The organism is Promicromonospora sp. NPDC059942, from assembly GCF_042731755.1.
Classification (GTDB): Bacteria; Actinomycetota; Actinomycetes; order Actinomycetales; family Cellulomonadaceae; genus Promicromonospora.
The window spans coordinates 1-57,113 of record NZ_JBHWLR010000009.1 but is presented as its reverse complement, the minus strand read 5'-3'; the positions used below and the strand labels follow the sequence as shown (position 1 = coordinate 57,113).

Annotated in this window: 49 protein-coding genes (1 of these 49 running past the window's edge); 30 read left to right on the top strand and 19 right to left on the bottom strand. The window is 73.9% G+C overall.

Annotation, left to right across the window (positions count from 1 at the left end):
* Together ACFV9Q_RS15960 and ACFV9Q_RS15955 are read right to left on the bottom strand one after the other, a co-directional pair.
* Positions 1–486, bottom strand: the beginning of a protein-coding gene (locus ACFV9Q_RS15960; RefSeq protein WP_377235214.1) for an NAD(P)-binding domain-containing protein. It extends 882 nt beyond the left edge of the window; the window shows 486 of its 1,368 coding nt (coding positions 1–486); the start codon lies at positions 484–486; its stop codon lies off the left edge, out of view.
* A gap of 163 nt (positions 487–649) precedes the next feature.
* Entirely contained in the window at positions 650–1,567 is a 918-nt protein-coding gene (locus tag ACFV9Q_RS15955) for an NADP-dependent oxidoreductase (RefSeq protein WP_377235213.1), read from the bottom strand.
* A 219-nt stretch (positions 1,568–1,786) separates the two neighbouring features.
* On the opposite strand from ACFV9Q_RS15955, the gene msrB reads away from it, so the two are divergent.
* Entirely contained in the window at positions 1,787–2,275 is a 489-nt protein-coding gene (gene msrB / locus ACFV9Q_RS15950) for a peptide-methionine (R)-S-oxide reductase MsrB (RefSeq protein ID WP_377235212.1), read from the top strand.
* Positions 2,275–2,829 (top strand): peptide-methionine (S)-S-oxide reductase MsrA, encoded by a 555-nt coding sequence (gene msrA / locus ACFV9Q_RS15945; protein ID WP_377235211.1) that lies wholly within the window; start codon positions 2,275–2,277, stop codon positions 2,827–2,829. Before msrB ends, msrA begins: the two co-directional genes overlap by 1 nt.
* Before the next feature lie 71 nt (positions 2,830–2,900).
* Here msrA and ACFV9Q_RS15940 read toward each other — a convergent pair whose 3' ends face one another.
* Positions 2,901–3,461 carry a GNAT family N-acetyltransferase gene (locus ACFV9Q_RS15940; protein ID WP_377235210.1) on the bottom strand — a complete coding sequence of 187 codons (561 nt, stop codon included), beginning with the start codon at positions 3,459–3,461 and terminating at the stop codon, positions 2,901–2,903.
* A gap of 311 nt (positions 3,462–3,772) precedes the next feature.
* Here ACFV9Q_RS15940 and ACFV9Q_RS15935 point away from each other — a divergent pair, with 311 nt between their 5' ends.
* From ACFV9Q_RS15935 to ACFV9Q_RS15915, 5 genes are all read left to right on the top strand, one after another.
* Positions 3,773–5,092, top strand: coding sequence for an NAD(P)/FAD-dependent oxidoreductase (locus ACFV9Q_RS15935; protein ID WP_377235209.1), 1,320 nt, complete (start codon positions 3,773–3,775; stop codon positions 5,090–5,092).
* 132 nt (positions 5,093–5,224) lie between these two features.
* Positions 5,225–5,629 (top strand): molybdopterin-binding protein, encoded by a 405-nt coding sequence (locus ACFV9Q_RS15930; protein ID WP_377229653.1) that lies wholly within the window; start codon positions 5,225–5,227, stop codon positions 5,627–5,629.
* Positions 5,626–6,420, top strand: coding sequence for a molybdate ABC transporter substrate-binding protein (gene modA / locus ACFV9Q_RS15925; RefSeq protein ID WP_377235208.1), 795 nt, complete (start codon positions 5,626–5,628; stop codon positions 6,418–6,420). Before ACFV9Q_RS15930 ends, modA begins: the two co-directional genes overlap by 4 nt.
* Before the next feature lies 1 nt (position 6,421).
* Entirely contained in the window at positions 6,422–7,213 is a 792-nt protein-coding gene (locus tag ACFV9Q_RS15920) for an ABC transporter permease (protein ID WP_377235207.1), read from the top strand.
* The gene (locus ACFV9Q_RS15915) at positions 7,210–8,265 is read left to right on the top strand and encodes a sulfate/molybdate ABC transporter ATP-binding protein (protein WP_377235206.1); all 1,056 of its coding nucleotides are present in this window, start codon (positions 7,210–7,212) and stop codon (positions 8,263–8,265) included. The genes ACFV9Q_RS15920 and ACFV9Q_RS15915 overlap by 4 nt, the downstream gene beginning before the upstream one ends.
* A gap of 37 nt (positions 8,266–8,302) precedes the next feature.
* Here ACFV9Q_RS15915 and ACFV9Q_RS15910 read toward each other — a convergent pair whose 3' ends face one another.
* Positions 8,303–9,355, bottom strand: a complete 1,053-nt coding sequence (locus ACFV9Q_RS15910) for a LacI family DNA-binding transcriptional regulator (protein WP_377229657.1) — start codon at positions 9,353–9,355, stop codon at positions 8,303–8,305.
* A 200-nt stretch (positions 9,356–9,555) separates the two neighbouring features.
* On the opposite strand from ACFV9Q_RS15910, the gene ACFV9Q_RS15905 reads away from it, so the two are divergent.
* From ACFV9Q_RS15905 to ACFV9Q_RS15850, 12 genes are all read left to right on the top strand, one after another.
* Complete coding sequence (locus ACFV9Q_RS15905; RefSeq protein WP_377235205.1) at positions 9,556–10,842, top strand: ABC transporter substrate-binding protein; 1,287 nt, start codon at positions 9,556–9,558, stop codon at positions 10,840–10,842.
* A 34-nt stretch (positions 10,843–10,876) separates the two neighbouring features.
* Positions 10,877–11,827 carry a carbohydrate ABC transporter permease gene (locus ACFV9Q_RS15900; RefSeq protein ID WP_377235204.1) on the top strand — a complete coding sequence of 317 codons (951 nt, stop codon included), beginning with the start codon at positions 10,877–10,879 and terminating at the stop codon, positions 11,825–11,827.
* Positions 11,814–12,761 (top strand): carbohydrate ABC transporter permease, encoded by a 948-nt coding sequence (locus ACFV9Q_RS15895; RefSeq protein ID WP_377235203.1) that lies wholly within the window; start codon positions 11,814–11,816, stop codon positions 12,759–12,761. Before ACFV9Q_RS15900 ends, ACFV9Q_RS15895 begins: the two co-directional genes overlap by 14 nt.
* A gap of 89 nt (positions 12,762–12,850) precedes the next feature.
* The gene (locus ACFV9Q_RS15890; RefSeq protein WP_377235202.1) at positions 12,851–13,603 is read left to right on the top strand and encodes an SDR family NAD(P)-dependent oxidoreductase; all 753 of its coding nucleotides are present in this window, start codon (positions 12,851–12,853) and stop codon (positions 13,601–13,603) included.
* The gene (locus ACFV9Q_RS15885) at positions 13,600–15,555 is read left to right on the top strand and encodes a heparinase II/III family protein (RefSeq protein WP_377235201.1); all 1,956 of its coding nucleotides are present in this window, start codon (positions 13,600–13,602) and stop codon (positions 15,553–15,555) included. The genes ACFV9Q_RS15890 and ACFV9Q_RS15885 overlap by 4 nt, the downstream gene beginning before the upstream one ends.
* Positions 15,548–17,626 carry a heparinase II/III family protein gene (locus tag ACFV9Q_RS15880; protein WP_377235200.1) on the top strand — a complete coding sequence of 693 codons (2,079 nt, stop codon included), beginning with the start codon at positions 15,548–15,550 and terminating at the stop codon, positions 17,624–17,626. The genes ACFV9Q_RS15885 and ACFV9Q_RS15880 overlap by 8 nt, the downstream gene beginning before the upstream one ends.
* A complete protein-coding gene (locus tag ACFV9Q_RS15875; protein WP_377235199.1) occupies positions 17,623–18,276 on the top strand; it encodes a hypothetical protein in 654 nt (217 codons plus the stop codon). Before ACFV9Q_RS15880 ends, ACFV9Q_RS15875 begins: the two co-directional genes overlap by 4 nt.
* Entirely contained in the window at positions 18,273–19,652 is a 1,380-nt protein-coding gene (locus tag ACFV9Q_RS15870) for a GDSL-type esterase/lipase family protein (RefSeq protein WP_377235198.1), read from the top strand. Before ACFV9Q_RS15875 ends, ACFV9Q_RS15870 begins: the two co-directional genes overlap by 4 nt.
* Positions 19,653–19,787: 135 nt before the next feature.
* The gene (locus ACFV9Q_RS15865; RefSeq protein ID WP_377235197.1) at positions 19,788–22,268 is read left to right on the top strand and encodes a polysaccharide lyase 8 family protein; all 2,481 of its coding nucleotides are present in this window, start codon (positions 19,788–19,790) and stop codon (positions 22,266–22,268) included.
* A gap of 85 nt (positions 22,269–22,353) precedes the next feature.
* Entirely contained in the window at positions 22,354–23,895 is a 1,542-nt protein-coding gene (locus ACFV9Q_RS15860) for a polysaccharide lyase 6 family protein (protein WP_377235196.1), read from the top strand.
* Between the two features lie 47 nt (positions 23,896–23,942).
* Entirely contained in the window at positions 23,943–24,923 is a 981-nt protein-coding gene (locus ACFV9Q_RS15855; RefSeq protein WP_377235195.1) for an acetylxylan esterase, read from the top strand.
* Entirely contained in the window at positions 24,920–26,104 is a 1,185-nt protein-coding gene (locus tag ACFV9Q_RS15850) for an MFS transporter (protein ID WP_377235194.1), read from the top strand. Before ACFV9Q_RS15855 ends, ACFV9Q_RS15850 begins: the two co-directional genes overlap by 4 nt.
* Before the next feature lie 7 nt (positions 26,105–26,111).
* Here the strand turns inward: ACFV9Q_RS15850 and ACFV9Q_RS15845 are convergent, their stop codons facing one another.
* Positions 26,112–26,525: a hypothetical protein gene (locus tag ACFV9Q_RS15845; RefSeq protein WP_377235193.1), complete on the bottom strand. Its 414-nt coding sequence runs from the start codon at positions 26,523–26,525 to the stop codon at positions 26,112–26,114.
* A gap of 69 nt (positions 26,526–26,594) precedes the next feature.
* Here ACFV9Q_RS15845 and ACFV9Q_RS15840 point away from each other — a divergent pair, with 69 nt between their 5' ends.
* Together ACFV9Q_RS15840 and ggt are read left to right on the top strand one after the other, a co-directional pair.
* Positions 26,595–27,455 carry an HAD family hydrolase gene (locus tag ACFV9Q_RS15840; RefSeq protein WP_377235192.1) on the top strand — a complete coding sequence of 287 codons (861 nt, stop codon included), beginning with the start codon at positions 26,595–26,597 and terminating at the stop codon, positions 27,453–27,455.
* A 109-nt stretch (positions 27,456–27,564) separates the two neighbouring features.
* Complete coding sequence (ggt, locus tag ACFV9Q_RS15835) at positions 27,565–29,391, top strand: gamma-glutamyltransferase (RefSeq protein WP_377235191.1); 1,827 nt, start codon at positions 27,565–27,567, stop codon at positions 29,389–29,391.
* Here the strand turns inward: ggt and ACFV9Q_RS15830 are convergent.
* The gene (locus tag ACFV9Q_RS15830; protein WP_377235190.1) at positions 29,381–30,526 is read right to left on the bottom strand and encodes a hypothetical protein; all 1,146 of its coding nucleotides are present in this window, start codon (positions 30,524–30,526) and stop codon (positions 29,381–29,383) included. The genes ggt and ACFV9Q_RS15830 overlap by 11 nt on opposite strands.
* A 143-nt stretch (positions 30,527–30,669) precedes the next feature.
* Between ACFV9Q_RS15830 and ACFV9Q_RS15825 the strand changes: the two genes are divergently transcribed.
* A complete protein-coding gene (locus ACFV9Q_RS15825) occupies positions 30,670–31,818 on the top strand; it encodes a serine hydrolase domain-containing protein (RefSeq protein WP_377235189.1) in 1,149 nt (382 codons plus the stop codon).
* A gap of 61 nt (positions 31,819–31,879) precedes the next feature.
* On the opposite strand, the gene ACFV9Q_RS15820 is transcribed toward ACFV9Q_RS15825, so the two are convergent.
* Positions 31,880–32,503: a trimeric intracellular cation channel family protein gene (locus ACFV9Q_RS15820; protein WP_377231034.1), complete on the bottom strand. Its 624-nt coding sequence runs from the start codon at positions 32,501–32,503 to the stop codon at positions 31,880–31,882.
* A 47-nt stretch (positions 32,504–32,550) separates the two neighbouring features.
* A complete protein-coding gene (locus ACFV9Q_RS15815) occupies positions 32,551–32,826 on the bottom strand; it encodes a helix-turn-helix domain-containing protein (RefSeq protein ID WP_377235188.1) in 276 nt (91 codons plus the stop codon).
* 66 nt (positions 32,827–32,892) lie between these two features.
* On the opposite strand from ACFV9Q_RS15815, the gene map reads away from it, so the two are divergent.
* Positions 32,893–33,669 (top strand): type I methionyl aminopeptidase, encoded by a 777-nt coding sequence (gene map / locus ACFV9Q_RS15810; RefSeq protein ID WP_377235187.1) that lies wholly within the window; start codon positions 32,893–32,895, stop codon positions 33,667–33,669.
* Here the strand turns inward: map and ACFV9Q_RS15805 are convergent.
* The gene (locus tag ACFV9Q_RS15805) at positions 33,653–34,699 is read right to left on the bottom strand and encodes an acetylxylan esterase (RefSeq protein ID WP_377235186.1); all 1,047 of its coding nucleotides are present in this window, start codon (positions 34,697–34,699) and stop codon (positions 33,653–33,655) included. The genes map and ACFV9Q_RS15805 overlap by 17 nt on opposite strands.
* 84 nt (positions 34,700–34,783) lie before the next feature.
* On the opposite strand from ACFV9Q_RS15805, the gene ACFV9Q_RS15800 reads away from it, so the two are divergent.
* Positions 34,784–35,575, top strand: a complete 792-nt coding sequence (locus tag ACFV9Q_RS15800; protein ID WP_377229335.1) for a DeoR/GlpR family DNA-binding transcription regulator — start codon at positions 34,784–34,786, stop codon at positions 35,573–35,575.
* Positions 35,576–35,606: 31 nt separating this feature from the next.
* Here the strand turns inward: ACFV9Q_RS15800 and ACFV9Q_RS15795 are convergent, their stop codons facing one another.
* The 7 genes from ACFV9Q_RS15795 to ACFV9Q_RS15765 form a co-directional block, all read right to left on the bottom strand.
* Positions 35,607–36,461 (bottom strand): LacI family DNA-binding transcriptional regulator, encoded by an 855-nt coding sequence (locus ACFV9Q_RS15795; RefSeq protein WP_377235185.1) that lies wholly within the window; start codon positions 36,459–36,461, stop codon positions 35,607–35,609.
* Between the two features lie 47 nt (positions 36,462–36,508).
* A complete protein-coding gene (locus tag ACFV9Q_RS15790; RefSeq protein WP_377235184.1) occupies positions 36,509–38,887 on the bottom strand; it encodes an FAD-dependent oxidoreductase in 2,379 nt (792 codons plus the stop codon).
* Positions 38,884–40,740, bottom strand: coding sequence for a BNR-4 repeat-containing protein (locus ACFV9Q_RS15785; RefSeq protein ID WP_377235183.1), 1,857 nt, complete (start codon positions 40,738–40,740; stop codon positions 38,884–38,886). The genes ACFV9Q_RS15790 and ACFV9Q_RS15785 overlap by 4 nt, the downstream gene beginning before the upstream one ends.
* Positions 40,740–42,053, bottom strand: a complete 1,314-nt coding sequence (locus ACFV9Q_RS15780) for an extracellular solute-binding protein (RefSeq protein ID WP_377235182.1) — start codon at positions 42,051–42,053, stop codon at positions 40,740–40,742. The genes ACFV9Q_RS15785 and ACFV9Q_RS15780 overlap by 1 nt, the downstream gene beginning before the upstream one ends.
* Before the next feature lie 78 nt (positions 42,054–42,131).
* On the bottom strand, positions 42,132–43,070 hold the full coding sequence (locus ACFV9Q_RS15775) for a carbohydrate ABC transporter permease (protein WP_377235181.1): 939 nt from the start codon (positions 43,068–43,070) through the stop codon (positions 42,132–42,134).
* The gene (locus tag ACFV9Q_RS15770) at positions 43,067–43,993 is read right to left on the bottom strand and encodes a carbohydrate ABC transporter permease (RefSeq protein ID WP_377229341.1); all 927 of its coding nucleotides are present in this window, start codon (positions 43,991–43,993) and stop codon (positions 43,067–43,069) included. Before ACFV9Q_RS15770 ends, ACFV9Q_RS15775 begins: the two co-directional genes overlap by 4 nt.
* A gap of 217 nt (positions 43,994–44,210) precedes the next feature.
* Positions 44,211–45,509 carry a cytochrome P450 gene (locus ACFV9Q_RS15765; RefSeq protein ID WP_377229342.1) on the bottom strand — a complete coding sequence of 433 codons (1,299 nt, stop codon included), beginning with the start codon at positions 45,507–45,509 and terminating at the stop codon, positions 44,211–44,213.
* A gap of 178 nt (positions 45,510–45,687) precedes the next feature.
* Here ACFV9Q_RS15765 and ACFV9Q_RS15760 point away from each other — a divergent pair, with 178 nt between their 5' ends.
* Positions 45,688–46,887 (top strand): sulfotransferase family protein, encoded by a 1,200-nt coding sequence (locus ACFV9Q_RS15760; protein WP_377235180.1) that lies wholly within the window; start codon positions 45,688–45,690, stop codon positions 46,885–46,887.
* On the opposite strand, the gene ACFV9Q_RS15755 is transcribed toward ACFV9Q_RS15760, so the two are convergent.
* Positions 46,857–47,777: an SDR family oxidoreductase gene (locus ACFV9Q_RS15755; protein WP_377235179.1), complete on the bottom strand. Its 921-nt coding sequence runs from the start codon at positions 47,775–47,777 to the stop codon at positions 46,857–46,859. The genes ACFV9Q_RS15760 and ACFV9Q_RS15755 overlap by 31 nt on opposite strands.
* 146 nt (positions 47,778–47,923) lie before the next feature.
* Here ACFV9Q_RS15755 and ACFV9Q_RS15750 point away from each other — a divergent pair, with 146 nt between their 5' ends.
* Entirely contained in the window at positions 47,924–48,526 is a 603-nt protein-coding gene (locus tag ACFV9Q_RS15750) for a TetR/AcrR family transcriptional regulator (protein WP_377235178.1), read from the top strand.
* A gap of 60 nt (positions 48,527–48,586) precedes the next feature.
* On the opposite strand, the gene serA is transcribed toward ACFV9Q_RS15750, so the two are convergent.
* Positions 48,587–49,825, bottom strand: a complete 1,239-nt coding sequence (gene serA, locus ACFV9Q_RS15745) for a phosphoglycerate dehydrogenase (protein WP_377229346.1) — start codon at positions 49,823–49,825, stop codon at positions 48,587–48,589.
* Positions 49,826–49,938: 113 nt separating this feature from the next.
* On the bottom strand, positions 49,939–52,209 hold the full coding sequence (locus ACFV9Q_RS15740; RefSeq protein ID WP_377235177.1) for a HelD family protein: 2,271 nt from the start codon (positions 52,207–52,209) through the stop codon (positions 49,939–49,941).
* Between the two features lie 142 nt (positions 52,210–52,351).
* Between ACFV9Q_RS15740 and ACFV9Q_RS15735 the strand changes: the two genes are divergently transcribed.
* From ACFV9Q_RS15735 to ACFV9Q_RS15720, 4 genes are all read left to right on the top strand, one after another.
* Complete coding sequence (locus tag ACFV9Q_RS15735; RefSeq protein WP_377235176.1) at positions 52,352–53,731, top strand: PP2C family protein-serine/threonine phosphatase; 1,380 nt, start codon at positions 52,352–52,354, stop codon at positions 53,729–53,731.
* Positions 53,728–55,377: an ATP-binding protein gene (locus tag ACFV9Q_RS15730; RefSeq protein ID WP_377235175.1), complete on the top strand. Its 1,650-nt coding sequence runs from the start codon at positions 53,728–53,730 to the stop codon at positions 55,375–55,377. The genes ACFV9Q_RS15735 and ACFV9Q_RS15730 overlap by 4 nt, the downstream gene beginning before the upstream one ends.
* Positions 55,378–55,483: 106 nt before the next feature.
* A complete protein-coding gene (locus ACFV9Q_RS15725) occupies positions 55,484–55,903 on the top strand; it encodes a response regulator (protein WP_285101664.1) in 420 nt (139 codons plus the stop codon).
* A gap of 124 nt (positions 55,904–56,027) precedes the next feature.
* Complete coding sequence (locus ACFV9Q_RS15720) at positions 56,028–56,957, top strand: proteasome assembly chaperone family protein (protein WP_377231353.1); 930 nt, start codon at positions 56,028–56,030, stop codon at positions 56,955–56,957.
* The last annotated feature ends 156 nt before the right edge of the window (positions 56,958–57,113 follow it).

Here is a 57,113-nt window from a genome sequence, read left to right as displayed (position 1 = left end):
GAGCTTGCGCCGCGCGGCGTCGCCCGGCCGGTCGCTGACCACGTCGACCGGTGCGGCCAGGGGAGCGAACGCCTGCCGCACGTCCTCCGCGCCGTCGCCGGACACCACCAGGGCGGTGGCCGCCCCGTGCTCGGGTACCGAGCCGATGACCGTGACGTCGGCGAACCGGAGGTCCCCGCGCTCGCCGAGCAGCGTCGCGAGTTCGGCCTTGAGCGCCGGCGAGCCCGAGTTCATGTCCGCGAAGCAGGCGCCGGCCCGCATCGCCGGGACCGCCTGCTCCAGCGCGGACCGCGCGTGGCGCGCGCCGGTCAGGCTCAGCACCAGGTCGGCCTCCGAGACGGCGTCGGCGACCGTGGCCTGACGCAGCACGCCCGGAGGCGTGGTCGAGTCGGCAGGGTCGTAGCCCGTGAGCCGGGTCCCGGCGGCCGCGAAGCCGGCCGCGTACAGGCTCCCGGCCTCGCCCAGGCCAAGGATCGCAATGTGCATCGTCGCACTCCTCGTTTCATAGAATGAAAGTGTGTTTCACACTGTCGCGAGAGTGTGCGCTGGGTCACCGGGCGATGTCAACTGCCGGAGGGCGCGCGAAAGCCGCCGACCGGGTATCAGACCTGGTCGGCGGCCGTTGTCGCCTCGCGGGGCGCCGGTTCGCCTACGGGCGGACGCGGATGATCGTCTTGCCCTTGGCCCGCTCGGTGGGGTTGAACGCGGCGACTGCCTCGTCCAGGCTCGCGACGCGGGCGATGTTCGTCCGAAGGCGCCCGTCGCGGACCCGCTGGGCGAGCTCGCTCAGCTGGGCGCGGTCGGCCTCGACGACGAAGTCGACGGCCAGCCCGTCGGCCGGTCGTGCCTCGGGCGGGCCGGCGATGCTGACGAGCGTTCCCCCTGCCCGCACCAGGGCGGCCGAACGTCGCTGGATGTCTCCGCCGATCATGTCGAACACGAGATCGACCGAACCGACGTCCTCCAGCGCATCTCCGTCGAGGTCGACGAACTCCTGCGCGCCGAGGTCGAGCGCGGCCTGCCGGTCCGCCGTCCGCCCGGTGCCGATCACGTAGGCACCCGCCTCCCGGGCGAGCTGCACCACCATGGACCCGACGCCGCCGGCCGCGCCGTGCACCAGGATGCTCTGCCCGACCTCGAGACGCGCGTGGACGAACAGACCCTGCCACGCGGTCAGGCCCGAGATCGGCAGGCTCGCGCCCACCGTGAAGTCGACGTCGCCGGGGAGAGGCGCGAGGTTGCGTGCCTCGACGGCCGCGTACTCGGCGAGCGTGCCGTCACGGGTCCAGTCGGACAGCCCGAACACCCGCTGGCCGACGGACAGCCCGCGCGTGCCGTAGCCGAGCGCGCTCACGACGCCGGCCAGCTCGTGCCCGGGGATCGACGGCGTCCGGTCGCGCCCCAGACGGTCGGTCCAGGTACCGGGCCACGTCAGCTCGCCCGGGGTGAACCCCGACGCGTGGACCTGCACGACGACGTCGTTCCCGGCCGGCTCGGGCTCAGGTCGATCGGCCAAGGTCATCCCGGCCGTACCCGCGGCCTCGTCAGTCACCACGATGGCTCTCATCGGGCGCCTCCCTGTCTCGCTCAAGTGCCCTCAACCGTATTTCGGTTCGTCACCGTTAGCGGCGCGAGACGCCGACGTCTTACGTGCCGGGTAAGACGAGGGCGGACGGTGACACCCACGAGACCAGGACGGCCGTCGGGCGCCGGGACCACAACCGGGGGTCACGGTGTTGTGCTTCATGACGACGCCTCTTAGGGGCGTCAGAAAGGAAAAGCCGACATGGCACACGACTACAACACCTCGCCCGAGGCCTTGCGCCGGCTGACGACGACGCAGTTCCGTGTCACGCAGGAAGGGGGTACGGAGCCGGCGTTCCGGAACAAGTACTGGGACAACCACGAGCCCGGCATCTACGTCGACGTGGTCTCCGGCCAGCCCCTGTTCTCCTCGACCGACAAGTACGACAGCGGCACCGGCTGGCCCAGCTTCACCAGGCCGATCGGCGCAGGCACCGTGCGGGCCGTGACGGACAGGTCGTTCGGGATGGTGCGGACCGAGGTGCGCTCCACCGCCGCGGACAGCCACCTCGGGCACCTGTTCGGCGACGGTCCGGCGGATCGCGGGGGTGAGCGCTACTGCATGAACTCGGCGGCGCTGCGCTTCGTCCCGGTCGCCGAGCTGGAGGCTGAGGGCTACGGCGAGTACCTGGCCCTGTTCGAGTCCGAGTCCACGTCCGAGTCCGAGCCGAACGGAGAGGTGCAGAACTGATGAGCAGCGGAACACACGACACCGGGCAGGTCACGCGCACGCCCGGGGCCGAGACGGCAGTACTCGCGGGCGGGTGCTTCTGGGGGATGGAGGACCTCGTCCGCCGGCAGCCCGGCGTCCTCGCCACCCGCGTCGGTTACACCGGCGGCCGGAACGACCATGCGACCTATCGCAACCACCCGGGGCACGCCGAGGCCGTCGAGATCGTCTTCGACCCGAGTGCTACGACGTACCGCGACATCCTGGCTTTCTTCTTCCAGATCCACGACCCGTCGACCCTCGACCGGCAGGGCAACGACGTCGGGACGAGCTACCGCTCGGCGATCTTCCCGCTCACTCCTGAGCAGGACGAGGTCGCTCGCGACACGATCGCCGACGTCGACGCGTCGGGCCTCTGGCCCGGAAAGGCGGTGACGACGATCGAGGCCGCAGGACCCTTCTGGGAGGCCGAGCCCGAGCACCAGGACTACCTGATCACCTATCCGAACGGCTACACCTGCCACTACCCGCGCCCGAACTGGGTGCTTCCCCGGCGCAGCGCCGCCGCCAGCTGACCGAGCAGGCGTTGCCCACCGCACCGCGGCGGGCAACGCACCGCTTCTCGGGCGCCTCGCCCGGCAGCCTTCTACCCGGGCACGTCGAGATCGCCCTTGCGCAGCCGGAAGACCTGAAGCCTCAGGTCGTAGTACTTCGTCGTCTCACCGACCCATTCCATGCCGATCTCGCGCGCCGTCCTGATGCCGTGCTGATTGCCGTGGCGGACGACGGCGAACACCTCCTCCTCGTCATGGGAGAACGCGTAGTGCGCGAGCGCGTGACCGGTCTCGGAACCCAGCCCGCGGCCCCAGGCGCTCGGCGCGAACTGGTAGCCGAGCTCGAGGTCCTCCCCCTCCGGGGGGAGGCCGAGGATCTGCCCGGCACCGATGAGCTTCCCGCTGTCGAGGTCGTCGATCGCCCAGCGGCCCGTAGGACGTCCGGTCCCGGTGTGCTCGGCGACCCAGCGCTCGATGATCTCCCGCATCCGCTCGGGGTCGTCGATCCTGTCCATCGCGGGGGTCAGCCACCGGGCGACGTCGGCCTCCCCGTAGATCGCCAGCGCCCCGACGGCGTCGTCGGGCTGCCAGGGCCGCAGGCGCAGGTGCTGCGTCTCGATCGTGGTGCCGTCGATCGTGACTCGATGGCTCATTTCTCCTCCTGGGTGTGCCACGACATGAGGGTCCGTGGGCGCCGGCCAGTTCGGAATCACATTCCATCGCGGATCGCAGGCTCTCGCACGGTTCGCGCGCGGCCGTGTGGGTCGCATGCCACCGGACGGGCCGGGGCGACGTGCGACTGCGCCAGGAGAGTGTCACGTTCGCAGGGGCGGCGTCGTCTCCCTGCCGTCCAGTGTGCCCCGCGTGAGCGGGCGCACCGGCGGTCGCCGTGGCACGGTCAGGGAGGTGAGCTCTGCCCATCCTCCGTACGCGGGTGTCAACGACGAGATCGAGCGAGGTCGCGATGAGCGAGAGTCCGACAAGAGTCGTGATCGTTGGGGGCGGCTTCGCCGGCTACAACGCGGCCCGGGCGCTGCGTCGCGCGCTGCCGCGCTCGGCCGACGTCGAGATCGTCCTGGTGAACCGGACGGACTACTTCCTCTACCTGCCGCTGCTGCCGGAGGTCGCGGCCGCCGTGATCGATCCCCGGCGGGTGACCGTCTCGATCCCGGCGACGCTGCGCGGGGTCCGGCTCGCGCTCGGCGACGTGACGGCGATCGACCCGGACGAGGACCGCGTCGAGTACACCGACCCGGAGGGCGGGACGCACACCCTGCGCTACGACCGGCTGATCGTCGCGGCGGGCAGCGTCACCCGGCTCCTGCCGGTTCCAGGCGTCGCCGAGCACGCGCACGGCTTCCGCGGGGTCGCTGAGGCTCTCTACCTGCGTGACCACGTGATCCGGCAGGTGGAGCTGGCGGCCGCGACGGACGACCGCGCGGAGCGGGACGCGCGCTGCACGTTCGTCGTCGTCGGCGCGGGTTACACCGGCACGGAGGTCGCGGCGCAGGGACCGCTGCTCACCGAGGCGCTGCGCCGGCGGCACCCCGTGCTCGCGAACCAGCGGATGCGCTGGATGCTGCTGGACCTCGCACCGAAGGTGCTGCCCGAGCTCGACCCGCGGCTGTCCCGTGCGGCCGACCGGGTGCTGCGCGGCCGCGGCGTCCGGGTGGAGACCGGGGTCTCGGTGCAGGAGGCGATGTCCGACGGCGTCCGGCTCACCACCGGTGAGCTCTTGCCGTCCCGCACGCTGGTGTGGTGCGTCGGCGTGCGGCCCGACCCGCTGGTCGGCGACACCGGGCTCGAGACGCAGAAAGGCCGGCTGGTCGTCGGGACCACGCTGGAGGTGCCCGGACGGCCGCGGATGTTCGCGTGCGGGGACGCCGCCGCCGTGCCCGACGTCACCCGGCCGGGCGAGGTCACGGCGATGACCGCCCAGCACGCGAGCCGCCAGGGCACGCTCGCCGGCCGGAACGTCGCGGCGTCGCTGGGGTACGGCACCGTCCGCGCGTACAAGCACCACGACCTCGGGTTCGTCGTCGACCTCGGCGGGCTCCAGGCGGCCGCGAACCCGCTGCAGATCCCGATGTCGGGGCTCCTGGCGAAGGCCGTGACCCGCGGGTACCACCTGATCTCCATGCCGGGCAACCGGGTCCGCACCGCCGTCGACTGGCTGCTCGACGCCGTGCTGGGCCGCCAGTCGGTCCAGCTCGGGATCGTCCGTTCCGCGGCGGTGCCCCTCGACACGACCGGGCCCGAGGAGTCCGGCCCACGCCCCGGGTGATCGTCGCCGGCGTGACGCTGTCCCGGGGCACCGCCGAGCGGGTCGCGGCCATCCTCGGATCTTCGAGAGCCTCCGCAGATCGTGACCCAAGGGTGTCCCGGCGTCCGACTTCTCGGCGCTAGGATCGTCCGCGTGCCGCACATGAGGATCCGGGATGCCGCCACCTACCTGGGGGTGAGCGACGACACCGTGCGCCGGTGGGTCGACAAGGGCCTGCTGACGGCGAGGGCCGACGAGTCGGGCCGCAAGGTCGTGGACGGGTACGAGGTGGCCCTGGTCGCGCGCCAGCAGGCCACTCTGCCGGGCCCGCCCGGCGGGACGGCGAGCTCGGCGCGCAACCGGTTCGTGGGGCTGGTCACCGACATCCGGACCGACGCGGTGATGGCCCAGGTCGAGCTGCAGTGCGGTCCGTTCCGCGTGGTGTCCCTCATGAGCAGCGAGGCCGTGCGCGACCTGGGCCTGGAGCTGGGCTCGGTCGCGGTGGCCGTCATCAAGTCCACGACGGTGATCGTGGAAACAGCCAAAGGAGAATCATGAGGCGAACGCTCTCGATCACGACCGCCGCGCTGGTGCTGGCCGCCGCGGTGGCCGGCTGCGGGTCCGGCGGGTCCGGTGACGCCGACGCGGCGGACGACGGCGCCGCCGCCGCCGAGGAGACGACCCTGACCGTGTACGCGGCGGCGTCGCTGACCGCGACGTTCGAGCAGATCGGCGAGGAGTTCGAGCAGGCGCACGAGGGTGTGCAGGTGGAGTTCAACTTCGCCGGCTCCTCGGACCTGGTGGCGCAGCTCCAGGAGGGCGCTCCGGCCGACGTCTTCGCCTCTGCGGACGAGGCCAACATGGAGAAGCTGACCGCGGACGGGCTGGAGGGCGCCGAGCCGGTCGCGTTCGCGTCGAACACCCTGGAGATCGCGGTGCCCCCGGGCAACCCCGCCGGGGTCGAGGGCCTCGACGACCTGGCCGGCGACCTCAACCTGGTCATCTGCGCCCCGGAGGTGCCGTGCGGCGCCGCCACCCAGAAGGTCGCCGACTCCGCGGGCCTGGAGCTCGCCCCGGTGAGCGAGGAGCAGTCCGTGACCGACGTGCTCGCCAAGGTCACCACCGGTGAGGCCGACGCCGGGCTGGTGTACGTGACCGACGTGATCGGCGCCGGCGACGACGTCGAGGGCATCGAGTTCCCCGAGTCCGCCGCCGCGGTGAACGTCTACCCGATCGCACCCGTCGCCGAGAGCCCGAACGCCGACCTGGCCCAGGAGTTCGTCGACCTCGTCCTGGCCGAGGGCGGGCAGTCCGTCCTGCAGGACGCCGGGTTCGCGCCGGCCCCCTGACATGGCGGCTCCGCCCGGCCGGGTCGGCGTCCCGGCCTGGATCTTCGTCCCCGCCGCGGCGGGAGCGGCCTTCGTGCTGCTCCCGCTGGCGGCGATCGTGCTGCGCACGCCGTGGAGCCGGTTCTTCGACCTGCTCGTCTCGCCGGCCTCCGTCGAGGCGCTGCTGCTGAGCCTGCGCACCTCCGGCACCAGCACCCTGCTGTGCGTCCTGTTCGGCGTCCCCATGGCGCTGGTCCTGGCCCGCACGAGCTTTCGCGGGCAGGGCGTGCTGCGCTCCCTGGTGCTGCTGCCCCTGGTGCTGCCGCCCGTGGTCGGCGGCATCGCGCTGCTGTACACGTTCGGGCGGCGCGGGCTGCTGGGCGAGACGTTCGAGGTGCTCGGCATCCAGGTCGCGTTCTCCACCACCGCGGTGGTCATGGCGCAGACGTTCGTCGCGCTGCCGTTCCTCGTGGTCAGCCTGGAGGGCGCGCTGCGCACGGCCGGCCAGCGGTACGAGGTGGTGGCGGCCACGCTGGGCGCCCGCCCGACCACCGTGTTCCGGCGCGTCACGCTGCCGCTCGTGCTGCCCGGCCTGGTCTCGGGCGCCGTGCTGGCGTTCGCCCGGTCGCTGGGCGAGTTCGGCGCCACCGTCACCTTCGCGGGCAGCCTGCAGGGCGTCACCCGCACCCTCCCGCTGGAGATCTACCTGCGCCGGGAGACGGACGCCCAGGCCGCCGTGGCCCTCTCCCTGGTGCTGGTGGTCGTCGCGATCCTGGTCATCGGGTTCGCGCGGCAGGGCAGGAGCAGCCTGTGACCTTCCACTACGACGCCGCCGTGGCCGACCGGGGCGTCGACCTCACCTTCGACATCGCCCCCGGCCGGACGCTCGCGCTGCTGGGCCCGAACGGCGCCGGGAAGTCCACCGCCCTGGCCGTGGCCGCCGGGCTGCTGCGCCCCGACACCGGGCGGGTCGTGCTGGACGGGCGCCCCCTGACCGTCGCCGGTCACGACGAGCGGGACGTCCTGGTCGCCCCGCACGACCGGCAGGTCTCGCTGCTGGCGCAGGAGCCCCTGCTGTTCCCGCACCTGAGCCTGCTGGACAACGTCGCGTTCGGCCCGCGCAGCCGCGGCGCCGGCCGGGCCGGGTCCCGGGACGTCGCCCGCCACTGGCTGGGCGAGGTCGGGATCGAGGAGCTGGCCGACCGGCGTCCCGCCCAGGTCTCCGGCGGGCAGGCGCAGCGCGCGGCCGTGGCCCGGGCGCTGGCCGCCGACCCGCGGCTGCTGCTCCTGGACGAGCCCATGGCCGCCCTCGACGTCGCCGTCACCCCGGCCCTGCGCCAGACCCTGCGCCGGGTGCTGGCCGACCGCACCGTCCTGCTGGTCACGCACGACGCCCTGGACGCGCTGCTGCTCGCCGACGAGGTCGCCGTCATCGAGGACGGCCGGATCGTCGACCGGGGGGAGACCGCGCAGGTGCTCGCCCAGCCCCGTAGCCGGTTCACCGCCCAGATCGCCGGGCTGAACATGATCACCGGCACCTGGCGGGACGGCGCGGTGCTCACCCCGGCGGGCCTGCGGATCGAGGGCCGGCCCGACGGGCCCGAGCCCCGCGCGGGCGACGCCGCGGTGGCCGTGTTCCCGCCCCACGCCGTGTCCGTGTTCCTCGACGACCCCGGCGGCAGCCCGCGCAACGCGCTCCGCGTGACGATCACCCACCTGGAGCCGCAGAGCGGCCAGATCCGGGTGCGCACCGAGGAGCTCAGCGCCGACGTCACGCCCCAGGCGGCCGCCGAGCTCGACCTCGCCCCGGGTTCGCCGGCCTACTTCGTGGTCAAGGCGACCGAGATCGCGGTCTACGCCACCTGACGGCGGACGGCCCGCGCCGCGGGTCGGACGGCGCAGGTCAGGACGCCGCCGGCCCGGTCGAGTCCCGGACCACGAGCTCGGGCCGGAAGAGCAGCGAGCTGCCCCGGCTCGCCGCGTCGTCGTCCGCCGGCTCGTGGAGGGCGCGGAACGCGGCGGCCGCCATCTCCTTCATCGGCTGCCGCACGGTCGTCAGGGCCGGCGAGTACAGCTCGGCGAGCACGATGTCGTCGAAGCCCGCGACCGAGACGTCCCGGCCCACCTCCAGCCCGGCGTCGCGCACGGCGCGGCACACGCCGATGGCCGTCATGTCGTTGACGGCGAAGATCGCGGTGGGCGGGTTGGGGCCGGTGAGCAGCTCGGTCGTGGCGACCCGCCCCAGCTCGGCGGCCTCGACGTCGCCGAAGGTGCTGTCCACGATGCTCCCGGGCCAGGTCACGACGTCGGGCCGCGCGATGCCCGCGCGCTCCAGCGCGCGCAGGAAGCCCTGGAACCGCTCGGTGCGGTTGATCGACCGGATGGAACCCGAGACGAACGCGATCCGGCGGTGGCCGAGCGAGACGAGGTGGTCGCCCATGAGCTCGGCGCCGATCGTGTTGTCGACGCTCACGTTGATCAGGCCGGCCGGGTCGTCGGCCTGGGCGGTGCGGTCGAAGGCGACCAGCCGCAGGCCGTCGTCGAGCAGGCTCGCGACGTGCTCCAGGGAGGGCAGGGACGAGCACAGGACGATGCCCCGGATGCCGTCGGAGACGAGCTCGTCGACGTACTGGCGCTCGCGCTCGGGGTCGCGCTCGGAGTTGCAGAGCAGCACGTGGTAGCCCTGGGTCAGCGCCGCCGCCTCGACGTGGCGCGCGAGCGCGCCCCAGTAGGGGTTGCCGACCGACGGCACCACCAGGCCGATGACCTGCGGCTTGCCCGTGCGCAGCTGGCGGGCGGCGCGGTTGGGCCGGTAGCCGAGCTTGCGGATGGTGGACTCCACCCGGTGCCGCGTCTCAGGCAGCATCCGGTCGGTCCGGCCGTTGAGCAGGTTCGAGACCGTGCTCGTGGACACCCCCGCCGCTCGTGCGACGTCAAGGATCGTGACTCCAGCCATGTGCGCGTGCGGCCCCCTCCGGATCGGGATTCAGGCCCATCAGCCAGTGCATCGATGGACTGAACAGGTCCGAGCATAGTCCATAAATCGGCACTTGACCCCTGCCTGATGGCCCCCTTATCGTCAGTGCATCGTTACACCGGGAGTCACAGCTGACTCCCGCCCTGCGTGGAGATCAGTGCCGATCGAAAGGGCAAGTCATGGAACTCAGCCGTCGCAGCTTCATCGCGGCCATGGGCCTCGGGACCGCGACCGTCATGGCGGGTTGCGCCACGACGAGCGGGAGCGGCGCACCCGCAGCCGACGTCACCGGGCCCGCGGAGGGCGACATCACCTTCCTGTGCGCGCTGTTCGAGGGCGCCACGGGCAAGGAGACGCTCGAGGGCAAGCTGCTCAAGCAGTTCAACGAGAAGTACCCGGACGTCAACGTCACCGTGGACTACACGGACTACGGCTCCCTCAACGAGAAGATCACGACCGGCCTGGCGAGCGGCCTCATGCCCGACGTCGTCACGCTCGGCGTCGGCTGGATCCCGCCGTTCGCGTACAAGAACGCGATCGCGCCCCTGCCCGAGTCGCTGGCCACGCGCTACACCTACGAGGAGCGCGTGCTGGAGCCGTCGCGGTTCGACGGCAAGCTCTACGCGCTGCCCATGGTGCTGGACACCCGCATCGTGGCCTACCGCAAGGACTTCTTCGAGGAGGCCGGGATCACCGCCCCGCCCAAGGACTGGGCCGAGCTGCGCGAGATCGCCAAGGAGCTCACCGTCCGGGACAAGGACGGGACCCTCCAGCGCGCCGGGTTCGACCCGTTCTCGATCGACCTGCGCCAGTGCTGGGAGACGTTCCTGTTCGGCAACTCCGGCGAGCTGTTCTCCGCCGACGGGCGCGAGGTGCTGTTCGACAGCCCGGAGGGGGTCGCGGCCCTGCAGCTCTTCCTCGACATGGTGGCGGACGGCTCGGCCGACTTCGCCCTCACGACCGAGGCGGGCCAGCCGACCACCCTGCAGCAGGGCACCTCGGCGATCATGATGACCAACAACTCGCTGTACGTGCAGCTCCAGCAGCAGAACCCGGAGCTGATCGACAAGGTCGGCACCTTCGTGCTCGGCAACACCGGGCCGGCGATGCTCCAGGGCGGCACGATGATCTCGCAGTCGGCCAGCTCCAAGAACCCGGCCGCCGCCCGGGCGCTCGTCGAGTTCCTCGGCTCGCCCGACGCCGTGCTGGTCGCCTCCGAGCAGCGCGGCTCCGTGCCGGCGATCTCCGACCTGCGGGACAGCGACTACGTCAAGGGCAACCCGATGGTCGCGTTCGCGCTGGAGAACCTCGACAAGGCGCGGTCCGAGGGCGGCACCCCGGCCTGGATGGAGATCCGGGAGAAGATCAAGCCCACCCTCGAGACCGCCGTCGTCGGCCAGCAGACCGCGCAGCAGGCCATCGCCCAGCTCGCCGGCATCGCCGACGACGCGATCGCCCGCCTGTGACCCGGTCCGACCGATCGAGGAAGAGGGGTCCGTCGTGGCCGTTGTCTCCGCGCCGCGCTCCGTGAGCGCGCCGCCCTCCGCCCCGCCCCGCTCGTCCGCGCCCCGGCGCGGACGAGCGGGGGCGGCCCGCCGTCGCGCGGGGATGCTCATGGTGGCTCCCGCGTTCCTGCACGCCCTGATCTGGATCGGCATCCCCGTGATCGCCGCGTTCGTGCTGTCGTTCACGTCCTACGACGTGCTCACGCAGCCCCGGTTCATCGGCATCCAGAACTACCTGGACGCGTTCGGCGACCCGGTGTTCCGCCGGGGCATGCTCAACACCCTGGTCTACGCGTTCTTCACCGTGCCGGTCGCGATGGCGATCGCCCTGCTCATCGCCCTCATGCTCGACACGCAGCTGCGCGCACGGGCGCTGTTCCGCACCGCGGTGTTCATCCCGCAGGTGACCGCCACCATCGCCGTCGCGCTGGTCTGGCTGTGGATCTACGACCCGCGCAGCGGCCTGCTCAACGCGGTGCTCAGCTTCTTCGGGCTGCCCGCGCAGAACTGGCTGTCGTCCACCACCTGGGCGATGCCCGCGGTCATCACCGTCGGCATCTGGCAGGGCATCGGCCTCAAGATGCTCATCTACCTGGCCGCCCTCCAGTCCCTGCCCAAGGACGTCTACGAGGCGGCGTCGGTCGACGGCGCCTCCCGGACCCGCCAGTTCTTCAGCCTCACGCTGCCGCTGCTGCGGCCCGCCACGTTCTTCGTCTTCGTCACCTCGGTCATCTCCGCCTTCCAGGCGTTCGACCTCATCTACATCCTCACCGACGGCGGACCGGCGAACACGACCACGATGATGACGTACGAGATCTACAAGTCGGCCTTCCGGGAGTTCCGCGTCGGCTACGCGTGCGCCCAGTCGATCGTGCTGTTCGTGTTCCTGCTGGTCCTGACCCTCGCCAACCGACGGCTCAACGGAGGCGACAGTGGCAGGCACTGATCTCGCCGCGGCCCCGCCGCGCACCACCCGCGGCCCCGCCCGCGCCACCGGCGGGTTCGCCCGCACCCCGGCGGCCCGCCGCCGGATCGAACGGATGGCCCTCTACGTGGCGCTGACCGTCATCGCCGTGGTGATGGTGGTGCCCTTCGTGTGGATGATCCTCACCTCGCTCAAGACACCCCAGGACATCGCGGCGAACCCGCCGGCGATCCTGCCGACGCAGTGGGCGTGGAGCAACTACACGGAGGCGCTCGCGGCTGCGCCGTTCCTGACGTACGCGCGCAACAGCCTGGTCATCGCCGTGAGCCACACGGCGATCAACCTGGTGGTCGCCTCCATGGCGGGCTACGCGCTGGCCCGGCTGCGCTTCCGCGGGTCGGAGCTGGTGTTCCTCGGCTTCGTCGCGGCGCTGATGATCCCGACCTACACCAAGATCATCCCCGAGTTCCTCATCGTGCGGTTCATGCCGCTGTTCGGGGGCAACGACATCCTGGGGCAGGGCGGCACCGGCTGGCTCGACACCTGGTGGGCGCTGATCGTCCCCGGCGCGGTGACGCCGTTCGCGGTGTTCCTGTTCCGCCAGTTCTACCTGGACCTGCCGGTGGAGCTGGAGGAGGCGGCGCGGCTCGACGGCGTCAGCGAGCTGGGCATCTGGGCGCGGATCATGACGCCGCTGGTCAAGCCGGCGTTCATCACGGTGGCGCTGCTGACCTTCGAGAGCTCCTGGAACAACTTCCTGTGGCCGCTGCTGGTCACCCGCAGCGACTCGATGCGGGTCATCCAGGTGGGGCTCTCGGTCTTCCGCACGGAGAACGACACCCAGTGGGCCTTCCTCATGGCGGGGACGACCCTGGCGACGCTGCCGATGGTGGTGCTGTTCCTGCTCGGCCAGAAGTACTTCGTCCGCGGTTTTGCGAACGCGGGCATCAAGTGACACCCGGGGATCAAGCGACACGCGGGCAACGGACGACACGGGGCAGGGCGCCGCGTGCCGGAGAGAGAGGACTGCAGATGGCGATGGACATGACGGACGTACGGGTGCTCGTGACGGGCGCGGGGCACGGCATCGGCCGGGGGATCGCCCTGGCCCTGGCGGCCGCGGGGGCCGACGTCGTGGTGCACTACGGCAGCTCGGCCGACGCCGCGGCCGCGACCGTGGCGGACATCGAGGCGCTGGGCCGCAAGGCCGTGGCGCTGCGCGCCGACGTGACGGTGACCGAGGACGTCGACCGGCTCGTCGCCGAGTCCGTGGCGTTCCTGGGCGGGCTCGACGTGGTGGTCTGCAACGCGGGGCACCTGATCGGCCGCGTGCCGGTCGCCGAGATGAGCGACGAGCACTACGCCTCCGTGGTGGACGTCAACCTCGGCGCGACGTTCCGCACCTGCCGGGCGGCGATCCCGCACCTGCTCGAGTCGGACCGGCCGCGGATCGTCGCGATCTCCTCCCTCGCGGCGCACAACGGCGGCGGGCCCGGGTCGGTCGTGTACGCGGCGGCGAAGGCGGGCATCCGCGGGTTCGTCAAGGGCCTCGCCAAGGAGCTGGGCGCCCAGGGCGTCACGGTCAACGCCGTGGCCCCGGGGTACATCGCGGACACCGCGTTCCACGGCACGTTCAGCACCGCCGAGGCGCAGCAGAAGATGGTCGCGGGCACCCCGGTGGGCCGCCCCGGGACGGTGGACGACGTCGCCGCGGCCGTGCTGTACCTCGCCTCGCGTGAGGCGTCGTACATCACGGGCACCACGCTCGACGTCGACGGCGGGACCTGGCCGCGATGACCTCCCTGGCCCCGGAGCACACCGCCTTGGCCGGGCTGCCGCGCGAGCGCGGCGGCTGGTGGCACAACTTCGTCTGCCCGGTGCACGGCACGGAGCTCTCCCACGAGGGCATCCCGGGTCCGGTACCGCCCGCGGGCGGGGTGCGGTGCCCGCACGGCTGCCGGGTCGACTCCGAACCCGTGCGCGGCGCCTGGCTGGTGCTGAGCCACCAGGCGTGGGCGCGGCGCATCCGGGTGCTTGCGCACCGGGCCGCCCGCACGGGTTCGGACACCGACCGGGACGAGGCCGTCGCGCTGCTCGCGGCGTACGCCGACGTCTACGCCGAGGTCGCCGGCGGCGGCGAGCACGAGCGGGCGCAGGACTGGATGCTCCGGGGCCGGCTGTTCCACCAGGCGCTGACCGACGCGATCTGGTCCGTCTCGATCGGCCACGCGGTGTGGTCGCTCGCCGAGTCCGCGCCGGAGCGGACCGCTGACCTGCGCCCCGTGCTCCCGGTGCTCGACGCGACCGCCGAGGCGGCACGCGCGGCGCGAGACCGGCTCGTGGGCGAGGGCCGGTTCACCTCGAACTACACGGCCTGGCTGAACGCCGCCGGCCGGGTGTGCGCGCGGGCCGCGGCCCTCGTGCGGGCCGGCGGCGTCGCCGAGGGCGCCGCGCCGTCGTCCCTGGACGACGACGAGTGGCTGGCCGGGGAGCACGGGCAGCTCGCCCACGCGCTCGCCGCGACCACCCGCGGCGGCTGGGAGTGGGAGGCCAGCACGTACTACCACGGCTTCGTGCTGCGGGCCTACCTGCTGTCCCTGCGCGGGACCGACCCGGCGGCCCTGCCGCCCGCGGCCCGGGACCGGCTCGTCGCGATGGTCGACGTGCTCGCGGGCCTGGCCACCGACGACGGCATCCTGCCCGCGATCCACGACGGCCCGTACCTGCGCCCCCCGCTCGCGCTGGAGTGGACGGAGCTGTGCGCGCTCGCCGACGGGTTCGTGGCGGACGCCGGGCTCGCGGCCGTCGCCGCCCGCGCCCGCCGCGAGGTGGCGGCGGCCGGACCGGGCCACGGCCCGGGCGACCCGCTGGCGGACGAGCTGCGCGCCCTGCCCGGCGGCTGGTTCGCCGGCACGCCGCTCGTCGTCGACCGCCCGGCCCGTCCGGTCGTTAGCGTCGACGAGGAGGTGGGGATCGCCGTCGTGCGCGCCGCGGGCATCCACGCCGTGCTCGACCACGGGCCGCACGGCGCAGGCCACGGGCACCACGACAAGCTGGCGCTGTACCTCTACGGGCAGCGGACCCCGTGGCAGCCCGACCCCGGGCAGGTGCCCTACGGGCACCCCGCGTGGCGCGACCACTACATGTCCGCCGCCGCTCACCCGGGCGTCCGGGTGGACGACGGCGACCCCGCCGAGGCGACCGGCCGCCTGCTCGACCGCGACGGGCGGTCGCTCACCGTCGAGGTCCGCGGCGACGCGACGTCCTGGTACGACGGCGTCCGGGCGCTGCGCCGGCTCGTGGCCGGCGACGGCTACCTGCTCGACGTCGTGGTCGCGACCGCCGACCGGGCCCGGCGGCTCACGCTCGGGCTGCGGCCCGACGTCCCGCTCGGGGTGCGCCTCGACGGCGACGTCGTGCGCACCGGCTGGGACGGCGCGGAGCGGCTCGACGGCGTCCACGCCGCGCGCGCCGCCGGACCCGACGGGCCGGTGCCGGTGCGGGCCGCCGTCCGCCCGGGACCTGGGCCCGCCGACGACCCGCAGCGCGAGCGTGCGCACGTCGACTGGACGGCGCACGGGGCGACGTCGGCCGTGTGGGTGTCCGTCTACCGGGCCGGTGCCGCGGCGGGCGACGTGCCCGACGGCGTGGAGCTGGCCGTGGACGTGGACCAGGCCGAGGTCCGGGTCCGGCGCGCCGACGGCGCGGTGGACGTGCACCGGGTGCCCGGGGAGGCGACCCATGACTGACACGGACCTGGGTCCGGCCGCGCTCGCCGCGGCCGGCGCGCCCACCCGGCTCCTGCTCGACGACGCGCGCCTGGCCGACCTCCGCTCCCGCCTCGACGGCGACCTCGCGCCGCAGTGGCGCCGGCTCGCCGAGCAGTGCGACCTGTACCGGCGCACCGCGCCGCCGACGGAGCACCCGCTCGCGAGCATCACCTACCTGGGGCCGGCCGCCGCCAACCTCGCGCTCGCGTACCGGCTCACCGGGCAGGGCCACTACCTGGAGGAGGCGTGGCGCTGGATCTCGGCGGCCGTGTCCTTCGAGCACTGGGGCCGGGCGCACCTGCCCGACCACGACCTCGACGCGGGGTGGCTGCTGCACGGGCTGTCCCTGGCGTACACCTGGCTCGGCGACGACCTCGGGTCCGAGCGCGCGGAGGCGCTGCGCGCCAAGCTGGCCCTGCAGGGCCAGCGGCTGTACGACTTCGCGGTGGCGAACGAGGGCTCCTGGTGGAGCAGCTCGTACTGGCAGAACCACCACTGGATCTGCCACACGGGCCTCGCGACCGTGGGGTACGCGCTCGGCGAGCGCGCCTGGACGGAACGGGCCAAGGACGCGTTCGCGACCGTCGTCGACGTGCTGCCGGCCGACGGCTCCGACATGGAGGGCGTCGTGTACTGGCGGTACGGCGTGCCGTGGCTCGCGACCTACCTCGACCTGCTCCGGCACACCGAGGGCGTCGACTGGTGGGACCGCTGCCGGTTCCTCGCCCACACCTTCTGGTACCGGCTGCACCAGGCCGCGCCCGGCTACGAGGAGATCGTGGACCACGGCGACTGCCACGACCGGCGCAGCGGGCACAGCGTGGCGCTCTACCGGATACTGGCCGCGCGGTACGGGATCGGGGAGGCGCAGTGGCTCGCCGACACCGTCGCCGACCGCTTCTTCTGGCGCGAGGCGTACGAGAGCGGCGTCCGCCCGGGTGTGCTGCCCGAGGCGTGGGCCGAGTTGCTCTGGTACGACGCCGCCGTCGAACCCGTGGACCCGGCGACCACCGTCCCGCCCCAGGCGGCGTTCGAGGACCTCGGCCTGCTGGTGCACCGCACCTCGTGGGACGACGACGCGACGCTGCTCTCGTTCAAGTCGTCGCCCGGCGGCGGCCGGACGGCGTGGGAGACCTCGCGCCGCATCGACGCCGAGCGCGGGTGGGACACCCTGAGCGCCGGCCACCACCACCCCGACGCCGGCTCGTTCGTGCTCGCCTCGCGCGGCGCGTGGCTGCTGGTCGACGAGGGCTACTCCAACCGCAAGCGCGCCGGGCACCACAACCTCGTGCTGGTGGACGGACAGGGTTTCGCGGGGGAGGGCCGCTACCACGTCTACGCGGGCGCGCCCCCGACCCGTACCGCCGACATGGTGGACATCCTCGCCGAGGGCGGGTTTCTGCACGGCCGGGCCCGGACAGGGCGCATGTACCCGGAGGAGCTCGGGGTCGAGAGCCTGGAGCGGACGATCGCCGTGCTGCCCTCGGGACGCGCGGTCGTGGTCGACCGGGGCCGGGCCGCCGAGCCACGGTCGTGGACGCTGCTCTTCCACGCCGACCACCCGGCCGAGGAGGTGGCGCCCGGGCCCGACGATGCTGGCGCCGGCGCCGTCCGGCACGTGCTGCGCAACGGCCGCGCCGGAGCCTGGCTCACCACGTACGCCCCGGGTGCGGCGGGCGCGCCCGCAGTGGAGCGGGTCGTCACGGACGTCGAGGCCAACCCCACCTCCAGCACGCCGGACCTCGTGGTCACGCGCCGGATGCACACCCTGCGCGTGACGCCGCCCGCGGCGCGCGACCTGCTCGCGGTGACCGTGATCGAGCCGTTCGACGCCTTCCGCGCCGACGGCGCCGACGGTCGCGACGGCGCGAGCGGCCCGGTGGCGCGGCTGCTGCCGGCGCGCGCCGGCGTGGCGGTCGACCTCGGGGATGGCGAGCGCGCCTACCTCGCAGGCCCGGACGGCGTGATCGACGCCGAGGGCGTGCGGACGCGAGCCCGGGCCGTGCTGGTCGCGGGCGGGGTCACGCGCGTGCTCGGGGCGGACGCATGACCGCCGCCGCGTCGACCCAGGTGCGCCCCGACGGCTCCCGCCAGTGGTCGCGCACGCTGCTGGGCTGGCTGGAGTGGCTCGCGCACCCCGTGCTCGCGGGCGTGGCGTTCGCCGTCCTGTGCGTCGGCGTGGTCACGTGGCTCCCCGCGCTCGCGGCGACGGCGCACGCGCTGCGCGCCTGGCGGGCCGACGGCGAGACGCGCACGTTCACCGGCGTCTTCCGCGCCTTCGGCATCTACCTGCGGCCGCTGCTGGTCCACGCGGTCGCCTCGACCGCCGGGCTGGCCCTGCTGGTGGTCGACGTCGTCTTCCTCGCGGGGCGGACCGGCCCCGCCGCCGTCGTCCTCGTGCTGCTCGCGCTGGGGCTGCTGCTCGTGGCCGTGCCCTACCACCTGGCCCTCGCCGTGGTGGCGGGCGCGGATCCCGCGGGCACGGCGCGCGGCTGGGTCGGCGACGCGCTGTGGTTCGCCTTCGGCTCGGTGGCGCGGGGGACGGCGCTGCTGGGCGCCGTCGTCGCGACGCCGGTGTTCTCCCTGGTGATCCCCGCCGGACCGCTGCTGCTGTCCGCGAGCGTGCCCGTGCTGGTGGGGCTCGTGATCCTCGACCAGACCGTGGTTCCCGACCGCACCGACCCGACGGAGGACGCATGACCGGCACCGCCCCGCTCGCCCGCCGCACCCTGCTGACGGGAGCCCTGGCCTCGACCGGCGCCCTGCTGGCCGGCTCCGCCCTTGCGAGCCCCGCAGTCGCCGGCCCGCGCACGCTGCCTGACGCCGGACCGGCGTCGGGGGCGGGGAGCCGCCGCGTCGCCTGGGTGCCGTCGTGGGCCACCGCCCACACCCGCCCGACGGCGACCGACCCGCTGGTCCAGGCCGGGGTGACGGACCGGACCGTCCGGCACGTGCTGCGCCTCAGCGCGGGGACGGTGCCGGGCGGCGGTGCAGGTCCGGGCGGCGCGGCCGGGCGCCTGCGGATCCGCCTTGCGGGGACGTTCTCGGCCCAGCCCACGCTGATCGGCGCGGTGACCGTCGCCCGCCGCGTCGCCGGGCTCGCCGGGGCCGGGCCGGGCGTCGACCCGGCTACCGTGACCGCCGTGACCTTCGGCGGGGCGCCGGGTGGGTGGCTCGCCGCCGGAGCGACGCTCGTCAGCGACCCCGTGTCCCTCGCCGTACTCGACGGCGGCGACCTCGTGGTCAGCCTGCACCTGCCCGGGCCGACCGGGAGCCTGAGCTTTCACCGCAACGTCCACGCGACCGGCTACGTCGCCGCGGGGGACCGCACGGCCGACCTGGGCGACGCCTTCGCCGGGGAGGGCGCGGTCACGACCCGCTCGGCGGTGCTCCTGTGCGGCGTCGACGTCGAGCGCCCGGGCGTTCCCGGCGTCGCCGTGCTGGGCGACTCGATCACCGAGGGTGTCGGCACGCCCGACGACGCCGACCAGCGGCTCACCGACCACCTCGCGCGGCGGCTCACGGAGCGCGGCGGGCCGGTCGGGATCGCGAACCTGGGCATCAGCGGCAACCGCGTGCTGCTCGACGACGAGCGCTTCGGGCCGAGCGGCCAGGCCCGCCTCGACCGGGACGCGCTGGCGCTGCCCGGGGTGGACACGCTGCTGGTGGTGCTCGGCGTCAACGACCTGCAGCAGCCGCCCAGCCAGACTGACCCCGAGGTGATCCTCGCCGGGTACCGGCAGCTCGTGCTGCGCGCCCGCGACCGGGGACTGCGCGTGGTCGGCACCACGATCACGCCCTTCGGCGGCTGGCAGCGCTGGACACCCGCACTGGAGGAGGAGCGGCGGTACGTCAACGCCGCGCTGCTCGCCGGGGCGGGCGGCGGGGGCGGGCAGGGCGGGCGGCCCGACGCCGGGGCGTTCGACGCCGTGGCCGACGTCGCCGCCGCGGTCGCCGACCCCGCGAACCCGGCCCGGCTGCTGCCCGCGTACGACAGCGGCGACGGCCTGCACCCGAGCCCCGCCGGCGCGGCGGCGATGGCGGCGGCGGTCGGCCGCCGCACGCTGCTGGGCTGACCCACCCCCGACTCCGCCCGTCCCCGCGACGGGCGGGTGCCGCGCGCCCGCGCGCGGCCGATGCACCGCACCGCACGGCACCACCGCACCGCCTTGACGACGCACCGCACCAGCTCAACGACGAGAGGGACCGTGATGGAGAACGACACCGCAACCGAGGGCTCCGGCCCGACCCGGCGCACCGTGCTGTTCGGCCTGGGCACGCTCGCGGGCGTGGCCGCCCTGGCGCCGTACGCCGCCCTGCCCGCCCGGGCGCTGCCCGCGGCCACGACCACCGAGCTGGTCGAGCGCTGGGCCGTGCTGCAGACCGGCGGCCCGGGTCTCGACCTCGCCGACACCCACGTGGCGGCCGCCGTCCGGCGCGTGGACCGCGCGGCGACCACGGTGCTGACCACCCTTGACCGGTCGGCGGGGCGCACGGCCCTGTGGGCCGACCTCGCCGACCGGACCCGGTCCACGAACGTGACCACGACCTTCAAGCGGCTGCGCTCGATCGCGGTGGCCTGGGCGACGCCCGGCACCTCGGTCGCGGGCGACCCGGCGGTGGCCGACGCCGTGGCCGACGGCCTCGGCTGGATGCACGACAACCTCTACGGCCCCGGCCTGCCGCGCTTCGACAACGACTGGGACTGGGAGATCGGCTCCGCCTCGGCCCTGGTCGACACCCTGGTGGTGCTGCGCGAGCACCTCGGCGCCGACCTCGCGCGCTCCACGGCCGCCGTCCACCACTACACGCCCGACCCGAACCTGTGGCGGGCCGACCGGCAGATCGCCACGGGGGCCAACCGGGTGTGGATCGCCACCGTGGTCGCGGTCCGCGCCGCGCTCGACGGCGACGGCGACGCGCTGCTCCGGGTCCGCGACGCCCTCAGCGACGTCGACGGCTCCGGCGCCAACAGCGTGCTCGCCTTCGTGGACGACTCGGCCGCCGCAGCGGGCACGGGGGAGGGCTTCTTCCGGGACGGCTCGTTCCTGCAGCACTGGAAGCACCCGTACAACGGCGGCTACGGCAAGGAGCTGCTCGGCACCCTGTCCTCTCTGCTGCACCTGCTGGGCGACTCGCCGTGGCAGGTCACCGACCCGGCCCTGGACAACGTCTACGCCTGGGTGACCGACGGGTTCGACCCGCTCATGGTGCGCGGCGACGTCGTCGCCTCGGTGTGCGGGCGGGAGATCGCGCGCCCGAGCAAGCAGGGCCACGCCTCGGCGCAGACGGTGGTCGAGGGCACGCTCCGGCTCATCCCGTCCGCCCCGGCGGCGCAGGCGGCGACCCTGACGGCGCTGGTCGCGCAGTGGATCGCCGAGGACACCTACCGCGACTTCCTCGCCGGCACCACGCCCGCGTCCGTCGTCGCCGCCAAGGCGCTCCTGGCCGCGGGACCGACGCCGCGTGGGCCGCTCGTCGCGCAGCACCAGTACCCGGCCATGGACAAGGTGGTGCACCACCGCCCCGGCTTCGCGGTCAGCGTCAGCGCGTACTCCGCCCGCGTCTACAACTACGAGTCGATCCAGAACGAGAACCTGCACGGCTGGCACCTGTCCGACGGCATGGTGCTGCTGTACACGGACGACCTGGGGCACTACAGCGAGGACTACTGGCCCACCGTGGACCCCTACCGCCTGCCCGGCACCACCGTGGACACCGTGCGTCGCGCCGACGGGTCGGACCACCGCGCGACGAACGACGCGACGTGGGTGGGCGGTGCGACGCTGCCCGGCACCACGCTGGGCAGCTACGGGCAGGACCTGCGCGCCCAGGGCTCCGACCTGCGCGCGTACAAGAGCTGGTTCCTGCTCGACGACGTCGTGGTCTGCCTCGGCTCCGGCATCACGGCGCCGGGCGCCGCCGGCGCCGAGACCGTGGTGGAGAACCGCAAGCTGCGCGCCGGCGCCGCCCTCGTGGTCGACGGCGTGGACCAGCACGTGACCCCCGGCTGGTCCGCGACACTGGACGACGTGCGCTGGTGCCACCTCGCGGGGACGTCCGGCTACGTCTTCCCCGACGGCGCCACCCTGCGCGCGCTGCGCGAGGACCGCACCCACACCTGGCGCGAGATCAACGTGAAGTACGGCACCGACACCCCCGTGACCCGCCCGTACCTGACCGCCTGGCTCGACCACGGCGCCGCGCCCGCCGACGCCGCCTACGCCTACGTGCTGCTGCCGGCGGCGTCGCCTGAGGAGACGCGGCTGTTCTCCGCGGCGTGCGGGACGACGGACGGCCTGCGGGTGCTCGCGCAGGACGCCGCCGCGCACGCCGTCGTGCTCGGTGGCACCGTCGCGGCGAACTTCTGGGGCGCGGGCCGGGTCGTGCTGGACGCCGCGGCGGCGCCCGGCGCCCCGGGCGCCGGCATCTCCGGCGCGCTCGTGGCCGACGGCGCCGCGTCGGTCGTGCTGCACGCCGACCCGGCCGCGGGCGGGCAGCGGCCCACCCGCGTCGCGCTGAGCGACCCGACGCAGACCCGGACCCAGGTGGTCGTCGACCTGGAGGTGCCAGGACTGCGCCTGGCCGCCGCCGACGCCGGTGTGACCGTCACGCGGCGGGGCACGGGCTGGCGGCTCGTCGCCGACGGCGCCGCCTTGCGCGGGGCGACCGTGACGGCGTCGTTCGTCTGACCGCCGTCCACGGATCCACGTCCCACCCGATCCACGTCCACCGATCCAGACCGATCCAGCCAGACCGATCCAGGAGGTAGCACTCATGAGCACGCACTCCGTCCGATCCCGTTCGTGGCACCGACGTTCGCTCGCCCTGCTGGCGGGGCTCGCCCTCGCCGGCTCCGCCGTCGTCCCGGTGGCGGGAGCGGCGCCGCTGACCCCGGCGTCCGCGACCGCCCCGGCCGGCCTGTCGGGCGCGGCCCGCGCCGCCGACCCCGCTCCGCTGCGCACCGTCCGGGTGAGCACCAGCGCGGAGCTGGCGGCCGCGTTCGCCGGCGCCGTCGCGGGCGACCGCATCGTGCTCGCCGCCGGCGAGTACTCGATGGTCAAGCTGGCCGACAAGGCAGGCACGGCCGACCACCCGATCGTGATCGAGGGCGCAACCCTCGGCGGCGCCGTCGTCACCGGCGGCCAGCTCGAGGTCACGCGGTCGCAGCACGTCGTGGTGCGCGGCCTGGCCTGGCGCAACGCCGCGACGCTCAAGATCGAGGCGTCCACGAACGTGCGCCTGACCCGGAACGACTTCCGGCTGGCGTTCGTGCCCCCGGCCGACCCGTCCTCCTCGCGGCACTGGGTGTCGATCGCGGGGGAGGGCAGCGGCTACAACCGCGTGGACCACAACGCGTTCGCCGGCAAGACGGTGTTGGGCAACTACGTCACGGTCTACGGCGGCGCGACCCAGATCTCGCAGCACGACCGGATCGACCACAACTACTTCGCGGACAGCCCGGCCCAGCCGGTCAACGGCGGCGAGGCCATCCGCCTCGGCGTCTCCGCGCTGTCGGACTCCAGCTCGTTCGCGATCGTGGAGCACAACCTGTTCGAGAACTGCGACTCCGACCCGGAGATCGTCTCGCTGAAGAGCGACGACAACACCGTCCGGTACAACACGTTCCGCACCTCGGCCGGCTCCGTCGTCGCCCGCCGCGGGGACCGCAACGCCATCCACGGCAACGTGTTCCTCGGCGGGGGCAAGGCCGGCACGGGCGGGGTGCGCCTCTACGGCGACGACCAGCGCGTGCACGACAACTACTTCGAGGGGCTGGCGGGCTCCGGCTACACGGCGGCGCTCCAGGTCGACGGCGGTGACGTGGACGGGTCCGGCTCGACGTCGGCCCACTGGCGCGTGCACCGGGCGACGATCGTGCACAACACGTTCGTCGGCAACGTGTCCAACATCGAGCTGGGCGCCAACTACGTCTACCCGCCGGCCGACGTGACGATCGCGAACAACGTGGTGGTCGGCTCGACCGGGCGCCTGTTCGCCGAGCACAAGGCGACCGACGGCCTGACCCTGGCCGGCAACATCGCCTACCCCGAGGGCGACGCGACGCTCGGCATCACGGCCCAGCCGGGCCAGATCCGGGTCGCCGACCCGCTCCTGGTCCGCTCCGGCGGGCTCTGGCGGCTGCGCCAGGGACCCGCCGTCGACGCCGCCGTGGGCACCTACCCGTTCGTCGTCGAGGACCTGGACGGGCAGCCGCGCGACCAGCACCCCGACATCGGCGCGGACGAGGTGTCGACCGCACCCGTGCTGCGGCACCCGCTGACGGCGTCCGACGTCGGGCCGCAGTCCGACCTCTGACCACCTGACCGCTCCACCCACCGCACCCACCCACCCGGAGGAGAACCATGGCCCTCTTCGACAAGCCGCTCGACGAGCTGCGCGCCTACCGCCCGCAGCCCGAGGAACCGGCGGACTTCGACGCGTTCTGGAAGCAGACGCTCGACGCCGCCGCGGCCGTCGCGACCGAGCCCGTCGCCGTGCCGCACGACGCCGGGCTGGCGACCGTCGAGGTGCACGACGTGACCTTCTCCGGGTGGGCGGGGCAGCCCGTCAAGGCGTGGCTGCTGCTGCCGCGCCACCGCACCGGGCCGCTGCCCGCCGTCGTGCAGTACATCGGGTACAACGGCGGGCGCGGCGTCCCGTGGGAGTGGCTCACCTGGAGCGCCGCCGGGTACGCGCACCTGGTCATGGACAACCGCGGGCAGGGCGGCGGCGGCAAGACGACGGCGGACACCCCCGACGTCGCGCCCGACGGGCACGGGTCCTCGTCGCCCGGGTTCCTCACGCGCGGCATCGAGGACCCCGCCAAGCACTACTACCGCCGCCTGATCACCGACGCCGTCCGGGCCGTGGACGCCGTCAAGCAGCTCCCCGAGGTGGACCCCGAGCGGGTCGCCGTGCTGGGCGGCAGCCAGGGCGGCGGGCTCGCGCTCGCCGTCGCCGGCCTGCGCGACGACGTCGCGGGCGTGATCGCCGACGTGCCGTTCCTCAGCCACTACCGGCGCGCCTCCCAGATCACCGACCTCGGCCCCTACTCCGAGATCGCGCGCTGGCTCAAGGGCCACCGCTTCGAGATCGAGACGGCGATGCGCACGCTGTCCTACTTCGACGCCACGAACTTCGCCGCCCGCGCCCGCTGCCCCGGCTGGTTCTCCGTGGCGCTCATGGACAAGGTCTGCCCGCCGTCCACCGTCTTCGCGGCCTACCACCGGTACGGCGGGCCCGCGCAGATCGAGGTGTTCCCCTACAACGAGCACGAGGGCGGCGGCGCGTACGACACGCCCCGCAAGCTCGCGGCGCTCGCGGAGGTGCTCGGCCCCCGGTGACCTCCTCCGCCGGGTCGCCGTCCGCCGCGCCGCGCGTGCTGGTGGCTCTGTACGTCAACACGTTCGTCATGGCCACGGGCTTCTACCTGCTGGTCCCGCTGCTCGCCGTCCACCTGTCCGGACGGCTCGGCTTCGGGCTCGCGCTGGTGGGCCTGCTCGCGGGGATCCGCGCCGCCGCGCAGCAGGGGCTGCAGCTCCCCGCCGGGATGCTGGCCGACCGGTGGGGCGTGCGCCGGACCATCGTGGCCGGCGTGCTCGTGCGGGCGGCGGGCTTCGGCGCGCTGGCCCTCGCGACGACGCCGGTCGCGGTCGGCGCGGCCGGGCTCGCCATCGGGCTCGGGGGCGCGCTCTTCCACCCGGCGAGCTATGCCGCGTACGCCCGGCTCGGCAGCGCGCGGCCGGACGTCTTCGCCCGGCGGGAGGCGCTGAGCAACGCCGGGTTCGTCGTGGGCCCGCTGCTCGGCGGGCTGCTGGTCACCGCCGGGTTCGACGTCGTGTGCGCCGTGGCGGCGGCGCTGTTCCTCGCCGCCGCGCCGCTCACCTGGTGGGGGCTCGGGCGGGCGGTGGAACCGGGCCCGGCGGCGGTGGAGAACGCTCCCGCCCGCCCGGCCCGTGGGGTTCGCCGCGACGCGCGCCGCGGGCTCGTGGTCCTGCTGCTGCTCAACGCCGGGTCGTGGGCGATCTTCACCCAGCTCCAGCTCGTGGTGCCGCTGCGGCTGGAGAGCGCGCTCGGCAGCAGCGTGGCCGTCGGGTCGGCGTACGCGGCGGCGGCCGTGCTCGTGCTCGCCACGACCGTGCCGGTGACGCGCTGGCTCCAGGCGCGGCTCCGCCTGCCCGTCGTGCTCGCGCTCGGCGCCGGGACGATGGGCGTCGGCATCGCCCTGCTCGGCGGCGGCCCGGGGCTGGGGTCCCTGGTGGCGGGGATGACTGTGTTCACGCTCGGCCAGATGGTGTTCCAGCCGGCGATGAGCGCCGTGGTCGCCGCGGGGGCGCCGGCCGGGTCCGTCGCGACCCGGTTCGGCGTCAACGGGCTCGCGCTCGCGGTGGGTGGCGTCGTCGGATCGTCCCTGGTCGGGGCGCTGCTGGCCGGGCCGCTCGCCGGCCCGGGCTGGGCCTGGGCGGGCTTCGCCGTCGCCGGCGCGCTGCTCGCGGCGGGGTACGCGCGGGCGCGGACCGGGTAGGGCCGGGCTACGGCGCCGTCGTGCTCCGCGCCGCCCGGCGGCGCTCCACGACCCGGGTGAGCAGGGCGACGACGGCGCCCCCGGCGAGGGTGCCCACCAGCACGAGCAGCGCGCCGACGGCCCAGAGCCCGGAGTCGTCGGTCGCCTCCGCCTGGATGGTCCACGCCGCCGTGAACGGCACGGCCACCGCGAGCACCGCGACCCATGCGGGGGCGGCCAGCGTGCCGACCACCACCAGGGCGATCAGCGCGAGCACGCACGCGATCACCTGGGGTGCCTCGTAGGGGCCGGTGACGTTCCCGGTCGCGGGATCGACGTCCCGGACGGCGTCCCGGCCCAGGAAGATCCACCAGGCCACGACGGTCAGCACGATCACGGTGAGCGTGGTCAGGGTCGAAGAGGGCTGCTTCCGCGTCGTCATGCTCCCACCCTGCCCCTCATCCGTCCGAAAAGTGCTGTGACATCCCGGAGCGGGGCGCGTCTGAGGTACATGACACACACGACCGGCACCGTGACGTCGTCCTCCATCACCGACCTGCGGACGGCCCCCGTGGCCGCTCCCCACGAGAGCACCGTGACCCGCACCCTGGTCGCTCTCGACATCGACGGAACGCTCCTGGGGGCGGACGGGATCGTCCCGGCCGTGACCGTCGGGGCCGTCCAGGGGGTGCGGCGCTCGGGCCACCACGTGGTCCTCGCCTCGGGCCGGTCGCTGGTGGGGGTCCTCCCCGTCGCCGGCCAGCTCGGCATCGACCAGGGCTGGGCCGTCGCGTCCAACGGGGCGGTCGTCGCGCGCGTCGACAGCGCCCTGCCCAGCGGCTACCGGATCGAGACGATGCACTCGTTCGACGTCGGGCCCGTCGTCCGGCTCGCGCGGGCCGCCCTGCCCGCGGTGCAGGTCGGGGTGGAGGAGGTGGGCTGGGGGTACCGGGTCAACCGCGTCTTCGAGCGCGGGCTGGTCAACGGCGAGCAGCGCCAGGTAGCGGACACGGAGCTGTGGAACGTGCCGTCCTCGCGCGTGATCCTGCGCGGGGACGGCGTGCTGTCCCTGCTGGGGCCGCTGCGCGAGCTGGGGGTCACGGCCACCCCCGCCGGACCCGACTGGGTCGACGTCACGCCGCGGTCCCTGAGCAAGGCGACGGCGCTCGAACGCATCCGCGAGCGGGTCGGGGTGGACCCGGCCTCGACCCTCGCGGTGGGGGACGGCGTCAACGACCTGGAGATGATCGCGTGGGCCGCGCGCGGCGTCGCGATGGGCCACGCCCCGGCGGCCGTGCTCGACGCCGCGGACGAGGTGACCGGGCGGATCGAGGAGCACGGCGTGGTCGCGGTCCTGAGCACGCTGCGGTAGTCCGACCGAACTCGTGCCCGGTGCGGCACAACCTCCGGGGGTGAATCACACGTCATAGTCGTGGCGTCCCGACCGGGACGCGGGTGCACGACTTTGGAGGACTTGCCCTATGAGCAGCAGATTCGTCGTCCGTTCCGCAGTGGTCACGGGCGCGCTGGCGCTCGTGCTGTCCGGCGCGATCGCCGCGGGTGCGGCCGGCTCCGCGGCCCCCGACGTGCGGCAACCACCACCCCGGGTGCCGACGTCGACGGGCCACGGTGGCGCAGTCAGCTCCCTCGACCCGGTCGTCTCCGAGGTGGGTCTGCAGGTGCTGCGGAAGGGCGGCAACGCCACCGACGCCGCGGTCGCGATGGCCGCGGCGATCGGCGTCACCGACCCGTACAGTGCCGGGATCGGTGGCGGCGGCTTCTTCGTGCACCACGACGCATCGACCGGCGAGGTCGAGACCATCGACGGCCGCGAGACGGCGCCCGCCGCCGTCGGGCCGGACGTGTTCCTCGACCCGGCCACGGGGGAGCCGTACCCCTTCTACCCGGACCTGGTCACCGGCGGCGTCAGCGTGGGTGTCCCCGGGACGCCCGCAACCTGGGACCGCGCCCTGGAGCGCTGGGGCACGACGACGCTCGGCCAGGCGCTGCGCCCGGCGACGGCCGTTGCGGAGCAGGGGTTCGTCGTCGACCAGCTCTTCCACGACCAGACCGTGGCCAACCAGGAGCGGTTCGAGGCGCTCACGTCCACGAGCGACCTCTTCCTGCCGGGCGGCCAGGCGCCCCCGGTAGGGTCGGTGTTCCGCAACCCGGACCTCGCCGCGACGTACCGGGCGCTGGCCGCCGGTGGTGTCGACGCGTTCTACGAGGGCGCGCTCGCGGACGAGATCGCCGACGCGGTGCAGGCCCCGCCGGTCGCGGCGGGTACCGACCTGCCGGTGCCTGCCGGCTCGATGACGGCCGCGGACCTCGCGGCGTACGAGGTCGTGGACCGGGACCCCGTGTCCTTCTCGTACCGCGGGTACGACGTCTACGGGATGGCGCCGCCGGCGTCCGGCGGGACGACCGTGGGGGAGACGCTGAACATCCTGGAGCGGTTCGACCTGGGATCGCTGGACGACACCGCCGTGCTGCACCACCACATCGAGGCGAGCGCCCTGGCGTTCGCCGACCGGGCCGCCTACCTGGGTGACGGCGACTTCGTGGACGTGCCGGTGGACGGCCTGCTGGACGACACCTTCGCCCAGGAGCGCGCCTGCCTGCTCGATCCGGCGGCCGCCGCCACCAAGCCCGTCGCGGCCGGTGACGCCCGGGACTACGACGGCGTGTGCGACGCCGACGCCGCGCCCGGCACGGTGCCCGAGGACACCGAGAGCACGTCCACCACGAACCTGACGGCCGTGGACCAGTGGGGCGACGTGGTCGAGTACACCCTCACGATCGAGCAGATCGGCGGGTCGGGCATCGTGGTGCCCGGGCGCGGGTTCCTGCTGAACAACGAGCTCACCGACTTCAGCATCGAGTACGACGCCGACGACCCGAACCGCATCGAGGCGGGCAAGCGGCCACGCTCGTCCATGGCGCCCACGATCGTCGTCCAGGACGGCCGCCCCGTGCTCGCGCTCGGCTCGCCGGGCGGGTCGAACATCATCTCGACGGTCACGCAGATGCTGGTCAACCGGATCGATCTCGGTATGACCATCCAGGAGGCGATCGCCGCGCCGCGCGTGGCGCCGCAGAACTCGGCGCGGCCCACGGCGGAGCAGGCGTTCGTGGACCGCTACGGCACGGCGCTGGCCGGCTACGGGCACGCGTTCACCCCGACGGCCAACGGGATCGGGGCGGCGACCGCCATCGAGATCGGGCCGGACGGGCTGCTCACCGCCGTGGCGGAACCGACCCGCCTCGGCGGCGGGTCGGCCCGGGTGGTGCGGCCGGTCACGCGCTGACCTGCGCTCGCTGCCGGGGGGTGGGGGGGAGACCACCCCGACAAAACCCACGAACAAACACCCCCCCCCCCCCCGAGCACCCCCCCCCCCGCGGCCGCGCCATCCGCTCCTCGCGGAGCGCCACCTCCAGCGCCACGAACGCCACCACGTCGAGGACCAGGCCGAACGCCGCCGTCCACCGCACGGCGCGGAACACCAGGAGCTGCGTGAACAGCAGGCTCACGAGCACCGCGCGGCGCACCCAGACGGCGCCCTGGAGGTGGTTGCGCCGGCCCACGACGACGCCGACGCCGAGCAGCACGACGGACACGCCCACCGCCGCGAGGATCGCGGCGCCCGTCCAGGCCGGCACCCCGTCGACCTGGCCGGCCAGGACCTGCACGCCGACGGTCGCCTCCGCCGCGCCGACCGCCAGGAGCAGCACGATGACCAGCCACGCGGCCCAGGCCCGGTCCACGAGCGCGTCCAGCCACCGGACCACGGCCCGCACCCCGGCGCGGACCGGGTCGGGCACGTCGGCGTCGTCGGCCGGCACGGTCTCGACCAGCTCGGCGACCTGGCGGGCGCCCGGCTCGCCGGCGCCCTTCGCGGCGAGCCCGCGCGCCTCGTCCCGGGCCGCGGGAGTGAACCCGCCGGCCAGGCCGGCGGCGAGCCGGTCGGCGGCCACGGCGAGGTACTCGGCCGGGTGGTGCGCCCGGCGGCCGTGCAGGCCCTCCACGACCAGCACGAGCACCACCGTGACGAAGTAGATGATCGCGGCGGTGGGGGCGAAGAAGTAGTCGTTGTCGGAGGTGACGAACTTGCCGACCTCGTCGATGAACAGCCCGAAGCCGACGCCGCCGAGCAGCGCGCCGAGCGAGCGCGGCACCGGGCCGACGTACGACAGCAGGAGCATCATCGCCAGGGCCATGAGGAGCCCGCCCCACAGCACGTGGGCGAGGTGCAGCCCGCCCCCGCCGATCTGCGGGTAGCCCGTCGCAGCGAGGTACGCCCGGGTGGCGAGCACGGTCACGACGCTCGCCACGAGGAACGTCACCAGGTGCCGTACAGCCGCCGTGTCGCGCGGCGCCCCGAGCCGCAGCAGGTGGCCGCGGCCCGCCAGGCCGCCCGTCCCGGTCGTGCGCTGGTTCGTCATGCCAGTCTCCCCTCGGCCTGGCGCGGGTCGCGCCGGCTCCAGGAGCATCTTTCCGCATCGCGCGGTCCAGGGGGCTACCCCTACCTCGATGAGGGTGGCCAGCCCGGCTGTGCCGGCGTCGGCCCGTCGATAGCGTCGCCGGCATGAGACTTGTGCACCGCCGCGCCGTCGCGGCCGCCACCCTCGTCTGCCTCGCCGCGTCCGTCGGGTCCGCCGTCGCGGCGCCGGACCCGCAGACCTCGATCGCGGCACCGCCCTCGACGGCGGCGCTGGTCCAGCAGGCCGAACGGATCGTCGCGGCGGGCACGCCCGGGGTCGTCGTCGGGACGCGCGACGAGCGCGGCCGGCGGACCGTCGTCGCCGGGACCGGCGACCTGCGCACCGACCGGGCGCCGCGGCCGCACGGGCAGTTCCGCGTCGGCAGCGTCACCAAGTCGTTCACGGCCGTCGTCGTCCTGAGCCTCGTCGCGGACGGGCGGATCGAGCTCGATGCCCCGGTGGCCCGCTACCTGCCGGGTGTGCTGCCCTACGCCGAGCCGATCTCGGTGCGCGAGCTGCTGCAGCACCGCAGCGGCCTGTCCGACTACGGCGACGTCCTGTGGGCCGACCCGGAGCTCGTGGCGCGCTCCCGCTTCGCGGACCACGAGCCGGCCGAGCTCGTCGGGATCGCCACCCGGGAGCCGCTCCAGGCCGATCCCGGAACGGAGTTCGGCTACTCCAACACCGACTACGTGCTGCTCGGCATGCTCGTGGAGCGCGTCACCGGGAACGACTACGCGGACGAGCTGGAACGGCGGGTGCTCGGTCCGGCGCACCTGCGGGACACCTATGTCTCCGGGCACGGGCCGTGGCTGCGCCGGCCGGCGATGCGCGGGTACGAGGCCGTGGGCCCCACGGCGCGGCTGACCGACCTGACCGCGTACAACATGTCGGTCGCACCGGCGAGCGGCGACATCGTGTCCACCGCCCGCGACGTGAACCGGTTCTACGCGGCGCTGCTCGACGGCCGTCTGCTGCCCGACCGGCTGCTGCGGGAGATGCGGGAGGCCCTGCCGGCCTTCCCCGGCTTCGACTACGGCCTGGGGCTCGGGCGCACCGAGCTCTGCGGCCAGGAGGTCTGGGGTCACGTCGGCGGGGTGCCGGGGTACGGCACCTACAGCTTCACCGACCCGCGCAGCGACCGGCAGGTCACGGTCGTGATCAACCAGGGGATGACGCAGAGCGCTGCGGCGGAGGACGCGGCCTACGCGCTCGTCGCGCTCGAGCTCTGCGGCGACCCTGCGGCCGGGTAGCCGCGCGACCGCCCTCCTGACGACCCGGGCCCAGGCGACCCGGGCCCAGGCGGCCCGGGCGTCAGGCCGTGCCCGGGCTGCCGGCCGGCGGCGCCTGCCAGCGGTAGCGCAGGGAGACCATCCGCAGCGCGAACACCAGCGCGGCCACGGCCGAGCCCGTGCCGATGTTGAACCAGTCCGCCCACACCAGCGCACTGGTCAGCGCGGCCCCGAGCAGCGCCGGGATGGCGTACAGGCCGCGGGCGCGGAAGATCTGCGGCACGTCGTTGGCGATGACGTCGCGGATGACGCCGCCGCCCACCGCCGTCACCAGGCCGAGGATCGCGGAAGCCACCGGGTTCATGCCCGCGGCCAGCGAGACGAGGGTGCCGGTGACCGCGAAGAGCGCCATGCCGGCGGCGTCGAACGTGATCAGCAGGTCGTGGAAGCGCCGCACGACGTGCGCGAAGAAGTACACGACCACCGCGGCGACCACGGGCGGGACCAGGTAGACGGGCGAGTCGAAGGCCCGCGGCACGCCGACGTCGAGGATCACGTCGCGCAGGATGCCGCCGCCCAGGCCGACGCAGGTGCCGAGCAGCAGCGACCCGACGATGTCGAACTGGCGCTGGGCGGCGAGCAGCGAGCCCGACACGGCGAAGAAGAAGACGCCCAGGAGGTCCCCGGCGAGCTGCGTCCACTCCACGTCAGGTTCCTTCCGGTTGCCATGAGACCAGCGCCTTGCCGGCGGAGCTAGGAGGCAAGGCCGTTGCGGGTGGTCACGTCTGGCCGGCTGATCTCTGCCCACACCTCGTCGAGGGACAGGCCCAGCACGTCGGCGATCGCCGCGATGGTCGGGAAGGCGGGCGTGGCCACCCGGCCTGACTCGATCTTGCGCAGGGTCTCGGGGGAGACGCGGGCGTCGAGCGCGGTCTCCAGCATCGAGCGGTCCCCGCGGGCGCGGCGCAGGAGGGCGCCGAGGCGCTGTCCGCGCTCGACGTCGGCGGGGGTGAGCGGCAGCCTGACCATGACCCAATACTAATACCGGGATAACATGGCCGGGATAGTTATTGGTAGGCACGCGAAGGGCACCCCATGATCGAGATCCTCAACCCCACCGAGCTGGCCCGCGCCAGGGAGTCGGGCGCGCTGGTCGCCGGCATCCTGCACACGCTGCGGGACCGCGCCACGGCCGGCACCAACCTCCTGGACATCGACCGGTGGACCCGGGAGATGATCGCCGCGGCCGGGGCGCAGTCCTGCTACGTCGACTACGCGCCGTCCTTCGGCCGCGGGCCGTTCGGCCACTATATCTGCACGGCCGTGAACGACGCCGTCCTGCACGGGATGCCCTACGACTACCGGCTCGCCGACGGCGACCTGCTGACGCTCGACCTGGCCGTGTCCCTGGACGGGATCGCCGCGGACTCCGCGATCAGCTTCGTGGTGGGCGGGGACCGGGCGGCCGACGCCGGGAGCGGCGCGCTCATCGAGGTGACCGAGCGCGCGCTGGCCGCGGGCATCGCCGCCGCCGGGCCGGGGGCACGCATCGGCGACCTGTCGCACGCCATCGGCACCGTGCTCGGCGGGGCGGGCTATCCGATCAACACCGAGTTCGGCGGGCACGGCATCGGGTCGACCATGCACCAGGACCCGCACGTCGCGAACACCGGGCGGCCCGGCCGCGGCTACCGGCTGCGCCCGGGGCTGCTGCTCGCGCTGGAGCCGTGGGTCATGGCGGACACCGACGAGCTGGTGACCGACGCCGACGGCTGGACCCTGCGCAGCGTGACCGGCTGCCGTACGGCGCACAGCGAGCACACCATCGCCATCACCGACGACGGGGCGGAGATCCTCACCCTGCCGCGGTAGCCGCCCCCGCCACAGCCGACCGGATGTGCTCCCGCGTGGCCGCGAACGCCGTCGCCAGCTCGCGCGCCATGCCCGGGTAGTCGGCGTGCCCGGCCGTGTGCACGGCGAGCTCCAGCCGCGAGCCACCTGCGCGCCCCACCGCGTTGGCCACGGCGAACTGCCCAGGCGGCGGCACGTGCACGTCCCAGAGGGCGCACTCGACACGGGTCGGGACCCGCAGGTGCCCGGCCGCGACGGACGCGTCGTGGAACGCCAGCACCTCGCGGGCCTCCGGGTGGTCGGCGACGTGGTGGCGCACTGCCTCGCCGCTGCCGGTGCAGCGCAGGCGCAGGCGCAGGTCGTGCTGGCCGAAGGTCGGCACCTCCAGCGTCGCCCCGACGAACCGGTCGTCCCACGGCACGGCCAGCGCGCCGATCCCGCCGCCGAAGCTCGTGCCGACGAAGTACAGCGGCAGCTCCCCGAGGGCGGCGTCGCGCCCCGCCAGCACGTCGAGCAGGGCGGTCGCCGCGTGCCACAGGTCCACGGCGCTGCGGCCCACGGTGTAGGTCGCGACGGACTCGATGCCGTGCAGCACGTGCCGCGCGCTGGTGTCCGGGGCGCCGACGCCGGTGTTCAGCGCGCCGAGGCCCCGCGCGACGGGAAAGATGACGGCGGCGTCGCGCGGCACCCGCTCGAAGCTCGGCGCCTGCCGGCCGCCGTACCCGTGGCTGTGCACCACGCCCACCCGGGGCGGCCCGTCGAGCGGGAGCGCTACCCAGGCGCGCAGCCGCAGGCCGCCGTCGGCCGTGAACGTCACGACCGACACGTCGTGCGCGCCGTGCCGCCCCTGCGGTTCGAGCACCACCTCGGCCCGGACCTCCCGCGCCCGCTCGTACCAGGAGCTCCACAGGTCCGCGTACCCGTCGGGCTCGGCGGCGGGCGCCACGCCGAGCAGCGCGGCGCGGTCGTACCCGTAGGTCCCGTCGATCGGGCTGCCGGGAAACCACCGGTCGTAGGGGCTGGGCAGGGGCGGGAGCGCGGGATCGGTCACGGCGGGGTTCCTTCGTCAGGGCGCGGGTCGGCGGCGCGGCGCGTGGCTCGTGGCACACTGAGCCGGTCGTCGAAAGGGGTAGGTGTGCTGGTCGCAGAGCGCAGGGCGCGGATCGTCGACGAGGTGGCGCGCCGCGGTGCCGCGAGCATCGCCGAGCTCGCGGACGAGCTCGGGGTGAGCGCCATGACCGTGCGCCGCGACATCGAGGTGCTCGCGGACCACGGCCGGCTCGACAAGGTGCGCGGCGGCGCCACGGCGCGGCAGACCGACACGACGCGGCAGGACCGCACCTTCGTGACGCGCATGCACCGCCAGGTCGCGGAGAAGCGCGCCATCGCACAGCACGCCGCGGCGTGGGTGGAGCCCGGCATGGCGGTCGGCCTGTCCGGCGGCACGACGGCGTGGGTGCTGGCCCAGGAGCTGCGCGAGGTCCCGGAGCTCACCGTGGTGACCAACTCCCTGCCGGTGGCCGAGGTCTTCCGGCGTCCGGACCGCTCCGACGAGCCGTACACCCAGTCCGTGGTGCTGACCGGCGGCGTGCGGACGCCGTCGGACTCCCTGGTGGGACCGGTCGCCGTGCGCTCGCTGGAGCACCTGCACCTGGACATCGCGTTCCTCGGCGCCCACGGCATCGACCTCCAGGCCGGCCTGACCACGCCCAACCTCCTGGAGGCCGAGACCGACCGCGCGCTGCTCGCGGCGGGCGGCCGGGCCGTGGTGCTGGCCGACCACTCCAAGTGGGGCGTCGTCGGCCTGACCACCGTGGTCGACCTGCGCGACGTCGAGCAGCTCGTCGTGGACGACGGGCTCGACGCGGAGGCGCGCGCGACCCTCGAGGGCCAGGTCGGCGACCTCCAGGTGGTCGCGGTCGGCTGAGCCTGCGTCGGGGCCGGGTTCGGGCCCGCGCTCACCGGGCCGTGCTGGCCCGGGGCACGACGCGCGCCCCGACCACCACGTGCTCGACGGGCAGGTTCGCGCCGGGTGGGGTGGCGATCTGGCGTTCGAGCTCGCTCAGCGCGCGCTCGACCAGGGCCTCCTTGTCCGGGGCGACCGACGTCAGGGCGGGCGCCGTGAAGCGTGCGCCGCGCACGTCGTCGATGCCCACCACGGCGACGTCGTCCGGCACCGTGCGCCCCGCGGCCTGGAGCGCGGCGAGCGCGCCGAAGGCCACGGAGTCGTTGGCGCACACCAGTCCGTCGAACGCGATCCCGCGCCGCACGAGGTCCGCGACCGCGCGCAGGCCCTCGTCCGGGGTGAACGCGTCCACCTGCGCGACCAGGTCGGCGTCCGCCGCCAGCCCGAGGGCCGCCACGGCGTCCCGGTAGCCCGTGTACCGCCGGTCGGCGGCGTCGGACGGGCGCGCGTCCCGCGTGCCGACGTAGGCCACGCGCGCGCAGCCGACCTGCGCGAGGTGCTCCGTCGCCGCGTAGGACGCGGCCCGGTTGTCGATCGTGACGTGCGTGAACGGGCTGACCAGGATGTGCTCGCCCAGCAGCACGAGCGGCCCGGGCGTCGCGCGCCGGGTCAGGTCGGCGACCGACAGCGCGCGCGGGATGTGGATCAGCCCGTCGGTCGGGGGCAGCCCCGTGCCGTTGGCGACGTTTACCTCGCGCTCGTGGTCGCCCGCGGTGAGCTGGATGAGCACCGACAGGCCGCGCTGGTCGGCGCGGCGCACGAGCAGCGCCGTCAGCTCGGCGAAGTACGGCTCCTCCAGGTCCGGCACGGCGAGCGCCACGATGCCGGTGCGCTCTTTCCTGTGCACGACCGACAGCGTAGTGGTGCCGGCCCGCCGTCGGGGCGTCGAAGCCATCATCGCTCCTGCACCCGGAACGCCACGACGCGCGCCTGGGCGGCGCCGTTGGTGGCGCCCACGACGAGACGCGCGGACCGCAGGGGCCCGAGGCCGTCCGGCAGGGGGTGCACGCGCAGCCGCTGCCGGTTGTCGGCCACCGCGGTGACGGTGACCCAGTCCTGGCCGGGCGCGTCGGGCAGCACCTCGACGCGGTAGTCCTTCACCAGGGTCGGCAGCACCTCGTCCGGGGTGCGGTGGTGGTGGAGCGTGTTGAGCTCGACGTCGAGGTCGTCGTCGAACACGATCCGGGCCTCTGCTGCGGTGACGGGCTCGTCCCAGTCGAGGCGCAGCCACTCCTCGCGACCCGCGGACAGCGGCGCGGACGCCCACATGTTCGGCCCGCCGTGGTTGCGGTGGGAGCCCGACGTCGCCCGCTCGGGCGCCAGCGCCCGCGTCTCCGGCGCGCTCCGGAACACCACGGAGCGGCCGCGCAGCGGCTTGGTGGGCCACTGCACGAGCAGCTCGTCGGTGCTGACCTGCACGTTCTGGTCGTCGTTGTCGACGCGGTGCACCAGGGTGAGCACCCCGGGCGGGAGCGGCGCGGTGGTGTGCACGGCGAGGTCGGGGTTGGCCCGGAGCACGACGACGGCGTTCTGCGGGGTCTCCGGGGCGAACGGCACGTGCGCCGTGACCCAGCGGTGGTCGCCCGCGGGCACGGCCACGTCGGTCTTGCCCTCCAGGCGGGCGGGCACCACGTTCTGGAGCCTGCCCGTGGACCACACCTCGACGCTCAGGGTCGTGTCCCGCCGGGCGGAGACCAGCAGGTCCACGCTGTCCAGGCGCGGGTCCACGGGCAGCGCGATGCCGAGGTCGACGTCGAGGTCGTGCACGTCGAAGTCGTCGTAGGGGTCGCCGGTCGAGCCGGCGACGGGGGCGGCGATGCTCGTCGTGGTGCTCGACGCCGTGACGCGGGCGCGCCGCGCCAGGTCGCGCGGGTCGGTGTTCACCACGCCGACGACGGGCGCGTCCCAGGCGAGCAGCGTCTGCCGCAGCTCGTCGAGGTGGTCGGTGTACACGCCGCGCGGCGTGGTGCCGTGCTCGACGCACAGGGCCGCCGCGGTGCCCGCGGCCTGGCCCATCGCCCCGCAGGTGGCCATGACGCGCGCGGCGCCGAACGCGATGTGCGTGGCCGAGACGTCCCGGCCGGCGAAGAGCATGTTCTCCACGTTGACCGAGTACAGGGACCGGTAGGGGATCTCGAAGACGCCGTCGGAGAAGCGCTGGAGCGCGCCCGCGCCCTGCGCGTACATGCCCTGCGCGGGGTGCAGGTCGATGGACCAGCCGCCGAACGCGACGCCGTCGTCGAACCTGGTCTGGTCCACGATGTCGCCCTGGTGCAGCGTGTAGTCGCCCACGAAGCGGCGGTACTCGCGCTTGCCGGGGACGTTCCCGATCCACTCCAGGGTGAGGTTGTCGGCATCGAACTTCCCGGAGTTCTTGATGTGGTCCCAGATGCCGAGGATGACGCCGCGCAGCTCGTCGCGGATCCGCTCGTTGTCGTCGACCGTGTCGAGCTCGCCGCCCCACTCGATCCACCAGTAGTGCGCGCCGGAGTCGCCGCTGCGGATGATGCGGTGCTCGGGGATGGGCGTGCCCGTGATGTCGATGGCGCTCTCGGGCGCCACGTACTTGACCGGGTGCCCGAGGTCCTTCGTGTAGAAGAGGAGCGTGGACCCGAGGAACTCCCGCACGGCCTCCGGCGGCGCCCACTCCTCGCCGAACTCGTCGTGGCTCTCCTTGCCCAGCCGGTACCGGGCGCCCGCGAGGTGCCCCACGAGCCCGTCGCCGGTGCAGTCCAGGAAGACCGGGGCGGTGAACGTCGTGAGGATCTCCGACGCCATGGTCCAGCCGGTCACCGACTCGATGCGCCGGGCGTCGTCCGGGCCCGAGGCGCGCACCTCGCGGACGTCCGTGTTGAGGAAGAGCCGGATGTTCTGCTCGCGCCGCACCGTGTCCAGCACCACGTCGTCCCAGTAGACCGGGTTCCCCTCGGGGTTGCGGTACTGGTTCTCCACGTACATCTCGCCGACGATCCCGGTCTCCCGGGCCCACCGCTGGTTGCCGTGCGCGGTCGCCCCGCACACCCACACCCGCACCTCGGACGACGAGTTGCCGCCGAGCACGGGCCGGTTGTTGATCAGCACGACCTGCCGGCCCATGCGGGCGGCCGCGACGGCGGCACAGACGCCGGCGAGGCCCCCGCCGACGACCACGATGTCGGCTTCTACCGTCTGGGTGCGCATGTTCTCCTTGTTTCCTTTGGTGCTGGTCAGAGTGCTGATCGTGGGTGTGCGGGGCGGGGCGGGCCGGGGTCGCCCCGGCCCGCCGGAGGTCACTCGTCCACGGCGAGCACCTCGACCTCGTAGACGCGGGCGACGTCGGTGGCCGACGCCGACGGGTCGGTGACCAGCAGCCGGACCTGGTCCGCCGTGGCGGCGGGGAACGTGAAGGTCACCGTGCCCTGCGTGTTTCCGGTGACCTGGCCCACGGCGACCCAGCCGGCGGCCGTGTGCAGCTCGACCGAGAAGTCCCGCAGCACGTCGGCCGTACCGGTCGCCCTGCTGTAGCCGCTGCGCACGCGCACCGTGTCGACGGCGGTCGCGGTGCCCCAGTCGGCGGTGAGCACCGGCTGGGCGTCGTCGAGCGCGGAGATCCATCGGCTGGCGTCGGTGCACGAGCCGTCGACGGCGAGCTCGCCGCCCGTGTCGGCGCGCAGCGTCGAGGAGACGGTGACGGCGGCGCCGCGGGCGACGTTCACCCCCGTGGCCTCGCCGCGCAGGCCCGCCACGACCTGGGCCGCCGTGGTGCCGGCCGGTGTGCCGCCGGTGCGGGGGAGCGTGGCGTGGAAGAGCTGCCCGGCGCTCGGGACCGTGACGTAGAGCTGGTCCGTGCCGGTGGACGCCGTCACCGCGCTCAGCCGCTGGGCGCCCGTCCGGGCCTCGCCCACCGTGCCGAACCGCCACGCGCTCTCGCCGCGCACCCGCTCGGCGCGCAGGACGGCGCTCTGCTGGCCCGTGACGCACGAGGTGGTCTCCACCACCGCGTAGACCCGTGTCGTCGCGCCGGCCGACGTCGTCTCGATGGCCGCCGACGTCTCCACGCCCGGCCCGAGCTCCGCCAGGTCGAGCACGGTCTCGCGCTGCCACGCGGCGCCGTCCCAGCGCGCGAACCGCACGTCGTAACCGTCGAACGCCGTGACACCCTCGGTGCGGAACCGGTAGGCGATCCCGTCGAGCTGGTCGCCGTGCACCGACAGCTTCGCGGTCTGCAGCGCGGGCCAGTAGGAGCCGATGTCCTCGCCGTCGACATACGGCTGGTAGACGACGGCGCCCGGCGTGGCAGGCGTGACCGGCGTGGTGAGCGTCGCGCCCGCGACGTCGCGGAACGAGCCGTCCGCCGGGTCGTAGACGGCGTACGAGCCGAGGTGCCGCGACGGGTCGGCGGGCCACGGCCCCCACTCCCACAGCACGTGCACGCGCCCGTCCGTGCCCACCTTGAGGTCGTCCGGGTAGAAGGAGTGCCCCACCGCGTCGGCGACGACGGCGACCCGCGACCACGTGCCGGCCGCGGTGTCGAAGTGGTACAGGTTGCCGGTGCGGGCCTGGCGCTGGTCCGCGCCGGCGCGCGCCATGACGTAGACGTCGCCGTCCGCGCCGCGGGCCGTCACCGGGTAGGTGATGGCCAGGTCCTGGTCCGGCAGCTGCGCCGAGACGTCCACGAGAGACGTGACGTCGCCCGGCGTCGTGGTGCGGAAGTAGTTCCACTGCTCGTGGTGCATCGAGACGAACGCGTGCACGTTGCCCGCGCCGTCCACCACGATCGAGGGCTGGTTGTGCCCGTTGTCGTCCACGAACGTGGCGCACGAGCCGTCGGCGGCCCGCAGGCAGCCGTCGGTCCAGACGCCGTCCGCGCCGCGCGCGGCCACGTGCACCTCGTGCGTCGCGGCCGTGGGGCCGGGCGCGTTGAACGCCACGTAGGTGACGCCGCCCACGACGTCGATCGGCTTCCACCAGCCCGCCTGGTTGGACGAGTCGACCGTGAAGGGCAGCTCGTCGACCTGCGCCGCGTGCCGCGCCGCGGCCGAGTCAACCGGTCCCGCGGCCGACGCCGGCAGGGCCGTGCCGAGCGTCACGGCCGCCGCGAGGGCGGCCGTGACGGCGCGGGGGCCGGGGGTCTGGGGCCGCCGCATCAGTCGACCAGCTTCTGCGCGGCCGCGCCGGCCTTCTCCATCGCGGCCTGCGGCTCCGCGCTGCCCACCAGGACCGCCTGGATCTGCTCGGCGATCACGGTCTCGATCTGGGCGTACTGCGGGTAGACCCAGAACGGGTTGGTGGTGGCGGTGGCGGTGATCCGCTCGGCGAACTGCGCGCCGAACGCGTCGGCCCCCACCTCCGGCAGGGCCAGCGCCGACTCCGTGGCGGGCGGCAGGCCGCGGGCCGCGAAGTACTGCTTGGCCACGTCGACGTCCGACGTCATCCACTTCGCGAAGTCCGCCGCGGTCTCGGCGCCGGCGCCGTCGACCACGACGAGCGCGCCGCCCCACACCAGGGCGCGCGGGGTGTCGCCGGCCGCCAGGACCGGACGCGACCAGGCGGTCAGCTTCTCCGCGAGCTTCTTGTCGGGCGACTCGGTGACGACGGCGTCGCGCCCGACGATCGCGTCGTCGTAGATCGCGGCCCGGCCCTGCGCGAACAGCGACCGGGCGTCGAACCGGTCGACGTCGGGCGCGATGAGGCCCTGGTCGTAGAGCGACTTGTACCAGGTCACGGCCTCGACGCTCGCGGCGTCGCCGATCGTCACCGTGTTGCCGTCCAGCAGCGGGCTGCCGAACGTCTCCATCCAGATCAGCACGTCCTTGAGCTGGGCCGCCTTGGTGGACGCCGCGTACGGGACCACGCCGCCGCCGAGCTTCTTGAGGTCCTTCAGCGCCGACTCGAACTCGTCGATCGTCGTCGGCGGCTCGGCGATCCCGGCCTTCTCCAGCAGCTCGGCGTTGGCGAGCAGCCCGATCGCGCCGATGTTCCACGGCAGGCCGTACTGCACGCCGTCGAACGACGCGGCCTGCAGGCCCGACTTCGTGTAGTCGACCCCCTGGGCCAGCGGGCCGAGGTCCTGCAGCTTGTTCAGCGCGGCCAGCGAGCCGAGCCACGCCACGTCCACGTGCACGGCCCCCGTGACCTGGCCGCCCTTGACCTGCAGCGTGAGCTGGCTGATGTACTCGTTGTACGGGTAGGAGACCTCACGGACCTTGACGTCGTTGTCGGTCGCGTACTGGCCGAGCAGCTCGCGGATCGCGGGCGCCGCCGTCTCCTCCGTGAGCGACCAGGAGGCGAAGCTGAAGTCGGTCCTGGCGCCGGCCACCGCGGTGCTCGCGGCCTCCGGGGCGGCGGGACCGGCCTCGGGGACGCAGGCCGCGAGCGTCAGGGTGCCCGCGCCGAGGCCGAGGAGCTGCAGCAGGCGGCGGCGGGACAGGGTGGTGTCGGTTGCGGGGTAGACAGGCATGGGGATCCTCCACGATGAGGGGTGGGCGAACGAGGGTGCTGACGGGCCGGGACGGGGACGGCGGGGCCGCCCGCGCCGTCAGCCCTTGACCGCGCCGGCGGTGAGGCCGCCGACCAGGTACTTCTGCAGGGCGATGAAGGCGATGGCCACGGGCAGCGAGACCACCAGGGACGCGGCCATGAGCTCCGGCCAGGCGGTGGACGCCTCGCCGACGAACGTGTTGACGAGGCCGGGCGGCAGGGTCTGCTTCTCGGGGCCGGCGAGCGTCAGGGCGAAGATGAAGTCGTTCCAGCCGCGCACGAAGGCGAACAGCCCGGCCGCGATGAGCCCGGGGGCCGACAGCGGGAGGACGATCGAGTGGATGATCCGCAGCCGCGAGGCGCCGTCGACCCGGGCCGCCTCGATGAGCTCGTCGGGGATCGTGTCGAAGAACCCCTTGAGCATCCAGACGCACAGCGGCAGCGTGAACGTGGTGAAGCTCAGGACCAGCGCGGTGTAGGTGTTGAGCAGCCCGTACGCGCTGAACAGCGAGTAGAGCGTCACCAGCAGCAGCGCCTGCGGGAACATCTGCGACGCGAGCACGAAGTACATCAGCGAGCGGCGCCCGCGATAGCGGAACTTCGAGAACGAGTACCCCATGTACGCGGAGACCAGCACGGACAGCACCGCGGTGAGCACCGAGACCAGCAGGCTGTTGCGCAGGTACACGAAGAGCTGCTCGTTGCCGGCGAGCGCGGCGAAGGCGTCGAGCGTCGGCGTCGCGGGGAACAGCCGGGGCGGGTAGGCGAAGACCTGGTCGCGCGGGGTCAGCGCGGTGGCGAGCAGCCAGTAGACGGGCGCCAGGGCGAAGCCGCCGAAGACCACCACGGTGGACCACGCGGCGATGCGCACGCCGCGGCGCTCGGAGCGCAGCGGGCTGCGCCGGACGGCGCGGCGCGGGGGTGTCGCGGCGTCGGCGGCGTCGCCGTCGGACGGCGTGCCGGGGGTGGGCGTGCGGGTCGGCGTCAGCGAGCTCACTTCGCCTCTCCCTTCTCCGAGAAGCGGATGTAGACGACGACGAGGCCCATCAGCAGGACCATCCAGAGCAGGCCGAGCGCACCGGCGTGGCCGAGGTCGAACCCGTGGAAGGCGGTCTCGTAGACGGCGGTGGCGAAGGTCTGGGTGGAGCCGGCCGGACCGCCGCCGGTGAGCACGTAGATGATGTCGAAGTGCTGGAAGTTCCAGATGAGTTCCAGCAGCAGCACCAGGCCGACGATGCCCTTGACCTGCGGCAGCGTGATCGAGAAGAAGCGGCGCACGGTGCCGGCGCCGTCCATCTCCGCGGCCTCGTGCAGCTCGCGCGGCACGGTCTGCAGGCCGGCCAGGAGCATCACCATCATCCAGGGGAAGGACTGCCAGGTCTTGGCCACGATCACCGCCGTCATCGCGGTGCCGGGCTGGGCGAGCCACGGCACGGCGCCGTCGACGAGGCCGAGCGTCTCCAGGAGCGCGTTCAGCACGCCGTAGTTGGCGTTGAAGATCCACATCCACAGGAACGAGACGACGACGCCGGGCACCAGCCAGGGGATGAGCATGAGGCCGCGCAGCACCTTGGCGCCGCGGATGCGGGTGTTCAGGGCGAGGGCCAGCGCGAAGCCGATGACGAACGGGAAGATCGTCGTGCCGACCGTGAACACCAGGGTCTGGCCCAGCAGGCGGGGGAAGTCGCCGGTCAGGACGTCGACGATGTTCTGCAGGCCGACGAACGTGCGGCCCGGGACGACCAGGCTCTGCTCGAAGAACGCGGCGACGAGCGCCGCGACGAGCGGGTAGAGCACCACGCCCAGCAGGAGGGCCCCGCCGGGCAGGAGCAGGAGCAGGGCGAACTGACCGTCGGTGAGCCGCCGTGGTGGCGAATGTGAACTAGTGTTACGAACAGTTTCAAGCTGTGAAGCGGACATCGCTGATGTTCCTCGTCGTCGAGGGCGGGCGGCTGGTGCGACCGCAACAATGGCCGATGCTGTGCGGTTCTGTCAATCAGTGTGCGCGAGCGTTCCACACCGTGGATCGGCAGATGTAACAGAAAATCACACAACCGATCAGAAGTTAAGAGCGCGAAGAAGACCGCCTGGCCGGCTGATCACCGGCCCGACGGGCTGACCTGCGGGTCCGTCCGCGCTACCGGCGCGGCGGCGCCGTCGTCGGGAAGAGGGGCCGCGGCGGCGGGGCCTGCTCGCGCGGCGGGGGGAACGTGACCGGCAGCCGGGCGGGGAACCGCATCCACGGGCTGGTGGCCCACTCGACCTCGTCCGGGTCGCCCACGAGGGTCACCTGGAGGCGCTGCAGCAGCTCGGCGACCGCGATCCGCGAGACCACGCGCCCCAGCCGGGGTGCGGGGCAGCGGTGCGCGCCCGCGCCGAACGACAGGTAGGCGCGGTTGCCGACGGTGTCCCACGGGTCATCGGACTGCACCAGCGGGTCGTGGTTGGCCGCGTGCACGGCGACCACCACCGGGTCGCCCCGCTGGATCAGCTTGTCGTCGATCACCACGTCGCGCACCGCGAACCGCGGCATCAGGTTCGGGTTGGTCGTGGACCGCCACAGCACCTCGTCGAGCGCGTCGTCGATGTGCAGGCGGCCGCCCGAGATCCGGTGCGAGAACCGGGGGTCGCTCAGGACCAGCACGAGGGTCTGGGCGATCCAGGCCATCAGCGACTCGGTCGCCGCGGCGGTGATGGCCGTCAGCGTCTGGGCCCGTTCGAGGTCGGTGTGGAAGTTCTCGTGCACGGACAGGACGCCGGCGATGTCCCGGGTGCCGAGCGCCCGGCTGTGGGCGATGTGCCCGGTCACGATCCCGCGCAGCTCGTCCGTCAGGGCGCGGGTCTCGGCTCCACCCTCGAAGATCGACCGGGTGATCTCCTGCAGGCGCTGCGCCTGGGTGGGCTCCAGCCCGTCCAGCTCGGACAGCACGAGGAACGGCACGACCGCGGCGTACTCGGCGACCAGGTCGGCCCGGCCGCGGTCCTGGAACCGGTCGATGAGCATGCCGCACAGCCTGCGGGTGATCGCGCCGGCCCGGGTCTCGTCGATCTCCTCCAGCGCGTCGTCCACCGGGGGGCGCAGGCGCGCGTGCTTGGGTCCGTCGGCGTCGGCCAGGGTGGGCTTCGGGGCCTTGGCGAGCACGAGGTGCAGCGTCGACTCCGGGCCGAGCGGCGCCTCGGTGTGCCCGCGCCAGATCGAGGGATCCTTGATGAACGTGCGGTCGTCCCGCAGCACGCCGACCGCCGCCGAGTGACCCAGCACCAGCCAGCCGGGCACCCCCGCCTCCAGCTCGACCGGGGCGACCGAGCCCCACCGCTGCCGCAGCCGCTCGTACACGGCGTTCGCGTCGGCTGCGGCCGTGGTCTCCACCAGCAGCGTGCGGTCGGTGACGTCGCCGAGGCGCACCGTTGGGCCCGACGGCGGTGATGCGGTCACGTTTCCCCTCTCGTCGGGGCCTGATCCGGGGTCGTTCGTGACACCGCGCACAAGCCCCCCGCTCGGGATGCTAACCGCGAGCGGTCGGAGATTGCCAGTAGCAATACCGCAGGTCACGATCCGGCAAGGGGCTGCACGGCGCTTGTCGGCGCCCGGCCGCATCGGCAGGATGTGCGCTATGCCCCAGGCCACTCCTCTTCTTCGTATCCTCAACGTGCTGCTCGCCCCCGGCCTGCGCACCCGCAAGGACCCCGACGCCGTCTTCGACGGCCTGCTCGCCGAGGCCCAGCGCGGACGGGTCGCGCTCGGCGCCGACGAGCTCGCGGCGCTCGACAGCCTGCGCCTGCTGCTCGCGGACCACGCCGCCAACCCCGACCTGAGCGCCATGGGCTGGTCCAGCACGCAGGACCAGATCCGGGCCCGCCTGACCAACCGCGCGATCGTGCGCGACCTCCAGGCGAGCCGCCCCGAGGTGAAGGACGAGCCGGTCACCGCGCCGGTGTTCGTCGTCGGGCTGCCGCGCACCGGGACCACCGTGACGTACAACCTGATCGCCCGGCACCCCGGCCACCGCGGCCCCAAGCTGTGGGAGATGGACAACCTGGGCCTGCCGCGTCCCGCGGCGGAGCGCGAGAAGCTGATCGCGCAGGCCCGCAAGCGGTACGCGACCGTGGCCAGGCTCAGCCCCACGTGGGGGCACCTGCACCCGCTGATCGCCGACAGCGAGGAGGAGGACTTCATGCTGCGCGCGCACACCGAGATGTTCGCCACCTGGGGTCCGGCGCCGCGCTACCTCGACTGGGTCGTTGCCGCCGATCTGACGGAGGACTACCGGTTCCTGCACGACGCGCTGCAGATCATGGCCGCCGGCGAGGCACCGGACCGCTGGGTGCTCAAGCACCCCATGGACCTGTGGCGGATGCCGGAGATCCTGCGGGCCTTCCCGGGGGCGCGCTTCGTCTGGACGCACCGCGCCCCCGGTGCCGCCGTCGCCTCTGGCTGCTCCATGGCCGAGGCGACCGAGACGATGTACATCAAGCCCGGCCGCATCGACCTGGAGCGGATCGGCCAGGACTGGCTGAAGATCTCCGCGGACGGGGTGGCGCGCGCGGTCGCGCTGCGCGAGCAGCTGCCCGACGACGCCGTGATCGACGTGGTCTACGACGACCTGATGAAGGACCCCGAGACGGTGGTGCACGGGCTGTTCGAGACCCTGGGCCTGGACTGGGGCGCGGCGGACGACACCAACCTCGCCGCGGCCCTCGACCGCAGCGGCCACCGCCCGCACGCGTACTCGCTGGAGCGGTACGGCCTGGACGAGGCGCAGGTGGCCGACGCGTTCTCGGCCTACAAGATCCCGGCCTCGGTCCTCGGCTGACCGGAGACCAGGAAGTCGGCGACGCCCATGTCCGAGCTGACGGCCCGGGCGGCGTCGTCCGCCGCCCGGCCGGCGGCCTCGACGGCCTGACGCTGGGCCTCCGGCGCGACGACCGTGCGCCACGGCCGGGCGCCCGCGGGCAGCTCGACGAGCCCGACGACGGCGTCGGCGACCGCCCTCGGGTCCTCGCCCGCCTCGGCCTGGCGCCCGGTCAGCTCCGCGACGAAGCGGCCCATGCCGTCGCCGTAGGCCGTCATCCGGTCTGCGTCCGCGGGCGGGGCGGCGTTCGTCCCGATGCTGGTCGGGTAGGGGGCCGGCTCGACCACGACCGACTCGACGCCGAAGGGCGCCAGCTCGTGGCGCCACGCCTCCGTGAGGCTGCCGAGCGCGGCCTTGCTCGCGGCGTACAGGCCGCTGTACGGGAGGGTCACCCGGCTCGAGACCGAGCCGATCTGGACCAGCACCCCGTGACCCTGCTCCCGGAGGTGCGGGAGGGCGGCGCGGTTCACCCGGAGGGCGCCGAGCACGTTGACGTCGAGCTGCCGCTGCGCCTCGTCGGCCGAGAACGCCTCGACGGGCCCGGGGAAGATCGCGCCGGCGTTGTTGACGACCACGTCGATCCGCCCCGCGGTCCGCAGGACGTCGGCGACGGCGCGGTCGGCGGACTCCTGATCCGTCACGTCGAGCTCGACGACCCGGAGGTGCAGCCCTTCCGTGGCCGCGAACGCGGCCAGCTCGGCGGCGGCCCGCTCGTTCCGGCCGCTCACGCCGCGCAGCGCGGCGAACACCTGGTGGCCCCTCCGGGCCAGGGACTCCACGGTCAGGCGGCCGAACCCTGAGCTCGCCCCGGTCACCAGCACCACGCGCGGCTCGGTGGTCACATCGCTCATCAGCATCTCCATCGTCGGTGTCTCCATCACTCAACTGGGGTGGCACCCCAGTTGTCCTCAACATATGGAGGGGCACCCCGTTTGTCAACGAGCGGCCCGGCTACGATGTGGAGGGACACCCCGGTCGATCACTGGTTGGAGCTCGTGTGGCAGACACCGCGGCCGCCTCGGCGGCGCCGGCACGACCGCTGCGGGCCGACGCCCGGCGCAACTACGACCGCATCCTCGCGGCCGCCGAGGCCGAGGTGGCGCGGTCCGGGGCGAACGCGTCGCTCGAGGAGATCGCCCGGCAGGCAGGCGTCGGCTCCGCCACCCTGCACCGCCACTTCCCGACCCGGCAGGCGCTGCTCGAGGAGGTCTTCCACGACCGCGTCGAGGTGCTGTGCGCCCAGGCCCGCGAGCTCGCCACGAGTGACGAGCCCGGTGAGGCGCTCGTGACGTGGCTGCGCGCGGTCGCCGTCTACGGGGCGACCACGCGTGGCCTGGCGGCCTCGCTGATGATGGGGCCGTCGCACCCGCCGTCGGGCAGGGGGTGCGGGGAGATGCTGCTCGACGCCGGCGGCGAGCTGCTGCGGCGCGCCCAGGACGCCGGTGCGGTCCGGCGCGAGACGTCCATGATCGACCTGCTGACGCTCGTCAACGCGGTCTCGCTGGTCACCGAGGGAGACGCCGACGCGGCCGACGAGGCCGTGCGCCTCGTCTCTCTCGCGATCGACGGCGTGCGGCCGCTGCCCGTGCCGTCGGCCTGACCGCTGCCGCCTGTTCCGTCGGCGACTCTTCCGGCGGCGCCAGGGGCGCCGCCGGGGCGATCAGCGGGCGGCCGGGCCCGGCGGGAACTCGGGGCGCTCGAAGGCGTCGCGGATCCGCAGGCGGATGGTCGCGTCCAGGGCCTGGAGCTTCTTCGAGGCGCCCCGCTCGGTCACGTCCGAGATGTCCGTGACCACGTAGCCGATGTCGCCGCGCGTGGCGAGCATCTGGCCCTCGATGTTGGCGCCGTGGTCGGCGAAGATCTGGTTCACGGTGGCCAGCACGCCCGGCACGTTGCGGTGCAGCAGCTTGATGCGGCCCACGCCCGTGTGCTCCAGCTGGAGGTTGGGCAGGTTGACGCTGAGCATCGTCGAGCCGGTCGTCACGTAGTCGCTCAGCTTCTTGGCCACGAACTGGCCGATCGCCTCCTGCGCCTCCTCGGTGGAGCCGCCCACGTGCGGCGTGAGGATCACGTTCGGCAGGCCGCGCAGCACCGACTCGAAGGTGTCGCCGCGCTTCTTGGGCTCCTCCGGGAACACGTCGACCGCGGCGCCCGACAGGTGCCCGGACGTGATGTGCTCGGCCAGCGAGTCGACGTCGACCACGAACCCGCGGCACAGGTTGAGGAAGATCGCGCCCGGCTTCATGCGGGCGAACTGCTTCTCGCCGAACAGCCCGGCGTTGCCGGAGCGGCCGTCCACGTGCAGCGTGACGATGTCGGCGGTCTCCAGGAGCTCGTCCAGCGTCTCCAGGCGGCGCGCGTTGCCCAGCGCCAGCTTCTCCGCGGTGTCGTAGAAGACGACGGACATGCCCAGGTTCTCGGCGAGCACGGAGAGCTGCGAGCCGATGTTGCCGTAGCCGATGATGCCGAGGGTGCGGCCGCGCACCTCGTGCGAGCCGTCCGCCGACTTGTCCCACACGCCCGCGTGCAGGGCGCGGTCGCGCTCCGTCATGCGGCGGGTCAGGGAGATGATCTCCGCGATCGCCAGCTCCACCACGGAGCGGGTGTTGGAGAACGGCGCGTTGAACACCGCGACGCCGCGGTGCGCGGCCGCCGTCAGGTTGATCTGGTTGGTGCCGATGCTGAAGGCGCCGACGCCGACCAGGCTGTCGGACTCGGCCAGCACGCGCGCCGTCACCTCGGTCTTGGACCGGATGCCGAGGAGCTGGACGCCGTCGAGCGCCGCGATGAGCTCGTCCTCGTCGAGCGCTCCCTTGCGGTAGTCGACCTCGTACCCGGCCGACTCGAGGATCGGGACGGAGGTGGGGTGGACGTTCTCGAGGAGAAGGGCTCGCTGCACGCACCCATGGTGCGCCAGGGGGAGCGGTGGCGACAAACGGATCGGGCCCACGTCCCGCCTGCTGGGACGGCAGGTGGGACGCGGGCCGACGGGTCCTCCGCGGCAGGCGCGGGTCAGAACCCTTCGGGCAGGTCGCGCGCGTGCACCACGACGAGGCGCTGCGTGGGTCGGGTCATCGCCACGTACAGGTCGCTGGTCCCGCCGGCGCCCTCGGCGATCGCCGCCGGCTCCACCAGCACCACGGCGTCGAACTCCAGGCCCTTGGTCTCGCGCGGCGCCAGGACGGTCACCTGCGCGTCCTCCGGCCGCTGGGCCGACAGGCGCGCGGCCTCCTCGGCGCCGACGGCCGAGGCCAGCGCCCCGGCCACGGCCTCGGCCAGGCGCGCGACGCCGCCCGCCGGCGCGACGACGGCCACCCGGCCGGCGTCGGGCCCCACCAGCTCCTTGACGAGGGCCAGCGCCTGGGCGACCACGACGCCGTCGTCCGGCAGGCCGTCCGGGCCCGCCGGCGTGGGGACGACGTCGAGGGAGCCCTCGACGTCGCGCGCGGCCCGCAGGTCCGAGACGGGCAGCCGCGCGGCCCGCGCGACCCGCTGGGCGGTGTCGGCCACGGTGGACGGCGTGCGGTAGGAGACCGTGAGCTCCGACAGGCGCCAGCCGTCGCGCAGCAGCGGGGTGAGCATGCGGTCCCAGCTGCGCGCCCCGGCCGCGGACGACGTCTGGGCCACGTCGCCGACGATGGTCATCGACCGCGTCGGCACCCGGCGCACCAGCGCCCGCCAGGCCATGGGGGACAGCTCCTGGGCCTCGTCGACCACCACGTGACCGTACGTCCAGGAGCGGTCGCCGGCGGCGCGCTCCGCCGTCGTCAGGGACGGGCCGCTCGCGGCGAACCGGGAGGCGAGCGTCTCGGCGTCGACCAGGCCGCCGCCCGCGCCGCTCGCGGACAGCACGCTGCGCGCGTACTCGACCTCGCGGGCCTGCTCGGCCTCCCGCAGGCGGGCCTCGGCCAGGGCCACGGAGTCGTCCTCGCCGAGCAGCTCGTACGCCTCGTCCAGGATCGGCACGTCCGACTCCGTCCACGGCGCGCCCGCCTCCCGCACCAGCAGGCGCCGCTCGCGCTCGGACAGCTCCGGCGCGGCCTCGGCCAGCCGGTGCGGCTTGGCGTACAGGTCGGCGACGAGCTTCTCCGGCGTGATCGGCAGCCAGGCGAGGTTGAGCGCCACGCGGACGTCGCGGTCGGAGCGCAGGTCCTCGGTCACCGACGCGCGGTCCTCGGACGACAGCGGGGCGCCGTCGAAGTCGCGGTACTGGTCGGCGAGCCGGCCGAGCATGTCGCGCACGAACGACGCGCGCGCCAGGTTGTGCGGCTTGTGCGTGCGGCGGGCGCGCGCGATCGCGTCGGCGACGTCGCGCGGGCGGATCACGAAGTCGTGCCCCTCGACCCGCACCTCGACGTCGTACCGCGGCACGCGCTCGCGGGCCCGCACGGCCCGGCGGATGACCTTGCGCCACAGCAGCAGGCCCTTGAGCCGGGCCACCTGCCCCTCGTCCACGGCGGTCGCCCGGATCCCCGGGACGAGGTCGCCGATCGTGGTGGACACCACGCCGGTCTCGCCCAGCGAGGGGAGCACCTGGTCGATGTACCGCAGGAACGCGCTCGACGGGCCGACCACCAGCACGCCGGAGCGCTCCAGCAGGCGCCGGTGCGCGTACAGCAGGTACGCCGCGCGGTGCAGCGCCACCGCGGTCTTGCCGGTGCCGGGCCCGCCCTGCACCACCAGCGCGCCGGAGAGGTCGGAGCGGATGATGCGGTCCTGCTCGGCCTGGATGGTCGCGACGATGTCCGTCATCCGGCCGGTGCGGCCCTGGGCCATCGCCGCCAGCAGCGCGCCCTCGCCGGACAGCGCGTCCGCGTCGATGTCGCCGTCGAGGTCCAGGACCTCGTCCTCCAGGCCCGTGACCGCCCGGCCCTTGGTCACCAGGTGCCGCCGCCGCCGCACGTCGCCCGGGTGCAGCGCCGTGGCCCGGTAGAAGGCCTCGGCGGCCGGGGCGCGCCAGTCGGTCAGCATGGACCGGTGCTCGGCGTCGGTCAGCCCGATGCGCCCCACGTACCGGGTCACCGCGCCGTCCTCGGACCCCTCTGCGAGGTCGAGGCGGCCGAAGACCAGGCGGTCCTCGACGGCGTCGAGCTGCGCGGCGCGGTCCTCGTAGAGGGTCGCGAACGCGTCCCGCTCGCTGCGGTTCTGGTGCGTGCCCGTGGAGCCCGCCAGGCGGACGTCCCGCAGCCGGTTCGCGGTGGTGCCGCGCAGGGTGTCCAAGCGGACGTACATCGTGTCGACGACTGCTTGCTCGTGGGCGAGCTCGCCCGCGATTCCCGTCACGCCCTACCTCCGTGTGCCACCAGGGAGCCTCCGTTTTCCACCAGCGCGATCTTTCCGGTCGTAATCAACCGGCCGACCATTATTGCCCACCCGTCGGCCTGTCCGCTGACACGGCGTCATCTCGCTGGATAGGATCGCCGCCATGGCACTGGGCGGGGCGGGATCTGCGAGGCCCGGAGGCGGGTCAGGACCCGAGGCGCGCCCGGCCCGGCTCGACGGCCCCATCTCGGTGCTCCTGGTCGAGGACGACGACGCCGACGCGTTCCTCGTGAGCGAGCTGCTGGCCGACGCGGACGTCGAGGCCGACCTGCGCGCCGACCTGCACCGCGCCCGCTCCGTGGACGAGGCGCTCGGGATCCTGTCCATGGTCTCGGTGGACTGCCTGCTGCTGGACCTGGGCCTGCCCGACGCCGAGGGGCTGGAGGCCCTGCGCCGCGTCATCGAGGGCATCGAGGTGCTGCCCGTGCAGCCCGCCGTCGTGGTGCTCACCGGGAACACGTCGAACGACCTGGGCTCCGCCGCCGTCGCGAACGGCGCCGACGACTACCTGGTCAAGGGCGACGTCGACGGCGACGGGCTCGCCCGCTGCCTGCGCTACGCGACGCTGCGCCGCCGGTCCGCCGCCCAGCAGATCGCGCTGTTCCGCAGCGAGGTGCGCGCGGCCGAGACCACGCGCCTGGAGCGCGCGCTGCTCCCCAAGGAGCTCGTCACCGACGAGCGGGTCTCGGTCATGGTCGGCTACCTGCCGGGCGGCAACGGCCTGCTCGGCGGCGACTTCTTCGACACGGTCGAGCGCCCCGACGGCACCCTGGTCACGGTCATCGGCGACGTCGCCGGGCACGGCCCGGACGAGGCCGCCCTCGGCGCCGCCATGCGGACGGCGTGGCGCACCCTCGTGCTCGCCGACACGCCCGCGGACGACGTCCTGCCCCTGCTGGAGCGCGTCCTCCTGGCCGAGCGCGGCCGTCCCGAGGTGTTCGTCACCATCTGCCAGGCCGTGATCTCGGCGGACCGCACGCACATGGACGTCTACCTCGCCGGGCACCTCCCGCCGCTGCTCGTGGTGCCGCAGGCGGCAGACGGCGAGGCCGCCGCCACCCACAAGTGCGAGGAGCTGCCCTCGTCGGACCGCGGCCGCGCGCTCGGCATCCCCGTCGAGGGCACCTGGACCGCGCACCGCGTGCGCCTGCCGGAGGTGTGGACCGCGGTGCTCTACACCGACGGGCTCGTGGAGGCGGCCGTCGGCGCCGACCCCGGCGGCACGCCCGTCCTGCCGCCCAGCGCCCACGGCCGGATGCCGCGCCTCGGCGCGCACGGCCTGCGCAGCGTCGTCGAGCACGAGATGGACCAGGGCACCGACGAGGTGGTGACCCGCGTGCTGCGCCGGGTGCGCGCGCTGCACGGCGGCCCCCTGGTGGACGACGCCGCGCTGCTCTTCGTCGGCTGGGCCGGCGCCGGCGCCACCGAGCCCGGTGAACGCACCTCGACCCTGGCCGACTCGGTGGAGTGGTCGCGGGCATGACTCTGGTGCCGGACGAGCACCGGTTCACCGGTGTGTCGATGCGTCGTCGCCTCGCGCGGCTGCTCGGCGCGGTCGCGGCCATGCTCGTGCTGGCGCTCGCCGTCGCGGTGCTCGCCCTGGTCCAGTCCCGCGGCCTGGACGCCCGGGCCGACGGCCCGTACTACCGGGCCCTGGTCGACGGCGAGCGGGCCTCCCTGGCGCTGGCCGACGCCGACTCGTCGCTGCGCGCCTACCGCGCCACCTGCGACGAGGCCGCGCTCGAGCCCTGGACGCGCGCCGTCGGGTCGACCGGCCGCATCATGCTCCTGGGCGACGTCGAGCGGCGCGCCCTGCAGTCGGACGCCGAGGTGGCGCTGGCCTACGAGGAGGCGGTGCGGCGCACCGACGCCTGGTTCGACGAGTACGCCGAACCGGTGGTGGCGGCCGTCGAGGCGGCGCCGCCGGGCCAGGTGGACTGCCGCATGGAACTGCTCAGGACGGCCCCGCCCACCGTCGAGGGCGACGCTCTGTACGCGGCCGCCAACGCCGCCGTCGTCCACTACCTGGCCGAGCTCGGGGCGCAGCGGGACGCGATCGTGGAGACCCGGACCGTCTGGGAGCGGCTGCTGCTGGGGGCGGTGGCGACGCTCGTGCTCGTGGTCGTGCTGATGGGCACGATGATGTGGCTCGCCCTGGAGTCCTGGGTGATCCGGCCGCTGACCGAGCTGACGGCCGCCGTCCGGGTGGTGAGCAGCGGGGTGCTCGGGCGCGAGATCCGGCCCGCCGGCACGGGCGAGGTGGCCCTGCTCGCCATGCACGTGGAGACGATGCGCCGCGAGCTGGTGCACCAGGTGGAGGAGATCCGCCTGTCGCACCAGGAGGTGGAGAACGCGCACACGCTGCTCAGCGAGCAGGCGCGCGAGCTGGAGCGGTCCAACCGCGACCTGGAGCAGTTCGCCTACGTGGCCTCGCACGACCTCCAGGAGCCGCTGCGCAAGGTCGCGAGCTTCACGCAGCTCCTGCAGAAGCGGTACGGCGGGTCGCTCGACGAGCGCGCCGACCAGTACATCGAGTTCGCCGTGGACGGCGCCAAGCGCATGCAGCGGCTCATCCAGGACCTCCTGAGCTTCTCGCGCGTGGGCCGCACGGGCGTGCCGCGCGAGGACGTGGAGCTGGAGGGCGTGCTCACGGCGGCGTTGTCCGAGCTGTCTGAGCGGATCGAGGAGTCGGGGGCCGAGATCGTCCACGACCCGATGCCCGTGGTGCACGGCGAGCGGGCCCTGCTGCAGCAGATCTTCGTGAACCTGATCGGCAACTCGCTCAAGTTCCGCGACCCGGAGCGCACGCCGAACGTGCGGATCGAGGTGCGCAGCATGCGGGCGCACTGGGAGATCTCGGTGGTGGACAACGGCATCGGCATCGACGCCCAGTACGCGGAGCGGGTGTTCGTCATCTTCCAGCGCCTGCACTCGCGCGAGCAGTACGCGGGCACCGGCATCGGCCTCTCGCTGGTCAAACGGATCGTGGAGTACCACAAGGGCCGCATCTGGATCGAGCCGGCGGACGGCGGCGGCACCATCGTGCGGTTCACCCTGGCCCGGCGGCAGGGGCAACCTGCCACGGGGCGCCTTTCGACCGAACGGGCCCAGTCGACTACGCTTCAATGAAGCGGCCTGACCAGGGCCGACGGCGGGGCGCGACGAAGGGGCCCGCCGGTGAGGACTCCATGGGACAGGTACGGGCCGGGTGGTCAACGTGAGCGGTCAGAAGGTGATGGAGATCCTCCTCGTGGAGGACGATCCGGGCGACGTCCTGATGACGCGCGAGGCGTTCGAGGATCACCGCGTCGCCAACAACGTCTCCGTGGTCGGCGACGGCGTGAGCGCGCTGGAGTTCCTGCGCAAGCAGGGGCAGTACGCCAAGGTGCCGACGCCTGACCTGGTGCTGCTCGACCTCAACCTGCCGAAGATGGACGGCCTCGAGGTGCTCGCCGTCGCCAAGGGCGACCCGATGCTGCGGCACATCCCCGTGGTGGTGCTGACCACGTCGGACGCCCAGGAGGACGTGGTGGGCTCCTACTCCCTGCACGCCAACGCGTACGTGACCAAGCCGGTGGACTTCGACCGGTTCATCGACGTGGTGCGCCAGATCGACGACTTCTTCGTGTCCGTGGTGCGCCTGCCCGGCAGGTGAGGTCGAACTGCTCGCGACGCTCTGGGCGTAACGGGAAGACACCCGGCCGTCCCGACGTTGGACCAGAGCAGACACCCTTTCGGATCGGGTGATCGGCAGTACTCCGACGAGCGAGGGAGCGCACGTGCTAGACCCCCAGGGCATCTACGACGTCGACGAGGCAGCGGTGGAGCGCACGCTGGGTCGCAGCGTGCCCGGCAGCTCCGACGGGCCCGTCCTGCTGCACGCCGTCCGCGGGTTCGTGGACGCCGGCAGCGCGGGCGACCTCGCCGTCGAGCACCTGATCGACGAGTTCCGCGTGGAGCGTCTGGTGACGTTCGACGTCGACCAGCTGCTCGACTACCGCTCCAAGCGGGCGACCATGACCTTCGACTCCGACCGGTGGGCCGACTACCAGGCCCCCTACCTCGCGGTCGACCACCTGACCGACGCCGAGGGCACGGGCTTCCTGCTGCTGCACGGCGCCGAGCCGGACCTGCAGTGGGAACGCGTCGTGGCCGGGCTGATCCAGCTCGTCGAGCGGTTCGGCGTGAGCCTCGTCGTGGGCATCCAGGGCATCCCGATGGGGCTGCCCCACACCCGCCCGCTGTCCCTGACGGCGCACGCCACCCGGCCCGGGCTGGTCGACGACTACACGTCGTGGTTCGGCAGCGTGAAGGTGCCGGGCTCGCTGTCCGCGCTCCTCGAGTACCGCCTCGGTGAGGCGGGGCACGACGCGCTCGGCTTCACGGTCCACGTGCCGCACTACCTGGCGCAGTCGCAGTACCCGCCGGCCACGGTGGTCGCGCTGCACCACACGGAGCGGGCGACCGGGCTCGACCTGGCCGTCGCCGGCCTCGAGGAGGCCGCGACGGACGCCAAGATCGAGGTGGAGAAGCAGGTCGCGGAGTCGACCGAGATCGCCGCCGTCGTCAAGGCGCTGGAGGAGCAGTACGACGCCTTCGCCCGGTCTATCGGCCGGCCGAGCCTGCTCGCGGAGACCACGCCGATCCCGAGCGCGGAGGAGCTGGGCGCGGAGTTCGAGCGGTTCCTCGCACAGCAGAACGGCGACTGACGCCCGCTCCTGCCCTTGTGCCCGCCAGGTCGGCAGCCTCATGGCGCTGGTCGGGCGAGATCGGCAGTCTGCCGACCTCGGTCCGCGAGGTCGGCAGCCCCCTGACCCCGGCCGGCCAGGTCGGCACTTTGCGTCGAGGTCGGCACAGCCCTGTGC

Excerpts from the sequence above, each read along its gene's own strand:
- ACFV9Q_RS15955 (WP_377235213.1), bottom strand. The coding sequence starts at position 1,567 with ATGAGAGCCATCGTGGTGACTGACGAGGCCGCGGGTACGGCCGGGATG.
- msrB (WP_377235212.1), top strand. The coding sequence starts at position 1,787 with ATGGCACACGACTACAACACCTCGCCCGAGGCCTTGCGCCGGCTGACG.
- msrA (WP_377235211.1), top strand. The coding sequence starts at position 2,275 with ATGAGCAGCGGAACACACGACACCGGGCAGGTCACGCGCACGCCCGGG.
- ACFV9Q_RS15940 (WP_377235210.1), bottom strand. The coding sequence starts at position 3,461 with ATGAGCCATCGAGTCACGATCGACGGCACCACGATCGAGACGCAGCAC.
- ACFV9Q_RS15935 (WP_377235209.1), top strand. The coding sequence starts at position 3,773 with ATGAGCGAGAGTCCGACAAGAGTCGTGATCGTTGGGGGCGGCTTCGCC.
- modA (WP_377235208.1), top strand. The coding sequence starts at position 5,626 with ATGAGGCGAACGCTCTCGATCACGACCGCCGCGCTGGTGCTGGCCGCC.
- ACFV9Q_RS15920 (WP_377235207.1), top strand. The coding sequence starts at position 6,422 with ATGGCGGCTCCGCCCGGCCGGGTCGGCGTCCCGGCCTGGATCTTCGTC.
- ACFV9Q_RS15910 (WP_377229657.1), bottom strand. The coding sequence starts at position 9,355 with ATGGCTGGAGTCACGATCCTTGACGTCGCACGAGCGGCGGGGGTGTCC.
- ACFV9Q_RS15905 (WP_377235205.1), top strand. The coding sequence starts at position 9,556 with ATGGAACTCAGCCGTCGCAGCTTCATCGCGGCCATGGGCCTCGGGACC.
- ACFV9Q_RS15890 (WP_377235202.1), top strand. The coding sequence starts at position 12,851 with ATGACGGACGTACGGGTGCTCGTGACGGGCGCGGGGCACGGCATCGGC.
- ACFV9Q_RS15885 (WP_377235201.1), top strand. The coding sequence starts at position 13,600 with ATGACCTCCCTGGCCCCGGAGCACACCGCCTTGGCCGGGCTGCCGCGC.
- ACFV9Q_RS15880 (WP_377235200.1), top strand. The coding sequence starts at position 15,548 with ATGACTGACACGGACCTGGGTCCGGCCGCGCTCGCCGCGGCCGGCGCG.
- ACFV9Q_RS15875 (WP_377235199.1), top strand. The coding sequence starts at position 17,623 with ATGACCGCCGCCGCGTCGACCCAGGTGCGCCCCGACGGCTCCCGCCAG.
- ACFV9Q_RS15870 (WP_377235198.1), top strand. The coding sequence starts at position 18,273 with ATGACCGGCACCGCCCCGCTCGCCCGCCGCACCCTGCTGACGGGAGCC.
- ACFV9Q_RS15865 (WP_377235197.1), top strand. The coding sequence starts at position 19,788 with ATGGAGAACGACACCGCAACCGAGGGCTCCGGCCCGACCCGGCGCACC.
- ACFV9Q_RS15860 (WP_377235196.1), top strand. The coding sequence starts at position 22,354 with ATGAGCACGCACTCCGTCCGATCCCGTTCGTGGCACCGACGTTCGCTC.
- ACFV9Q_RS15855 (WP_377235195.1), top strand. The coding sequence starts at position 23,943 with ATGGCCCTCTTCGACAAGCCGCTCGACGAGCTGCGCGCCTACCGCCCG.
- ACFV9Q_RS15845 (WP_377235193.1), bottom strand. The coding sequence starts at position 26,525 with ATGACGACGCGGAAGCAGCCCTCTTCGACCCTGACCACGCTCACCGTG.
- ACFV9Q_RS15840 (WP_377235192.1), top strand. The coding sequence starts at position 26,595 with ATGACACACACGACCGGCACCGTGACGTCGTCCTCCATCACCGACCTG.
- ggt (WP_377235191.1), top strand. The coding sequence starts at position 27,565 with ATGAGCAGCAGATTCGTCGTCCGTTCCGCAGTGGTCACGGGCGCGCTG.
- ACFV9Q_RS15830 (WP_377235190.1), bottom strand. The coding sequence starts at position 30,526 with ATGACGAACCAGCGCACGACCGGGACGGGCGGCCTGGCGGGCCGCGGC.
- ACFV9Q_RS15825 (WP_377235189.1), top strand. The coding sequence starts at position 30,670 with ATGAGACTTGTGCACCGCCGCGCCGTCGCGGCCGCCACCCTCGTCTGC.
- ACFV9Q_RS15815 (WP_377235188.1), bottom strand. The coding sequence starts at position 32,826 with ATGGTCAGGCTGCCGCTCACCCCCGCCGACGTCGAGCGCGGACAGCGC.
- map (WP_377235187.1), top strand. The coding sequence starts at position 32,893 with ATGATCGAGATCCTCAACCCCACCGAGCTGGCCCGCGCCAGGGAGTCG.
- ACFV9Q_RS15785 (WP_377235183.1), bottom strand. The coding sequence starts at position 40,740 with ATGCGGCGGCCCCAGACCCCCGGCCCCCGCGCCGTCACGGCCGCCCTC.
- ACFV9Q_RS15780 (WP_377235182.1), bottom strand. The coding sequence starts at position 42,053 with ATGCCTGTCTACCCCGCAACCGACACCACCCTGTCCCGCCGCCGCCTG.
- ACFV9Q_RS15770 (WP_377229341.1), bottom strand. The coding sequence starts at position 43,993 with ATGTCCGCTTCACAGCTTGAAACTGTTCGTAACACTAGTTCACATTCG.
- ACFV9Q_RS15760 (WP_377235180.1), top strand. The coding sequence starts at position 45,688 with ATGCCCCAGGCCACTCCTCTTCTTCGTATCCTCAACGTGCTGCTCGCC.
- ACFV9Q_RS15755 (WP_377235179.1), bottom strand. The coding sequence starts at position 47,777 with ATGAGCGATGTGACCACCGAGCCGCGCGTGGTGCTGGTGACCGGGGCG.
- ACFV9Q_RS15735 (WP_377235176.1), top strand. The coding sequence starts at position 52,352 with ATGGCACTGGGCGGGGCGGGATCTGCGAGGCCCGGAGGCGGGTCAGGA.
- ACFV9Q_RS15730 (WP_377235175.1), top strand. The coding sequence starts at position 53,728 with ATGACTCTGGTGCCGGACGAGCACCGGTTCACCGGTGTGTCGATGCGT.
- ACFV9Q_RS15725 (WP_285101664.1), top strand. The coding sequence starts at position 55,484 with ATGGAGATCCTCCTCGTGGAGGACGATCCGGGCGACGTCCTGATGACG.